Here is a 57,671-nt window from a genome sequence, read left to right on the forward strand (position 1 = left end):
AATTACCTCGCTCAAAGTTTAAAGACCAAAAGACTAAATATATCTCTTACAGCAAACTGCGAAAGAAAAGTTATAGAAAAACCAGAAGCAGGCAAAATGCTTTACTAAAATTGTTGGATAAAGGAATAGAAGCCTATCAATCCCTGCTCAATCAAACTCAAGCGAAAGGATTAAGTATGGTAGACGCTGAAACATTTAAGACCATTAAACTGGTTTATCAACAGCAAAAACAGCGATACTTACACCCACAAGCCAAGATACCAAACCGGATAGTAAGTTTGTACAAACCCTACCTCAGACCCATTATCAGGGGAAAAGAGAATAAACCCTTAGAGTTCGGAATGAAGGTTCATAAGTTGCAGGTAGGTGGAATCAGCATAATTGAATATGGAAGTTATGAAGCCTTCAATGAGTGTAAACGTCTGAAAATCAGTATAGTCAAACATAAAAGTACTTTTGGTCTATGTACCCATATAGCTGCTGACAGGATTTATGCTACCAATGAAAATCGTAAATATACTACTCAGAAGAACATCCAGACCAACTTTATTAGAAAGGGTACTGGAAAAGATGATAAAGCTACCAAACAAATCAAAGCAGTACTTAATAAAGAAAGAGCTACACGTTTAGAAGGCAGTTTTGGTAATGAAAAGGAACATTACCTCTTGCATAAGAACAAAGCCAGAAGTCCTGACAACGAACAAGTTTGGCTATTTTTCGGTATTCACACTGCCAATGCTGTTTTGATTGCCAAACGAAGACAGAAAGCTCAAAGGCAAGCCCAAATGGCCGCTTAAATTGAAAATTTCATATCAAAACTCACCCATAAAATGGGGTGGTTCAGTGTGTCTACTCGTAAACAGAAAAGTCTCAATTGACGAAAAACTCACGATAGATTGTACTTTTTAAAGATGTTGCTCTTTGAAAATCAACAAGACACTCAGATTTTTGAGTGTCTTGTCGTTAGAATATTTTATCTAAGAGAATTTCCAAGGAAAGCCTAAATAAGATAAAGAAATTTTAATCATTTTACTTCTATTATTCTCATCTTCCAATGATTACTCCTTACACCAATTCTGCTACTTCTTTATTGGCTTGTTCCGAAATCCATTGGTAGGTTTTTGTGATACCCTCTTTCAATGATTGTGATGGTGCCCAACCTAATTTCTCCTGAATCAGAGCATTGTCTGAATTACGACCACGAACTCCCTCTGGGCCTGAAATATTTTTAATGATAATTTTCTTGCCCGAAATTTCGGCAATCATTTTCGCAAAATCATTGATTGAAATCATTTCTTCCGAACCGATATTTACAGGACCAGAGAAATCAGATTCCATCAAACGACGGACACCTTCCACACATTCATCTACATACAAAAACGAACGGGTTTGTTTGCCATCGCCCCAGATTTCGATAGTGCCACCATCTTCTGCTTCAATTACTTTACGACAGATAGCCGCAGGTGCTTTTTCTTTACCACCTTTCCAGGTACCTTGCGGGCCAAAGATATTATGAAAACGAGCTACTTTTACAGTAATCCCTAAATTGCGTTGGTAAGTCAGGTATAGACGTTCGCTGAATAATTTTTCCCAGCCATATTCGCTGTCAGGTGCCGCAGGATACGCTGATTCTTCCGAACATTTAGGGTTTTCAGGGTCAAGCTGATTGTACTCAGGGTACATACAAGCTGAGGAAGAATAGAAGATTTTTTTTACACCTGCCTGTTGTGCGGCATGTAGCATGTGCAGGTTACAAAGTGCCGAATTGTGCATCACGGCCGCATCGTTTTCGCCTGTAAAAATATATCCTGCGCCACCCATATCTGCTGCCAACTGATATACTTCATCAAACCCACCTTCTGAAACATTTTTACAAACTACCGGGTCTGTCAAATCGCCGATTACGAAATCATCAGCATTCCCGTTTCCATATTCGTTATATTTTAAATCTACACCTCTCACCCAATAACCTTCACTCTTTAAGCGATTAACCAAATGGCCTCCGATAAAACCACCTGCTCCACATACTAATGCTTTTTTCATAGAAATAATTTTATGCTGATAAATAAAAAAATAAGTATTTGAATATCGTACAAATTTAGTAAACCTACCTTTATAAAAAAATTACTGAACGGTATTAAAAAGAAGATAAAGTGTTAAATTATCCTATTTTTATACATAAAATATATTTCTAAGGGAATTATCAGATTAGGTTCCTATTAAGGATTTATCTATAAAAGCATTCTTTATTATTTAAAGTAAAAGTAAAGAAGACAGTAGAAATATTTATTTATCGATAGAATATAACTATTTGAGGATTTACTTATAATTATTGAATTAAATTTGGTGTTCCTGTTGCATTATTCCAATTTTATGGTTAGCTTAAAAAAGATTTAGTCACTTTAGTTACAACGGAATTTTTAAATATAAGCTACCTTATTTACAGGTAGCTTATATTTTATTGCTGGATTAAAATAAGAAGATTTTATGACCATTACGTATAATCAATATCCTTTATTGAGCTATACTTCCTATAGCCCAAAAGATATTCCTAAGGAACTCTTCATAGGGGCTGTAAATAGTAGAACTATCCAGGAAATACTTGCTCATAAAGGGTATGCTCATTTTTTTCCCCTGATAGTAAACTTACAACGAAATACTTTCCAACCAAGTAATTACTTTTTAAGTCAAAATATTCAAAACCTCCTTTTGAATGAGGAAAAATCCAGGTTTTATTCTTTGAGAGAGTTTTCAAAAAAAAGTGATACCCGCTATGGATGTATTTTGATGGAAAATGGCTATACCTGCTTGTATGTTTATTTGAGTAAAAAAGATGCCTTACGCCTGAAAAGAATAAGTGATTCCTATATTGGGGTAGGTTACTATAAGAAGAATATTTTGATTGGATTTGAAGAAGGAGTCATTAATAATGATTCTTTAATTCTTCAGGAAAATGGTATTTATCCTGAAGAGGCTAATTGGTTAGATTACCTGACATTTTGTATCAGTGTTTTGGGCTATGCGGTTAACAATAGTTATCTGATGGATAGCCATGAAGTAGATGAAAAGATTTTCATGTTAAAGAAAAATGATTTGCTTCATTGATATACACTGTTTTAAAAATCAGGTAATCGTTTATCCCGCAATAGAATAATACAAATAATTGACCAAAAAAGTAACCAATGAAAAATTACGTATTGATTGGCTTTATTGCCTTATTTTTGCTTGACTTTAAAGCATTTGCTCAAAAAGAAACATTAGTTGAGCTATTAGAAAAGACTATTTTGCTTTCAGAAAATGAAAAAACAACTGAACTGAAAGATGCAATTGGCGATGCAAGTTTTGCCGTAGAAAGTGAAGCCTATACAAGAGGCAATGAGATGAAAAACCGAATTTTGAAGGAAGCCAAAGTCTTAAAAAGCTTCATTCCATTAGTAGAAGACGGTACTTTGAAAAAAGATTCTTTAAATAAAGTAGTTAATACCATCAGATTATTGATTGGCGTGAATCAGATTAATAATTTATTGGGGGAAGGTAAAGAAGGACTCATTGGTAATGCGGAGACAATCTCTACAAGTATCAGTCTCTTGCAAAAAGGTAAAGTCATCTTAGATAATGGAAAGCAACAAAAGCTAAGTGATTTATTAGCAGATGTGTCTAAAATAGTAAGCGAACTGGATAGTAAAGAAGCAAATGCTAAGGGAGCTGCCTCATCTGCTAAAAAAACTCTGGGAAAAATAGTTTATCTATTGAAAGAGACTATCTGATTTTACTTCTAATCTGATAATATATCCTTTATATTTATAAAGGATTGACTAGATACGTCCCATTTATCAGCTAATATACATACTCAGAAGGAAATGGTGGAAAGATTTTAGATGAACCAATTCATCCGTAGTATTTACTTTTTTCAATTTTATGGTAAGCCTTACAGCTAACTGATTATAGTAGATTCAGTGAAGGCTACCTTATTTGCCTAATAAGCTGATTACCCTATTAATATTTATTGTAGGGGAATAATGATTTTTGATAAGTAAATCCAGAAAAGGTAACCCAGATGCTATTTTCAATAGTGGCTGGGTCAGAATTACACATGGCCTTTACTTAACTAACTACTTTCTTGTCAATTTTCTATTCTCATTATATAATCTTCAATCATAGCAAAAAGTCACTATTTTTATAACTAACTCTAATAACAGTAATGAGATTAAAGGAATATATTACTTCTTTATCTGAGGGAGAATTTATCTAAAAATTAGCTGATCCTTGCTAAATAACTTTGCAAAGAATGCAAATCATATAGTTCAAAATAATTTGTTTAACAGTATTTAGAAAATAAAATAAAAGAGAGGTTATTTAAAAAGATGAACTTTATGTTAATTTGGCTTTTCAACCTATAATGATTATTACTTGATGAAATGTAAGTGCTATGAAAAGACGTAAGATTAACAAAAAGCGAAAGTGGTTTCCTTATTTAATTATTTTTATCTTAATCCTCTTTCTCTCTGCGGTTTTGTATATATTATACCAAGAACCATTAATAAAAAAGAAGGTAAATGCATATTTTGAAAAAAAAGTAAATACAGCGTCTGTATCAGACAGTACATTCATTGGGCGATGGGACTCCTATAATGATACTGCTTTGGATCTTACCATATTTAAGAAGAATGGCAGAATTTTTATTCATGAAAACCTATTTGATAAGGCAGTGTTTAATGAAGAGTTAGTCGCCGATACATTAAATACGGATATAAAGCTTACTTATAAAACCAAGGATAAAGATTTTTTAGGTGAATATTTTGTCATAGACAAAAAGAATAATTTACATTTTTTCAATAAAGAGGGAAAGGAATTAGCAAAAAAAGCGCCTAAATAAAAGCTATCTCTGCTGGCTATTGACTTTGTGATTTTGTTTCAGTTTCTCTTCCTTTAAGTAGACAAGCAATAAAGAATTATATAAAAGACTCCTCAGTTAATATTAGGTAGATTATAAACATCTCAATATTTATGTGATTTTATTAGAAATGGCAGGTAAATTATTTTTTAAGTAAAGATAATTTATCTGCTATTCTTTTGCTTGCTTTTATTCTTCTGTTAAGCATTTCAACTGATAATTCTTCTAAAGTTATCTCACAGAAACTTCGAAAGAAGTACCTCATTATCGTTCCTACTGCCTTTTTTAGGCTTTCAAGCTAAATAATAGCTATTCTTAAATTTATTTGACCCTTCAATTAAAAAAGCGTAGAAAGTTTGTCAAGCAATGAATAACAGCAAATAGAAAAGTAATGAACACTCTTGCATAATAACAAAGAAATTATACTTTATTAGCATTAACATGATTTAATGTAATTAGACAAGCAAGTTTAGCCATTTTCTTGATTGTTGATAAGCCGTAAAATAAAATTTTCAAGAAGTTCAGGTGGTTTTGTTTAGTTTTGCTTTGAGTGTTTCTTAGTAGGCACTCGTTGTAGTTAAATATGTAGAGTCTCAGGACTTTGTCTTGAGGCTCTCTATTCTCAAAAATATAGTTTATGCCGTGCTTAATCCGCTCTACTCATAAAACTTTCAGAATATTAAAACGTTTTTATTACTAAAAAGGGATTCTGGTAACTTCTAAATAGTTTTATAGTATTACATAGTCATAAATGTTTTATAAATATGAAAAGATTATTGTTATTGAATCTTTTTGTACTGATTCTGCAAGCCCATACTTCTATCAAATTTAAATGCTCAATTATTGCAGAGGGCGATTGCCTCTTAGGTAAAAATATGTTTATCAACAATCCTGATACACATTGGGCATATAAAGTAACAGTCAGAACTTTTAGACAGGAAGGGGGTAAAAAAAGCAAAAGCGATAAGGTTTATAACATCATTGCCGGGGGGCGGATTTTTCTTGGTTGTACGAAGGAATCTATCCTTTCCTACCCTCGTTTTGTTGATAAACGCTATGAAATTATTAGTGAGACTAAAATATAGCTATTAAAAAGCATAATGATAAACTATATATGTTGAATGGCTCCCAATTTTTCTATATTTCATATCCTTATTAAAAAGCTCATCAAGCCACAGGCATTATATGTAACTTAATAGGAATAATAGAGAGTAATTGAATAGTCATGGAGAGGTGATTCTGCTTGTCTGATAATGGACAAAAGATGGTTTTATAATAATAGGTTAGTACAATTCAATGATAGATATTGGTCATTTTCTATCTAAGATTTATTTATTTTCTTAAAGTAGAAATATCAGTCAAGTAATTCTTTGTTATATTGATTCGGCATAGATATAATTGCTTCCTACAGTCTTGCAGGTAGCTAACTACTCAATAATTTGATACAATTCTTTTGCTTTAGATTTAGACAAAGCGTTAAAATGCCACCACTTATTACTGCTCTTGAAGTATCCTGCTTTTTCCATTACATTTCTTAAAATCAACCTGTTGTCAATCTGTTTTTTAGTCAATTTCTCTGCTGCAAGCATCTGATTTTCCAAAACCGGTGAGGCAAGCTCCCCGAAATAATCATATTGGGTTCCCATATCTAATGGTTTCTTAGCCGAGGTATCATAAAGGGTAAGGTCGATTGCTGAACCATAGTTATTAATTGAGCCTTCAGCCGGATCATCCACAAATTCTACTCTTTTCGCAGGAGGAATAGTGTCCAGTGATGTCCAGAACTTTTGTTGCACAGAAAGTGGACGAGCACTGTCATAAATCAAAAGACGTAAATCAGGATGATCTTTCTGGAGAATTTTATGGGCATTGATAAGCATCTCAGCAGGTTTTTTTTGTAAATAACTTCTTGTCAATTCGCCATAAAGGTCTGTATTCATAAAGTTATCTGTGGTAGAGTATTTAAGGTCAACTAAAATAGTTGAATCCAACGTCTGAATATCAACTAAGCCTTGACTGAGCATTTGTTGTTCTAAATTAGATATATCGGTTCTTACCACGGCAGGCATTGTATCCTGAGGTGTATATAATGAATCTTCCTGGACTGTAAATGTGATATCATTACTGGAAATCCACGAACAACTGGTCATGAAACTCATTATCATTGCCATTCCTGAAATAAGGCGGAGTTTTAACATACAAAGGGTTTTTAAGGTATCAGATTACAATCTTAAGAATTAAATATAAATATAAGATTAATTTTATTTTACTAATAACTCTACCTTAAAATCGGCTATTTATGTGAGTAACTATGACTAATAGCTTGATTCAAAATCATAATTTTTATGAAAATAATAGAATTAATTTTTCTGTACTTCCTTGACAGACTTACGTTGCAAATAACCTTTTATATAATCATATTTCACAGTATATTGAAAAATAGTAACCTGAAAGAATTACCTTAAAATAAAAATTGCTATTAATTATCATACTTATAAGTTATTTTTGTAAAGGGATAAAATGAATTTCTTTCCCCTTTATAAGCAAAGCTATGGTAGTGATATTTGTTGTGACGATTATTTCAATAAGCTGTTTAACTATTGGGATTTATTCTTTAAAAGTTAAAGTATTTTCTAACGTTGAACCTCAAGAGGGGGCAGCATCCCAAAAAATATTTTTAGACTCAAAAGTTGCCTTAAGATTGGTAGAGTTAGGGGTCGGATTAATAGTAATTGGAGGATTATTTATATTATATAGTCTTCTGATGAATACAGGTATTGCTACTGGCGAAACCATAGAGTCCTTGGATGTACATCAAAAAATAGCTGATGCAAATTTAATCAATAAGAAAAGAGAATTTTTAACAGCTGCTATTATCCTGTTTATTAATGGAGTTATCATACTTATGATAGCTAACAGAATATTTCTTAATTCTGAAAATATTCCTCAAAGTCTACCTCATAAAAATAAGGAATTTACTAAAGCATCGCGAGAAGAACAGCTATTTTTAGCACCAGAAGTTTTGCTTGAAAGTAATACCTTTTCTTAATTCTTCTCCCGGGTAAACGATTCGTTTACTAAAAAATGATACCAGAATTTGCCTTGTAAAAATGCCCGATATAGTCGGTTGTTTTTATGGATAGTATATATATGCTACCGCCGGATAAAAAAATTGCTATTTTTTTCAAAATGACACAACCTTTTTGCTAAGGTTTCCGTAAATATTACAAAATATAATTCTTATAATTATATTTCATTGAATTTGTAATAGTAATTGTAGTTTACCTTTATAGACTATGATTATTGAATCAAGAAAGCCCGTTTTCATTGGGCTTTCTTGATTCAATAATATGAGTTAAGGTATGCTTGAGTATCAAATCTATTTTACCATGAACGCTAATTTTATGCTAAATCTAATTTACACTCAAACTGAAAAAATTGCCAGATTTATGATGGGATGTATTTTTTACATTTTACTGGCAATGACTATTCTTATCATTTCTCCCTTCATTTTTGCTGTGATGCTGATTGATACTAAAAATAGTATTAATCAGATTATTACCAACCTCAAATTATTACATAATACAGAAGGTTTTTCAGAGCTGAGCAAGACAAAACTATAAAGAAACTTTTCTTTGATTATTTGAAATAAGAACATCACAACTTTTATATTCATAGGGCTTTTGAAGAATATTTTATGAATATCATTAATGCCTAAGAATAACCTTAAATGCTCAGTTTTAGTTAATATAATGTTTAAGTCTTGGTTTTTATTAGAGTTCGCTCATCCCTTATTTAACTACCCACTGTAGAAGCTTTGATATGGGCTTAGCATAAAGGGTATACCATCTTGGAGATAGACCGTTAATTTTCCATGCATTGCGGTCTTCTTTATTGGCTGTTATCCGTTTTTTTAGAGAGTCATTGCTATTTCCTCCATTTCTCATTTTCATTAATACCTCTGGAACATGGTAAGAGGAAACCTTATGCTTGTAAAGCATTCTTAACATCAATTCGTAATCACTTGCATTGGGCATAGTAGGCACATATAAGCCATAAGTATCATAAATTTTCTTCTTCAAGAAGAATGCTGTATGAGGAGGCATCCAACCATGCAGAAATTTATTTCGGTTATAAGAACCTGATTTCCAGTTACGTTCAATTTTCGTCACATCTTTATTATTCACATAATGCAAATCTCCATAAACCGAATCTGCACCAGACTCTTTGAAAGCTTTCACGACTTTTGAAATTACCTGATTATTCGGGTAAAAATCATCAGACCCAATTATTCCTACAGCATCGCCAGTAGCCATTTCTACACCTTTATTCATTGCGTAGAAAATACCACCATCCTTTTCCGAAATCCACTTGATTCTATCTCCATAGGATTTAAGTATATCTACAGTTCCATCTTTAGAAGCACCATCGGCCACAATGTATTCAATATCAGGGTAATCTTGTGAAAGTACACTCTCTATAGTATCACGAATCGTTGCAGCAGAATTGTAAGCGGCAGTAACAATTGAAATTTTCATGAAAAGAAATCGGATTTTAAAATTTTCACTATGACCTTGTTTATATTATTTTTAGAAGTTATTCGAGAAAAATAAACAGTTATACTTTTCTTGATGGGATAATATTTTTGTAAAACCTTATTGAAATATTCATTCCTTAATACATAGAAGTATTTTTGAATTGAAGACTATTTTCGTCACGCTCTGGTAATATTTACAACTATCTCTTTTATTAGCTACCATTATTGAGATGAAAGAACTAATAGTCTCTTTCTTCAATTAACTTATGAATGGAGAAAATATATTTATACCCAATCAAGTAGGCAGTTTTTCTATTTCGACACTAACCTGACTGCCCAATAACTATCACTTATTACAGAAAATAACCTAATTGTAAATTTCTAATCTATTCAGAGATTTTGCTTTATGTAACAAAATTAGTTATTTCTTGTAAGAAAATTACCTTAAAAGCGCCCTAAAATAATGATTGACAAATAAAATTTTAGGGGTATATAGGTAATGTACAATAAATAAAGCAAATATTTAAATTTTGTTATTGATTGAACTTTTCTTGAAACCTTATGGAGGTTAGAAAGTCTAACTTTGTATTGCGCTAAATCTTTACTAACTTATAATTTCAAATTATATAAATCTCAGGCATTTTATTTTTGGATATAAAAATTCAGTTTATTGATTTAAAGTTGGAGTACGCTTACTATAGTAATAGGAAACAACGTTTATAAATTTATTCATAACCCATTCTTAGTAAAAGGAGAAATATCGCATATCATAAAATATGGAAACAGGTTCTCAACATTCGCAAATATATAATTTTGCAATAAATACTGGTAAGATATATGAGGATGTCAGAGAATTAAGAACAAAATTCTCTGATGAATTGCTAAGTGAATTTGTTAGAAGAGTTGAAAGTGCTCTACTTAGAAAAAGAATAGAGCCGGAAGTTCCCTTTCATCCAACAGAATGGAGATACCATAAACAAAAGTATATTTTATTCCGTGATAATAAAGATTTAGACCCATTTAGGATTCATTTCTTTTTACAACCAACAAACAATTATCCAAAGAAATTGTCAGATAAAGAATGGCTTTCGATAGTTTATGAAAAGCGTGTAGACATAAAGAAACCCATTAAGCAGTCAAATACATTGTTAGGAAAGGATAAGATTCCTAATGATGAAGAAGCACATAAGAACGAAAACTATACATTTCTTGAGAATTTTAAAGGGAATGATAAAATTGATAAATCAAAAGAACAGAAAATAGAATACATTGATGAGGTTTCAACAGAAAAGAAAAAAGAAGTTCTAAAAAAACTAAAAAGTGGTAAATATTACATGGCAGATGACGACAATGATCCGTTCCAATGGCGGAGATGGAGATATAATATTTATTCTTATTACCAAAAATGTATATTGGATTTTAAAGAAGACAGAAAAGATTTTGAATATTTTTTTGCTTTTAAATTAGAACTCATAGACCCTTATGATGTAAAATTGTTTTTGAACTGGCATTTAGAAAATACATTTTCTAATGATTTAGAACAATTTAAGGAATTTATAGATATACTTTTTATGAAATATAACGAGATTCTATTTGACCCAACAATTAAATCTTTATGTATGAAATTTTCTGAAAAAAATAAAGAAATAGAGTTAAAGCAACCAGAAGAAAAAAAAACAAAGTTAGGGCGAAAAACAACAGATAAGTTAGAGATTCCGATTACTATAAGCAGAGAGTCATCAGATAAAATAACAAGATTAACAAGTGAGCAGACAGCAATTCTATTTAAGTATCTTCAAGAAGAGGGTATATTGTTGCAAGATAATAATTTATTAAGTAAGGTTAGTATGGCAAGAGCTATTAGAGCATTAACAGGATTGAGCGACGATAAATTAAAAAAGCATATTCAAAAATATAAGCACAGTAATACGGATATAAGACAAGTTTTGAAATATTTAGAAAATATTAAACAATTGATAGACAGAGATTTAAAGCAAAAAAAAGGTCCCAACTAATATTAATTGGGATCCCCAATTATATAAATAACCACAAATAATGCTATTTCATTTGCGAAGAATTTTAAACTAAAATTTTTCAAAGATGAACCTCATTATCACCACACCAGAAGAATTAGAAAAGCTAATTCAGGAAGCAATTAAAAAAATTTCAGCAACTTTTACTCCCCAACCTATTCAAGTAGAAAACAAGCCCATGACAATTGAAGAGGCTTCTAAATTTCTGCAAATACCTAAAAATACGCTCTATAAATACACCCATGAGCGTTCTATCCCTTTCCGTAAAATAGGTCGTTCCTTACGCTTCAATCAAAAAGATTTAGTTGAATGGCTTGAAGAAAATCGCAAACTTACAAAGTTTGAGACTGAAAACAGGGCTCTGTCTGAATTTTCAAAACCGAAAAGAAAATGAAAGGAGAAGCACCAAAATGTTCTCAAAGTAACGAGGTGTTATTTTGGGAACATATTTTGGAAAAGAACCTCCAGAATATCGACAAAATTCTTGCTATAAAACAAGCATATCTGGCTAAACTAACCTATCTCTCATTAGATTCTCTAACACAAACTAATGCCCGACACATTCAGTTACTCGAAAATGAAATTGGTGCATTTATAGAATGCAAAGAGACTATCAATAATCTTAAAATAGCTTATGTCTCAGCTACTATCCGCAATGCTGACCTATTGATTTTCTTGGATTGTCAGAACTGGGCTTTGAAAAATGAAAACCGACAATTACGCTTAGAAAACACAGATTTAAAGCACCACAGCCAGTATCTTGACAATCTCTCAGATACCCTCTTGAAATTCATTCATAAGTCCAGAAAGGAGGTAAGACATGACTGATAGCAACAGACACTATTCTAAAAACTTACAAATCATTCTGGCTTCTCAAGCAAAATTAAAAGAATATAGCTGTAAGAAAATTTTAGGTAAAAATCCCATCATTTCTTTAGGTCAATTTGGTGTCATTTTTCCCAAAACAATTAATATTATTCAAGGAAAAAAAGGCGTACATAAATCTCGTATCACGGAGAATTTCTGTGCATTATTGCTTTCTAAAGAAATTGATAAACCATTTCTTGGATTCAAGAAAAATATATTGGAAAGATATGCTGTATTGTATGTAGATACCGAAAGAAATCAGGCTGAACAGTTCCCTTTAGCTATACAAAAAATCAAACGTTTAGCTGGCTATGAGATAGAAGAACATCCACCAAACTTTAGCTATGTTTCTTTAATAGAAATCAAGCGTGTAGAAAGATTTGACGCCATCAAAGAATATCTGGACTATTTCAGAGAAGAAAATTCAGACCAACAACTATTTATTGTTTTTGATGTACTAACCGACTGTATCGGAAATTTCAATAACGTCTCAGAAAGCATGGAATTAGTAGATATGCTTAATGATTTGATTAATTACCATAATGTAACACTTTTATGTGTGATACATGAAAACCCAGGAAATGGAAGTGAAAAGGGTAGAGGACATTTAGGAACAGAGTTGAATAACAAGGCGAGCCAAGTAATGCAGATAGGCTTTGAAAAAGACAACAAAGGCAATGATACTGATTTGATACGTCTGAAGTGTTTGCATGCCCGAAGTACAAAGAAACTTGAACCTGTCTATTTAGAATATTCAGAAGAAGCCAAGGGATTAGTATTAGCCTCAAGTGATTTTGTAGCCGAAAGAATGGCACAAAAAAAAGAGAAGGCAACTTTAGCAGAGATACAATCATGGATTCAGGAAAACATGGGTGCTGAGATGAATAAAGAACATCTGATGAATAATCTGATAGCATATTTTGATTGCAGCAAAAGAACGGTTGAAGAACGCTTGAAGGAGTTAGTAGAAAGTAATTTCCTCACAAAAGAAAAGCATGGCAGAGAAGTGGTTTATGCGCTTACAATTCCCTTCTAAACAATGTTTGCAATTGCAAACCCCTATATAGGGCTTTGCGGTTGCAAATGTCAATCAAAATTAAAATTTAAGAAACGATGAGAACAAAATATAAGACCTCAACTCGTTCGGCCTTGGCAGAACAATACAAAGTAAGTTTACCGACCTTCAGAAAATGGTTGATGAGGATTCCTGATTTAGAGTTATCAGAGACTCAACGGACATTGACACCCAAACAAGTGGAGAAGATATGCACACATTTAGGAGAACCACCAGATTAAGTTGTATTAACCTAAAATAATTTGAATTAATGTGAGTTAACGGTGATTAACCTCAATTAACTGAAAAGCGGTTTCTTGAGGTTTCTTATTTTTGAGGTGTACTAAAACGAAAAATAATATGCACCCAACAATGAGAACGGGAAGAGCTTTGCAACTGGAAGAAATTGCAAACTCACCGAACAAGGTAACGTTAGGATTCAAGTGTAATGCTCAATTGAAAATTAGTTTGGCAATGGAAGCCCAGAATTATAGCATGAGCCTTTCAGAGTATGTAGAAACTCTTGTAGAAAACCGTCATGCGCAGCAGCAAAACATGGCGATTGCAAAAGCACCAAATGAAAGTGGTGAAATCTGGCAATTGACTAACCAGATTAAGGAATTGAAAGCGAAACTTGCTTTTTTCTATGAAGAACCTATAATGAAAAAAGCTTTTCAAGAAAGCAAGGGGAAGATTGTGCCATACATTGATAAAAACGGAATTCCTCGAAGAGATTCCATTATAACTATTGAGGATGTCTATAAGATTTTATTTAAAACCAATAAACTTTAATAAACCATGTTTCAACAAATAGAACAACCGTTTACAAGTGTGTCCTACACTGAGCCTTCATCATTAGAGTTTACCACAAATTATATGGAATATGATAAAAAAGAATCTAATAATTTAGGTTGGATACTTGCTCTTTTCCTAATCATCTGCGGAATTTTAGGATTTCTTATTTGGAAAATTAGAGATGAAAAAACAAAACAGCTTGAAATAGAGGAAGCTGAGTTGATTGAGGATACATAAAAGCAAATAAATCCGATATTATTCCAAAGCATCATGACTCAATAGTTGTGATGCTTTTTTTATGATGAATTTTAATAAGCAATGTTTAAAATTCAGTATTAGTAATTGCAATACAAAACGTTAATTCGAAATTGAATAGAAAAGAAGATAATACTAAAACTGATTCTATGTTTTTAAAAAAACTTTAATAAGGTAATTTTGTATTGCAAATTGTATTGCAACTTTTGATTTAAAGTTGAAAAATGGGAATAAAAAAAGCCTCATAACTTGCTTGTTATAAGGCTTTTAATCCTGTCGGGGTGGCCAGATTCGAACTGACGACCTTCTGCTCCCAAAGCAGACGCGATACCGGGCTACGCTACACCCCGAGGGCGGTATCTTAAAATTTGAGAGTGCAAAGGTAGAAGTTTTTATTTGTAAATCAAAAATTAATTTCAAAACTTTTACACATTCTCGCGGAGAGGGCGGGATTCGAACCCGCGGTACGCTTTAGACGTACGACAGTTTAGCAAACTGCTCCTTTCGGCCACTCAGGCACCTCTCCTTTCCCGTTTGGGACTGCAAATATACAGGCTCATTTTATTTAAACAAAACTGATGCCCTATTTTTTCTTATTTTTTTAGTAAAATCTAATTATGGCTCAATAATCTCGTCAGTAGTAAACGAAATCGGAACAGTATGGATAACCTTTACCGGTTTATCATCTTTTAGGGCAGGTAATTAGTGTCTATCTCAGTTTTTACGGTTTTTTCGCCACTGACTGGCATTGTTTACAGTTGTAGTGCCATTATCGGCTTTTTTCAATTTGTTTTTATTTTTTAGCAATTCTGCGGCTAATACAGCCACAATTTCCAGTTCGTTTTTATCTGCTTCTTCTTCCAATACTTCGGGCGTAAAGTATAAACTCACAAAACGGGTATCAAAATTACCGCTCACAAAGGCTTCATGGCGCAGGGCAAATTTACAAAAGGGTAGGGTAGTAACTACACCTGTTATCTTAAATTCATCAATAGCCCGAATTATTTTTTCTATAGCTTCGGTGCGGTTATTACCATAGCTGATGAGCTTGGCTATCATAGGGTCATAGTAAATTGGTATTTCCATCCCTTCTTCAATACCGTCATCAATCCGTATTCCGTTTCCTTGCGGACGCACGTAGGTTTGCAAGATACCCACATTGGGTAGAAAATTATTGGCAGGGTCTTCGGCACATACCCGTACTTCTATTGCGTGTCCTTTTATCTGTAAATCTTCCTGTTTAAAACTTAATGGCTTGCCCTCAGCTATATGAATCATTTCTTTTACGAGGTCAATACCTGTAATTAATTCTGTAACGGGATGCTCTACCTGCAAACGGGTATTCATTTCCAGGAAATAGAAGTTCAGGTTTTCATCTACAATAAACTCTACTGTACCTGCGCCATAATAATGACAAGCCTTCGCTACATTTACTGCACAAATGCCCATCGCTTCCCTGATTTCGGGGGTTAATATGGCCGAAGGTGCTTCTTCAATCAGTTTCTGGTGGCGACGCTGGATAGAACATTCCCGTTCGAAAAGATGCACTACATGGCCGTGCTGGTCGCCCATTATCTGTATTTCTATGTGTCTGGGCTGGCTGAAGTATTTTTCAATGAAACACGAGCCATTGCCAAATGCCGATAGGGCTTCGTCTGCAGCTCTATCCATCTGTTCGTCAAATTCATCTTCTTTTTCTACTACACGCATGCCTTTTCCACCGCCTCCGGCACTGGCTTTTATCAGAATCGGATAACCGATTTCTGCAGCTTTGGCTTTCGCTGCCACACGGTCGGTAATGGCATCGGGTGTGCCGGGTACCATCGGAATGTCATAAGCAGCTACAGCATGTTTAGACGACAATTTATCGCCCATGATTTCGATAGATGCCGGTGAGGGTCCAATGAAGATAAGCCCTGCTTCTTTTACAGCTTTGGCAAAACCTGCATTTTCAGACAGAAATCCATAACCCGGATGAATGGCATCTACCCCCAGACTTTTGGCTGCTGCTATGATATTATCGCTTGCTAAATATGATTCTTTAGAGGGTGGAGGACCAATACACACCGCTTCATCGGCATATTTTACGTGGGGAGCGTTTCTGTCAGCTTCCGAAAAAACGGCTACTGTACTGATGCCCATTTCACGGGCCGTCCGCATGACACGAAGCGCAATTTCACCTCTGTTGGCTACAAGAATTTTTTTGATGGCTGGCATATTGAAATCCTATCCTGTGGTTGGTATAGAACTACTAAGTAACAGTAAAATCCGGTTTAATTTTGAATATTTAATTAAAAATCTTGGACATTTTTCATAAAATACCCTATCATGCTTATAGACTGCTTGTTATCCATCTAAAATATTGATACTTTTGTCGAAAAAATGAAGATTTCTTCATCATTTTATTGTTAATTAATCAGGCAACGAACAATTGCATTCCTCTTACCATAATGGCGAAAGATATTTTTGATAAAACAATCAGCGATTTAGGGCATATCGGCACACAGGCAAAACTGCTTAACTCTCACCACTATTATTCATTTCCAAGACTTACAGGCGAATTAGGGCCTTATATGGAATTTAATGGCAAGCGTGTATTAAACTGGTCGTTAAATAATTACTTAGGGTTAGCCAATCATCCGGAAGTGCGTCAGGCAGACACAGAGGCAACAGCACAGTATGGATTAGCTTATCCGATGGGCGCCAGAATGATGACAGGTAATACTGAAATCCATGAGGCATTTGAAAAGGAATTGGCTGCTTATGTAGGTAAAAAAGATTCTTTTCTATTGAATTACGGGTATCAGGGAGTAATGTCAGTAATTGAGTGTATCGTTGACCGTCGTGATGTGATTGTGTATGATGCTGAAAGCCATGCCTGTCTGATAGATGGTATCCGCTTACACAAAGCCAAAGGAGGCGAATATTACAAGTATGTGCATAACGATATGGACAGCCTTGAAAAAAACCTGATAAGAGCTACCAAACTGGCAGAAGAAAGAGGAGGCGGAATATTAGTAATTACCGAGGGAGTTTTTGGGATGTCAGGTAAAGTAGGTAGTCTGGACAAAATTGTTGAATTAAAGAAAAAATATAGTTTCCGTCTGTTGGTAGATGATGCACATGGTTTTGGCACAATGGGCGCTACCGGAGCAGGGGTACCTGAGCATTTTGGTGTGCAGGACGAAGTAGATTTACACTTCTGTACGTTTGCCAAATCAATGGCTGCTATCGGGGCATTTATTGCCGCTGACCCTGATGTGGTGATGTTTCTGAAATACAATATGCGTTCACAAACCTATGCCAAGGCATTGCCAATGCCTTATGTATTAGGCGGTATGAAACGTTTGGAACTTATCAAAAATCACCCGGAATACAGAGAGCAACTCTGGACAATCGTACACGCTTTACAAGACGGTTTCCGTAAACGTGGTTTCGATATTGGCGATACTACTTCGCCTGTTACTCCGGTTTTATTGCATGGCAATTATGACCTGCCAACGGTTACAAATCTGATTCGTGACCTGAGAGAAAACATGGGTATTTTCTGCTCGGTAATTATCTATCCGGTAGTGCCAAAAGGCGTAATTATGCTGCGTATTATTCCTACGGCATCTCATACCTTAGAAGACGTAGAATACACGATGGATTGCTTTGAGAAAGTACAGGCGAAATTACAGGCAGGCGAATATGCCCCCTTGACATTAGCTTAGTTTATATAGTAAAAAGGCCTTTTTTAGGGCCTATAGACAACATTCGGCATACCAAAGCGTTAAAAAGTCAGGCATATACCTGACTTTTTGCTTTTTTTTACAAAAAACAGCGTTTTTTGATGGTATTTTTTGTAGAAAAATTTGTAATTTTTGTCAATATGTCTAACTTGCAAGTAGATTATTTCGTATTTAAGTAGATAATTTCATTCATTAACCAAATCCGTTACAATTACTATGAACAAGTACAAAGAACTCAGTGACCTTGTTGCTTCTTTAGCAGGAGATTTTGACAAATTTTATGATAAAGGCAACAAAGCTGCTGGCACAAGAGTTAGAGCCGGAATGGCACAACTGGCAGCCTGGGCAAAAGCTACAAGAGCCGAAGTACAGTCCATAAAGAATGGTCAATAAAACCACTTTTGTTTACAATTTTGTATAGAGAGATAAGCTCTGCTACTGAGCTTATCTCTCTATATTTTTTCAGGGTGCATCAACGTTGCCAGACCTCTGATTGTACGTCTGGATGTTCCCTTAATAAACACCTCGCCTGTTATCTGGGCCATGTGTTTTTCACGGTCAACGGTCATTACCGTAAATACTACTTCATAATCGGTATCTACAAACATCGGGAATAAATATTCAGTCTCCTGTTTCATATACACTGAGCCTTCGCCCGGGAACTCCATTCCTAAAATACGTGTGAAAACACTACTGCTCAGATGCCCGTGAATAATCGGACGTTTGAAACGGGTTTTAGCCGCATATTCAGGGTCTAAATGTAAAGGGTTTTTATCTCCGGTTACTTCGGCAAATTTCTGTACATCTTCCTGAGAAAAGCGGAATTCGTATTTGTAAGTATCTCCAATTTCTAAAAGCATAAGAATGGGTTTATGAGAAATGAAGTGCAAATATAGGAATTCGGCTAATGAATTCTGACTTCACGGTTAAAATGTGGCGCAAACGTCCCGTTCGCAGTAAGTATTGAAGAGCAGATGATTCCCTTTAAGTAAATCAGCGATTAGTAATAATTAGGTTTTAATTATTTCTAATAGAACTGATTGCAAAATGGCTTATAATCATGGCGAGCTGGAAGCTCGCGCCACAATTTAAAAAGGCGAACCAGTCCATAATCTTCTGGTTCGCCTCTTAATACGCTCAAAAATCAATTAATTCTCGCCTCCCTGCACATCATCATTTCTGATGCCACGTTTGTTCTTTTTGATTGATTCTTTGAGTTTACCAAATTTATAATTCAGGCTGAAATTGAATGTTCTGAAATAATTTCTCTGCTCATTGTATTGCAGGAAATCGGGGCCAAAAGAATCTCTTATGTTTCTTCTGAATTTATTGAAAGGATTATTGAAAGAGGCAGAAAACGACAATTTATCTTTTACTACATCTTTATTGACACTGGCCGAGTAGCCAAAAAAGTGATTAGTTTTTTCCTGAATATTAATATTGGGACCATTATAATTGATATTGACATTCACACGCCAGTTTTTCTCTAATCTATAACCCGATGAAAGATTGGCACCATACATGAGCCCTTTATTTTTGATGAGTTTACCATTAATGATACCCTCTGTCATAGCATAAGCCATTCTGGGGTTGATGCTCATGTTCCATTTTTTTGTAATAGGGTGGTTGAAATTGACCATAACCATTGGCAATAATTTGGCTTTACCCACATTGCCAAATGATGAGCGGGTAATTCCGGTGGCTGGGTCATAAACAATCACAGGGAAAAACATATCTTTAATGAATGTATGACCTACACTGAGGCTGAAAGAACTTTTACCTGACCAGTTGTATCCTATATTAATATCATTGAGAACAGAGGGTCTCAGATTTGGATTACCTGTGCGTTCAAAATTTGGATTTGAGCGGTCAACGAAAGGATTGAGCTGATAAATATTAGGTCTTCTGATACGTTGGGTATAACCGAAATTCAGACCGGATTTTTTAAATTTCCGGTTGATTGAAATCGTCGGAATGACATTAAAATAATTCTGACTTACTTTTGAATTGGTCGTAGCAAAGTTGGCATCCAGCACCGTTTGTTCTACTCTAACACCCGCTTTGACACCCCATTTCTTGAAATTGTACTGATAGGTATTATAGATTCCGTAAATATTCTGCGTATTAGAGAATTTATTACTAAGCTCTTCTAAAATCTGATAATTATCGGTATCAGAATTATAGGTGCGATATTCAAAATTACTTTTATTATTTCTTAGAATACCTTTCATTCCGGCTTCTATCATCAGCTTTTTGATGGGATGAACGTAATCGACCTGTATGGTATGTTCTGAAAACAATTGGTCGTTTAGTTGACGATAATTGGGCAAATCATAGTTGATACGCTCCGAAATGTTAATCACATTATCTTGTCCACTGTCAAAACCATAATATCTGTAAGAAAGGGTAAGTAAACGGTTTTTGTCTGCCTTAAAACCTAACTGATAGTTCAGCGCTGCATCAAAGCCGGATCCTGTGCCATCGCCTACATTATTCAGGTAATAGCGTTGTAAGATTTCACTGCCTTTTGTCAGATCTGAGCTTTGGCTGCTTATGGCATCATTCCTGTTGCCGTTAATGTTAAATTGCCCTGAAATCAGGTTCAGACTATCTAACTCATAGCTTATCTCCAAGCCCAGGTATCCACTCTTGTTTTCCGATTTGTTAAACCCACGCTGGTCGAGTAGGGTCGAAGATTCGCCAAAAGTATTTCGGGTAAGAATAGTAGCAGTCTGAGGATTTTTATACAGATTGGCACCACCAAAAGCCGAGAGTCCCCATTTTCCGATTTTAGCCGAAAGCGACCCACCAATGCCAGGCCCACCCACAGGAAAACGTTCGCTCACATTTAAACTGCCATTATACCCATTGGTAACATTCTTATTGGTAATAATATTGATAATACCTGAAAGCCCCTCAGCATCGTATTTGGAAGGGGGAGTGGTGATAACCTCAATGCGTTGGATAGAGGAGGCAGGCATACTTCTCAATATATCTTTATAGCTCCTTTCGACCATACTTGAGGGTTTACCGTTAATCAATATCCTGAAGTCGCTGTTTCCCTTCAGTTGTATATTATCTTCAGCATCGAGAGAAAGATAAGGCACTTTTCTCATCATATCCAATACACTGAATACTTTGCTTTCGGGGTCAGCCTGTGTATCATAAGAAATACGGTCAACCTCTTGTTTCACTATTTGTTTAGTGGCACTCACTTTTACTTCTTTCAAACCAAGTGCTTCTTCAGTAATAAATATTTTACCCAAATTAAGTATAGTTTTAGTTGAATCTGACAAATCGGCCGACAATGTTTTTCCCTTATACCCAACCCCTGAGATGACGAGATAGTATTTAGCGGGTTTCAATCCGACAAACCTGAATGAACCATCTGCTTTAGAATAATCTACTTTTACAGATACATTTTTGTCTTTCATAAGCGCAACCGTAATAAAATCAGGATTTTTCTGTGATAATGAATCGACAAGTACCCCGGTAATTTGCTGGCCTTTTGCGCCATTTTGCGCGTGAACATAAGTGCAGAGTAGCAAGCCTGCCAAAGCAAGCATGCAAGAAAGTAAGAGCTTTTTCATGAGTTTTTTATTCGTTTTTTTATTTACAAGGCAATAGTTTTCCATCAGGGCAAAATGCCCTTAAAATTTTCACTCATAACCATTTAAAGTCATGCAGTGAAGAACCTTTTATTAGTGATACAGTTTTGTGATTTTAAACTACGACCCTACAAATATATAAAAAGGTACTTTGTAATGCAAGGTAATATGTAAATTAATTTATTGTGTTCATTTGGAAAGGGATACGAATTATTAGATGCCAATCAATGAAAAAAGTTACAGTGTAGCCCTTCATTTGCAATTATTGTTCTATTGAAAGTTGATAAAGCATTCTTTCTTGATGACGGCTATAACAATTGAGATTTTCAGGATATACCATATTAATCAAACATTTAAAAATAACGACTAAAAATTGTAACCTTATTACGTCATTCCTGTTTGAGCGCGATTAAAAATCATGCGAGTATTTTTGATTTAGGGATTGGGTTATCAGATTTTTAATTGCGTGAGTTTGAATGATGGGCTGCTTTTTGGACGCCCAGTCCGGGTTACTTTTTGCAGCTACAAAAAGTAACATCCCGGGATTATGGAAGAAAAAAAATATAAGACATAGCAGTGAATAGTGAACGATTCAAGCTAAAATTTAACTACACAGCAAGAAATCATTCACCATCATTTTTAAAAAAGTTAAACAAATCACTATCTTAGCCCTCTGATAAAAACTATTCACCTAAAATTGTATGAACCATATGACCCATTCGAAAAAATTACTTTACCTATTCTGTTATTTTTTGACTTTTAATCTCTCTGCACAGGAAAATATTCCCTTACCCGAACACCCAAGACCTGATTTTGAAAGAGCCGACTGGCAAAACCTGAACGGCAACTGGGCATTTGAGTTTGATAAAAATGATGTAGGCCTCACCCAGAAATGGCATTCTTCTGCCAAGCCCTTCACCAAAACTATCAGTGTGCCTTTTCCGTGGGGTTCTCCATTATCAGGCGTGAAAGATGAAGCTGATATTGCCTGGTACAAAAAATCAATTACCATTAATCCGTCGTGGAAAGGGAAGAAAGTGTTTGTAACTATTGGTGCCTCTGACTGGGAAACAACTGTTTGGTTGGATGGCAAACTCTTAGGTAGCCATAAAGGAGGATATACACCTTTTTCGTTTGAACTAACCAACGTAAAACATGGGGCGAAACAAAATCTGGTGATTAGGGTAGATGATAAACGCCGTGATTTTACGCTTTATGGCAAACAAGGCTATGGCAATGCCCGTGGTTTATGGCAGACTATCTATCTGGAAGGTCGTGGACAGAACTATATAGATGCTATCCATTTTACACCTGATATTGATAAATCAGAAGTGAAAGTAACTACTTATCTGGCAAAGCCTGCGCCGCAGGATATTGCCTTGTCGGTAAGCATAGATGGTCCACAAAGTACAGCAACCAGACAGACTTTCCCTAAAGGACAAACAGAGTACTCGTTTACAATTCCGATGCCATCGGCTCGTTTGTGGGATTTAGAAGACCCTTATCTGTATAATACTACCGTAAAACTGGGCGATGATGAAGTGAAATCTTATTTCGGTATGCGCAAGATTTCGACTGTGAATCTACCAGGTACCAATTATAAATACATAGCCTTGAATAATAAACCTGTGTATATGCAACTGGCACTTGACCAATCGTATCACCCCGAGGGATTCTATACTTTCCCGACTGATGAGTTTATGAAAAACGAGATATTGATAGCCCGGAATATCGGGTTGAATGGTATCCGTACGCATATTAAAGTAGATGTGCCTCGTAAATTATACTGGGCTGATAAACTGGGTGTATTGGTGATGTCTGACTTACCTAATAGCTGGGGAGAGCCTGATAAAAATGCACAACAGGAATCAGAATATACGCTGAAAGAAATGATTAAACGAGATTATAATCATCCGGCAATTTTCTCATGGATTACTTTCAACGAAACATGGGGTTTGCGTACCAAGAAAGTAGTAAATGGTAAAACCGAAAATATTTATACCCCTGAAACTCAGAAATGGGTAGCCTCAGTTTACAGATTGGCCAAATCTTTAGATGCTACCCGTCTGGTAGAAGATAACTCTATCTGTTGTGGGGCGGGGCATACCGAAACAGATATTAACTCATGGCACGAATACCTGCCCGGGTGGGAATGGGAAAACCATCTTAAAATGATTGATGAGAAAACCTTTGTAGGCAGCGATTTCCATTATGAGAAAGGCTATAAACAAACCGATGTGCCTAATATCAACTCAGAGTGTGGCAATGTATGGGGCTATGAGGGTAGCACAGGCGATTGCGACTGGAGTTGGGATTACCACCGTATGATTAATACTTTCAGAAAATATCCGAAAATTGCAGGCTGGTTATATACCGAACACCATGACGTGATTAATGAGTGGAATGGCTATGTGCGTTTCGACCGTAGCGAGAAAGATTTAGGCGTTCAGGAAATGGTAAAGGGTATGAGCCTGAAAGATTTCCATGCACCATTCTATATTTCAACAGGCAATGAAATCTCAAAAACTGCTCAGGCTAACGAAGTGGTTACCGTTCCTCTTTATGCGTCGTTCATGACCGATAGAACTGATGTAGGGAATAAGCTGACCCTGAAAATAAACTTGTATGGATACGATGCCTTAGGTCAGGAAAAAACCTGGAGCAGCATGGAACGCACGATTGATTATCAGCCGTGGTTGCAGAAAGAACTGCCATCAATTGATGTGAAAATGCCCAACGAAAAAGCAGTGGTAACCATGTCGCTGGTATTGGTAGACAATGCAGGCAATGAATTGCACCATAACGTAATGAATTTTATTGTAGATGCCCCAACACCTGCTGAAATCGTTTTGTTATCGGGCAAGAAGGCCAGACTGGTATCGGTAAATGCCAGAGATTTTAAAAGTGCCAAGTGGTCGGCGAAACAATGGAATGTATTAGACGGACTGAAAATAAACGGTGCCGGAAACGGTTATTTTGAATATGCTTTTAAAATACCATCGGGTCTTGACCTGAATAATGTAGAAAGTGTAGCTTTTGTGGTAGAAGCAGGAGCCAAGCAATTGTTTGCCAAAGACATGGACAAGAAACTGAAAGGCAACGAAAACTATATGCTTGGTGCCATTGCTGACCCTGTACAAAACCCGAATGCCTATGCCATGACCGACATGAAGAAGTTTCCAAGTTCGGTTTCGGTGAGTGTCAACGGTACATTTGCCGGGCGTTATGATTTGCCCGATGACCCATCAGACCACCGTGGAGTATTATCATGGCATAATCAGTTAAAAGACAAAAAACTGCGTGAGGCAGGTTCGTATGGCTATCGGTTAGGTGTAAATATTCCGCAGAAAGCCATTGAAGAAGCCAAAAAAACAGGCGAACTGGTAGTAAGACTGGAAGTGCCTGAAAGCATGAACGGAGGGCTGGCAATTTATGGCGATAAATTTGGTCGTTATCCGTTAAACCCAACTGCCGTGTTTGTCTTGAAATAATCACCAATATCAAACAAAAATGGGCATGCACCGGAAAAGTTTGCATGCCCATTTCTTTTACTTTATACTAAGCGGGTTAATTCTGTTTTGTAGTGGAGCTACCTTGCTCACTTGGCAGTATAATTACTGTTGGAGGAGTGGTAGATGCCTTTCTTGGGCTTGCCACCGGAGCTAAACTCTGCGCAGGTACTGTTTTGCCATTCTGTACAGGTTCTGCTGCCAGAATAGGGCCAGCATCTGTTACACCTGTATCTTTAATAGAGGCCTCACATTGTCTGATAGTCATGGCAATTGATTCATCCATCAAACCCTCTCTGATAGCCTGGTGGTAAAACATAATGGCTCTTTTAAGCATATCTGCTGTTGCCTGTGGAGTATTTTGTCTCCAGGCCAGACGCTGTAATTCAGCCCCTTGTGCTAAGGTAATCTTAGGCAACTCACCACGATTGGGGTCATTAGGGTTTAGGCTAATAAGTTCAATCAGGTTAGTTTTGGCAGGCTCATATTTGCGCATGGCATTATAATCCTGAAATTTTTTAGTAAGATACATTGCATGAGACGAATTAGTTACCTGATCAGCAATCTTGCTTTCTGATTGAAATTCAGGTAATTTCGCACATTCACGGTAACGGAAAAATGCGTCCCAATAACGACCGGCTTTAAAATAATCATCAGCCTCCTGCAATAGGTACGCACGAGAGGTTTGACCAAAAGCTGAAAGTGAGAGTGAAACAATTCCCAACATCCAAAAAAAACGCATAGTCTTCATAAGAAAACAGTTTTATAGTTCTTAGCGGTTTTTAGAAACTATTTGAGTTAAATTTTGAAAATAAAAAAGGATGATTTTTGTGCCAAGACAAGATGTAAAAACCGGAGTTTAGCAAAGCTAAATGAACGGTCCGCCGTAGCGGGATTTTTACAGCGCAGTATTGGACGAAAAGCATCGCAGCGGCGAACCGCCTTTTTTATTTCAATATGTTTAAATTAAATAGTTTCTCACATATTGATTTTGATAATTAAACGTCGATAATAATAAAAAAATTGAAAGAAACCGTTAAAAATTAATTAAAAATTTGAAACGATTCATTATTGAAATAGAAACTTTCCTTCATCAATATAGTCATACATCATTTCTATACAATTTTGATGCCTTTCTGCCATCGCCTTTTACCTATATTTATCTGCCTGAAAAACAGATAGTTATTCATTGTGTGGCTTTAGACCCACCTGTAGCAAATGGTGAATTTTTTCAGGAATTAAACCGGGCTTTTGCTGAAAGAAATTTACGGATTATTCACCTGTGGGAAGATGTGTGGCACACAAAACAAGCCATTGTGCAATCGAGGCTGCTATCTGTTTTAGGGAAATCGGCTACGGTTCCGGCACGGCTTACTCAAAGCAGACGCATTGATAAACCCACTTTAGACGCCTTTCTTGTAGAAAATCACTTACAGATGCCGACAGGGGCGAGGTTTAAATATGGCTTATATTTACCTGAGCGATATTTCAGGGTAATAGACCGCGAGAAGAACAACTTTACAATGTCTTTGGCTGAAACTTTACAACAGAATACCGAGGTACTCATGGCGGTAGCCTCTTTCAGTAATGCAAAGACATTTGTTCGTGAGGGTGTCTCTTACCGGAGTTTTGAACTCATACGATTTGCTAATCTGAAAGGCTTTACAGTAGTAGGAGGGTTCGATAAACTATTGAAGACGTTCATCAAAGAACAAAACCCTGATGATATTATGACCTATGCCGATGCTGATTGGTCAGACGGGGCAAGTTATGAAAAATTAGGGTTTGAACGCATAGAACTTACAGCACCCCAATCATTCAGTCTTGACGACCAATGGCAGCGAGTATGGCAAAAACAACCACACGAAGTGCATGAAAAACAGGTTTGGAATTCTGGAAGTTGGAAGTATCTGTTGAAATTAAAGCAGGAGTAAATGGAAAAGAAACAAAAACTGATAGTCATTCTTGGCCCGACTGCCTCTGGTAAAACAAAATTAGCGGTTGCCTTAGCCGCTGAAATTGGCGGAGAAATTATCAGTGCCGATAGCCGACAGGTTTACAGGGGAATGAATATAGGTACAGGGAAAGATTATGAAGAATATGAGCACGCTTCGGGTCAGAAAATCAGGTATCATTTAATTGATGTAGTAGAAGCAGGAGAAGCATATCAGGTAGCCCGTTTCCAGAAAGATTTTAGAAATGTGTATCAGGATATAATGAATAGGGGTAAAGTGCCCATTTTATGCGGAGGAAGCGGGATGTATATGGAAGCCGTATTAAAAAATTATCAGCATATACAAGTTCCGGTCGATGAGGTGTTAAGGGCTGAATCAGAAAAGGAAAGTTATGATGAACTACTAAAGCAGTTTCAGGAAAATTATCAGAAGATTTACCCGCAGGCTGATACTTCTACCAAAAAGCGGTTAATCCGGGCTATGGAGGTTGCCCGGTTTATGCAGGATAATCCTGAGCATAGCCAGACCACAGAACCTTATCCGGCTTTGATTTTTGGTATCTCAATTCCGACAGAAGTACGTCGGGAACGAATTACCAGACGTTTGTATAAACGCCTGGAAAGTGGCATGATTGAAGAGGTAAAAGATTTACTTAGCCAAGGAATTAATCCTGAAAAACTGATTTTTTATGGGTTAGAGTATAAGTTCATTACCGAATACCTGATTGGACAACTGACTTACGACGAAATGGTCAGCAAATTAGAAGTAGCTATTCATCAGTTTGCCAAGCGGCAGATGACCTTTTTCAGAAGCATGGAAAAAAAGGAACTGACGATTCATTGGCTGGATGGCATGGATACTACAGAAAATCTGGTTAACCACATAATTAGTCAGATTGATAACGAAAATATATAGAAAAAAGAGATTCTTGGTTATTTTTGTAGCATAAACCATTCGGAGACCCATGAAGCGATTGATAATTTTACCTTTACTTTGTTTACTTACCCACATTACTTTTGGGCAAAAAGTACTGGTATTTTATGATACCGCCAATACCTCAGAACTGACCGCATTTATTGAAACCGCTTCCTCAAAAAAGATTCAAACAGATACCACTTCAAATCCGGCACGATTTACTGAAAATACACTCAAAAACTATCAGGCGGTTGTATTTCTGAATACCTCTGCCAATAGGCTGAATTTCAGACAAGCCGCCGAATTACAAAGATTTATACAAGCCGGAGGTGGTTTTGTGGGTAATGGTAAAGCAGCCGAGCGTTCGTATAAATGGCTTTGGTATGAAAAAATATTGGGAGGAGAATTAGCTGAAAATCAACTGGAAAATCCTACACAACTAAGCCTGATTACCAATGCGAGTATTGGCAAAACCATGCTGCCGCCACTCTGGAAAGTTAATGACAAACCACTGATTTTTACTAACCTGCCTACCCGTTGCAAACCTGTCTTGTTAGATGTAATGGGTAAAACATGGGCTTGGTACTATGTTACCGACGAAGGAGGAAAGCTATTTTATACAGCTTTGGGTTGTGAACCTTCTGCTTATGCCAATCCTGACTTTATGAATCATCTTTGGACAGGCATTGAAGAAGTATCAGCCAAAACATTACCTGATTATGCGAAAATTGCCGGAAGTGCTTTGCCCGAAGAAAAAAACTTCCTGAAAATAGTGTTAGCAGATAGTTTACAGAACCCCCTGAGCATAGCTACCATGAGAAATGACAATGTGCTGATGGTAGAACAAAGTGGTTATGTAAAATTGTATGAAGCAAAAAAACGAAAAACGAATCTGATAGGTAAAATTGATGTAGCCAACCTGAAAGCCATCAGGCTTGACCCTGAATTTTATCAGAATGGCTATGTTTATACTTTCGCTGGAACAACGCCTAACGAATATAAAATCGGAAGGATGCAGTTGGTAGGAGATACTACGGTTACGATGACCGATTTTAGTAGTCAATCTACTAACCCTCTGGTAAAAAGTGCAGTTTATGATTTTGAACGCTATGGCAAAAGTCCTTATCGGTTGCCCAAATATTTCGACAGAAAATCTTTCAGATACGACAATGAGCAGGGCATGGTAGTAGAAACATTAGATGCTGATGGTGAGGTAAAAAACATTGAGCCTTTTCTGACAGATATGAAATTCAATTTCGTCACAGACCTGTCATTCGGGGCTGATGGAGGATTATATTTTCTGGAAGATAATCAGTTAAAAAAGATTGACTATTCGGAAGTAAACCGTAAACCCATTGCCATTGCCTCGGCTGATATGCTGACAGGCAATGTGCCTTTAAAGATAAAGTTTTCATCAGGCGGTTCCATTGATTTTGATAAAAACGACAAAATCAGCTTTGAGTGGAATTTTGATGGCGTCAATCAGTCAACAGAAGCGAACCCTGAATTTACTTATACCAAGCCCGGTCCTTATGAGGTAAAGCTGAAAGTAAGCGATGCCAAAGGAGATTCGGCAGAAACGGTATTGAAAGTTGTGGCAAATAAGGCACCTGTGAAAGGCCGCAAAAAATAACCACCCTTCCCAGCAGCAGAAAGGGTGATTGGTTCATGGCTACTTAGTTGGAATTTCAATAATAAAAGTTGTATTGGGTATTACGCCCTCTGTGCGGCAACTCAGTTTTTCGCCTACGTTTTTTACTAATAGATGAATCTTCATGGTGGCGTGTTCACTTTGTTTCTGAATCAGGTCTTCAATCTGTTTGAATACAAATAAGGGTTTTACCTGTATGGTTTCTGTATTAAGATTGGTTTCTATTTCCTGAAAAAACTCCATTCGCTCGCCTAAACGCTTTTTTTCCAATTCAAGAAATAAAATAACGGTTTCTATTTCCTGCGCTAAAGAGATATTCTTTTGTTTGGAATTAACAGAAATTGATTTGAGCAAATTGCTGAACTCGGTCAGGTATTGGGCAGCTTCCATCGGGCTATGCAGTAATACATACTGCTTAATCGAATTAAGGTTACTATATAAAAACTGCGGATTACCCATAACGTTTTCTAATTCCTGTATCTTGGCCACAATGTGCGACTCTCTTTTTTGTTTCAGATAATTGGTCAGACTCCATAAAAAACTAATCAGCAATAACAAACCCATTGCCACATACAAAAACACGTTCATTATCACTAACAAAAGAGTGGGATAAAAAAAAATCATAGCGATGGTTGTTTCTGGCTTCATACAAAGCTATTCAAATGCCTATATGGTGTAAAGGCACAATTAGTATTTGGGGGATTTTATCCTATATCTGGTAGTTTTGGGCAGGTATTTGGGGAGTGGGTGGGAATCGAAAAAAAATAGCTATCAACCAACCAAATTGGACTGATAGCTAAATGCCTTTAATAAGAATATTATTAATTATAAGCTATAATAAACTCCAAAATTGATTCTAGCTTCGGTGTCCAGATGGTATTCTTGATAGGCGGCTTCCAATCCTAATTTGAAGTGTTTGGAGATAGTGTACCTGTATTCAATACCTGCACCAAAACCCAACGACAGATATCTTTGGAAATAAGGTGGGTTAGGAATATACTCTAATCCGACAGGTGGGTTCTTGTCTGGATTAATCATATACCCGCCGTATCTGAACTGTGAAGATATCACAATACCAGCAGAAGCACTAATACCCCAAAAATGTGATTTACGCTTATAAATACCCACTAACAACCCTGTGTTAAGTTTTTTCGAACTGCTTTGCAAGTATGAGATAGTATATGGGTTAGTAACTAAGGCCAAATCGTTCACACTATTATATCTCTGTGCATTAGCAAAACTTAATTGCGATTGAAACGCTATCCGCTTGGTTAGTTGCCGCTCATATTTAGGTGTGAAATTATAACCCTTTATATCACCAGTGCCAAATAGCGTGAATCCTCCTGATAACCCTATGGTGTTTTTCAATTCACTTTGGGCTAAAGAAGAAAAGCTGATAAATGTTGATACTACAAGTGTGATGGTGGTTTTCATACAGAGATGGTTTAATATTGTCTTAAGTACTCAATCTTTTTCCCTGAAAGCCAATTTGCTTAGAGTCTTAAATAAATAAATAATTAATCAGGAGAGAGTTCCAATACAGTTTCATTATAAGCCGCAAATATGCCATAACCTCCTTTGATATTTGAATAACGAGGATATGGCGGAGAAAATGCTCGTTCTAATTCGAATGCTGTATAGCGGGTTCTGGAATACTCATAATAGCTTTTACTAAGGGTTCTGATTTGCCCCTCTACTTTATCAATATCTTCTCCACCTAAATTGCGCTTTAAAAATATAGGATCAAGTTCGTAACCTCTCTTGAAATGATAAATACTTCCCTGAAAACATATATCACTCATCATCAACTGTTGAGAATATTGAAAAAAGCAAGGAGAATCTGTACCACTAGCTTGTTCAATAGCAAAAGCAGTTAGTTCTGCTTTACGAATGTCCCTTACTGCAAAAAGGCTCACTGAAAAGAAATCCGAACCTGAATTATTATCCTTTAACGTAAGGAAGAACTTTTTAGCCGGCTTGCCTTTGTTTAGATTTGATTCCATTTTTTCATCGAATTGATAAGATTCAATGACTGGTAAAGCCGGAATTACCTCTTCACCTGTAGTTATGGATGGTAGCGTAGGAGAGTTAACTTTTAAAGAATAGCTAAAGCCTGCTTTAGGCTTAAAATTACTGGCAGAGGTATAAATACCATTTGCGGTATATGTCAAATTTTCTATAAGAATAGTATTTTCATATAAAAGTACTTCTGCATTATTAATCCCTTCTGTGTAAATTTCTTTGCCGGTGGGAGGGTATGTTTTAGATACCAAAACTTTAACGATTTCGCTCGGACTTAGAATGGCATATACAACCATTTTATCACCTTCATAAGGTAATGGTATGGTTATCTCTCTCTCTTTACAACCATTGAAGAGTAAAATTAAAAGAAACAGGATTATTTTTTTCATCTTAATTTTAATGAGTAACTGACAAATGGCAAAAATGGAATAATTCCTACCTGATACAATTTATTTTCGATACCCTTAATACTATCTGAAGTCGCAAAGGGGTAAGGCTGCCAATGTGTTTTCAGATAATAAGCATTATGTCTATTATAAGCATTATATATTCCAAGACTTAAAGTAGCATCTCTATGACGCCGGGTTGTCCATTGAAAGCTATAACTTATATCTAAACGGTGGTAAGCAGGCATTCTATAGTTGTTCCGATTGCCATATATCTCAATAACAGACCCACCAAGCGTAAAATCTCTTTCAAGAAAGTATCTGGCAAGGGCTATAGGAACAGTAGTCGGTTGCCCACTCTGGTAATTCCACGATACATTAAATGAACTTCTGCCATTCTCCGGTTTATAATTAAGCACTATTGCTATTATATGGCGTCTGTCAAAATTGGCTGCATACCAGTTGCCATCATTAATATTGGTAAACTTTCGCTCATTTTTTGCATAGGTGTAAGCAATCCAGCCATTTAAAACGCCCTCTGCCTTGTTCAGAAAAAACTCTAGACCCTTTACTCTGCCAATTCCATTTTTTTCTATCAGGTTTTCCCATGATGTATTAAAATTGGAGAAAAGATTTTTCCCATCAGCATAATCAATCAGGTTTCTGAAATCTTTTTTATAGGCCTCAATAGTTAGTTCAATATGTTGTTTCGGAAAAGATTTGGTTAAGCCTACTGAGAACATTTCAGAATTAGATGGACCGATATTGTCTGTAGAAGGCACCCAGACATCATTCGGAAAGCCAACTCCATTACTACTTAGTAGGTGAATGAACTGATTCATTTGCGAATATCCTCCTTTAATAGCAATATGCTGTGGTAATAAGATATTCGCACTTACTCTGGGTTCAAGCCGGTTGAAAGTATTATTCCGAACCCTATAAAAGACCTGTCTGAGTCCTATATTGGTTGATAGCCATTTCGTGAAATTCAGCTCATTTTCTATAAATACACTGTATTCATTGGCTGTTAAAGCAGCTGTAATTTTTTTAAGAGAATCTGTAAAGACTGGTTGAGAAGTTCTTAGAGAAGTGGGGGTATATAAATGATTAGTAGCTTCAAGACCAAACTTTATCTGATAAAATGAAAGTGGGAACCACTCAACTGAGGCCTTGCCCGACCAATCCCGAATGCTTGAAGTATTGAAAAGGTAGTCTTTTTCTTTCCATTGAGTATTTTCTTTTTGATAACTGGTACTTCCGAGTGTATAATGATAGTCGGAAAAGCTACCAATGGCTTTCAGGAAAACCTTGGGGTGTATGATATAATTTAATCTGACACTACTAATGAGGTTACCCCAATTAAGATTCACTTTCCCCCGATCATTAACCAGACCATCCTGAGATATTAAAAAATCATTTCCATGATAGATACTCGCAAAAACCTGTGTTTTTTTATTGATTTGATGATTAATTTTAGCGTTTATATCGTATAACCAATAATTGAAAGAATTTTCCGCTTTACCGAGTTTGAAAGCAATGATGGCAGGTAATAAAATCGGGGTTAATGTAGAAGTACGGGCAGAAACCATATAAGAAGATTTGCCCCAGTATTTCTGTGACAAAGGCCCCTCAAATAGAATTTTGGAACCTATCAGACCTATTGTCAGCTCCTGTTTTTTCTTTCGGTTATTCCCTTCTTTCATGGATATATCCAGCACAGAGGATAATCTCCCTCCGTATTGAGCCGGAAAACCTGCTTTGTATAAGGATACATTTTTGATAGCATCGGTATTAAATATAGATACCAGACCAAACAAATGGGAGGCATTATACACGGTGGCATCATCTATTAAAATAAGATTCTGGTCAGGGCTGCCCCCTCTGACTAATAACCCCGAGGTACCTTCATTACCAGTGCTTACTCCGGGAGTCATAGCTAATGCTTTTAGAATATCAGATTCGCCAAATAAAATTGGAATTTCCTTTAACCTTGCAACAGGGATACTGGTAACGCCAATAGGCGTTCTTTGTAGTTTTTGTTGTTCTGTAGTTTTTACAATTACTTCTTCTAAAGCTTGTTCTTTGGGCGATAATGCAATATATATGGTTGAGTCTTTATTCAGATTGATAGACAATATAGTCGATTCATAACCAATAAATGAGATTTTTAACTGAGCAGATTTTTGGTTGAGAGAGAGAACAAAATACCCGTATTTATTGGTGAATTGCCCTGCTTTTGAATGTTCTTCAAAAACAGATGCTCCTATTAGGGCTTCACCAGTATTGGCATCAGTAACAAAGCCACTTATATTGTATCGGGTAGTTTGTCCGAAACTTTTAGAAAAAAATATAAAAATGAATAGAATAGCAAGTTTATTCATAAATTTGAAATTTACCCATTCGTTACCCAGATAACGAATGGGATATTACTCAAGTAGTGGTAAGCCTTATAATTGGGCTCATCCTGAGTTTTCGTTTAGCTTTACCCAATGGTAAAACGCAAACTAAATTGTTGAATTTATGGATTCTGACAGATACATTAGTATGGGGTCGTACCTATTTTTCCCTTTACTCTTACCCAAACACTATAAACTGCAAGTCCAGTACCGCCTGGGCTGTCTAAATCTGTTTCATAATCTATTGTCGCTCTGTTAGAATAGGGGCCATCATCTAAACTAAAACTTACATTAATAGCTCCTTCTCGCTTCAACTCAGTAGCATTTTCACCAAACCAAATAAAGAATGACTTTTTTTCATGCATTGCTGTTGCATTCATCCTCATAAATATATGTTCATTTAGTGCACAAGTTGTGCCTCTGCATTTATAAAGGTTATAATCAGCCGAAAATCTTTTATCGCCATCATAATATGTCGTACAATGTTCACGTTGAGAAATTTCTTTAGTTTTTGCGTTAGATTTAATATGTTCTACTACAATTTTAGAAGAACGTACATTACTTAGAGACTCTCCATTCTTATAACGCAAAAAATCTGTCTCCTTATAATTCTCAAACTTGGTTATTTTATCTCTGGTATACTTTATGGCATCTTTACCAACTATTACAAATCCTTCTTTGTTGTATAAAGAACCATACGCATTTCCGTCAACTTGCTTAACAAGTCTTTTATTTACCCCGTCAAAATCAGGAATAAGAGTGGCAAAGTCTTCATATCCCTTCACTGAACTTGTTTTAGATATTTTTTCTATATCTGCTTCGGTAAGGTTATTAAATGCTGTTCTTTGCGATACAAAACCCGGAAGTTGGTTTTCCCAATTGTCCAATTCCTCTTCGGTTCTCATTTTTCTTAAAAGAGCCCATGTATCCATAAAATGTGCTTCATCAACAAATTTTAATTTGCCATTTACCACAGTAATTTTTTTTGCTTGTTTTGATGGTTGTGGTTCGGTTTGTGAAGACTGATCTTTACATGAGACTAAGAAGTAAAAAGAACAACTTACAGCAAATAATGCTATAAGCAATTTTGAAAATGAATGTTTTTTCATAAATTTAAATGTTTAATTGTAAAAAGATTAAATAGTAAGCCCCTGGTCTGCCAAGATTTTCGGGGCTTACTTATAAGCAAAAATAGAAGAGAAGATAGCAGTAATCAATAAGTGAAAACACCGAAATTTATTTAGGTATAAGTGATTTCACCTATCAAATGCAGATGGAGAATCTTTATACAATTGCGAAGCTATTTGTCTTAACTCTCTTGAGCCAGTCAAATCTAATTTCTTGATGATATTGTTTTTGTGTGCCTCAACCGTCTTTTCACAGATAAAAAGTATTTCAGCAATCCGCTTGATTGAATAATTATAACTTAACAAGCGTAAAGTTTCATTCTCTCGTTTACTTAATTGATTTAATAAAGTAATGCGGTTATTAAAAACAGGGCTCTGTATTTTTTTTATTAGTAGAGGCGAAATATATCTCTCTCCTTTAATAAAACATTGGATACAGTTTATTAAGGATTCATTAAAAGTGTCTTTTAAATAATAAGCATCTGCATTAGTAAATATTGCACTAATCATTGATGGTTTATCTAAATCTGATAGGCAAAGAATACATTTAGTGCATAAATGGAGAGTAGATTTAATTTTACGGATTAGCTCTATTCCGGATTTCCCCTCTAAAATTACAAAGTCAGGTTTTGTATTAAGTATTTTTTGAAAGATTGACTTCTCATTTTCAATTGTCAGAGAAATATGTAAGCCATACCTGGACGAATCATTTAATAAAGTAACTATATCTTTATAATTCTGGATAGCAGATAGTATAGAAATTTCTTGTGATGAATTCATAGCTTTAGTCATGTGCAAAAAGTGTCATGACAAAAATACAAAAAAATACATTTAAAGGAAAACTTCCTGATTTTAAATGTAATGTTCCTGAGTTTCTAAACTATGGAATATCATCAGTTTAGAGAGAAGTTTTCAATGCATTCTACCCTCAAAACCGATGAAAACTATAATAAGCCCCTAAATTAATTCTGGCTTCGGTATCTCTGTAATAGCTCTGATAGGCTGCTTCGAGTCCTAATCTGAAATGCCTGGAAATACTATATCTGTATTCAAGTCCGGCACCAAAACCCATTGATAGTTTTTTCTGATAAAAAGGCGGGTTCGGAATGTATTCTAATCCGGTAGGTGGGTTCTGGGTTGGATTCAGTCTGAATCCTCCATATCTGAATTGTGTAGACCTTGCAGCCAAAACAGAAGCATTGATACCCCAGAAATGCGATTGCCGTTTGAAGATACCCACCAAAAAGCCAACATTCAACTTTTGTGAGCTACTTTGCAGATAAGAAATGGTATAGGGATTATTGGGTACACCAAAATATTCTGAACTGTTATAGCTTTGCGCATTGGCGAAACTTAGTTGCGATTGAAACGCAATCAGTTTAGTGAGTTGTCGCTCATATTTAGGTGTAAGATGATAGCCTTTTACATCACCCGTTCCAAATGAGGTAAAGCCTCCTGATACACCTATGGTATTTTTAAATTCAGTCTGAGCTAAAGAAGAAAAGCTGATAAAGGTCAGCAGCAAAATAGTTGTTGTTTTCATAGATGTGGTTTTTGAATGATACTTTAGTCAGATGCAAAATATTATTTGGTAAATGCCTCACCCCAACCCCTCCGCGCGGCGTCCGCTCCTGAAAAAGGAGAGGGGCTAAAAGTCTCCCTCTCCTGCAGGAGAGGGAGATTTAGAGGGTGAGGAGAAATTGGAACGAAATATTATTTGGTATGAAAAATTTTAGAAAAACCTCCATAAAATTATTCCTTAGCTATCTCATTCGGTCAGAATCTCCAGATTCTTAATTCTGGTCGGAAACCATACCCGCATTTCTCCTTGTCCACGATTAGAACGGGCATAGTAGGGGATAAGTACCAAAGGCTGAGTGGTAGTATTAACCGAGAAATCATCAAGAATATTAATCGCACTGGCTTTACCTTTCAGCGTCATGACTCCATTCAGCAAATTCGGCTGAAAACTGGTCTGAAACTGTTGTTTTTCAGGCACTATCAGGTTTGAGGTATGCCCGTTATTATCAGCAAATTCGGCACAATATACTATCGGGCCGTATTCAATCGCTATCTTGCCGATATTATCTTTTACTTTGGCATGGGCAATGGTCTGTCGCACTTCCATCGGTAAATCAATCTCTATTACATCTCCTTTTTTCCAGAGCCTTTCAATGGCTATATACCCATTCTCAGATTTTAATGCCTGTGGCTGACCGTTTACTTTTACTGAAACTTCTTTCACCAATGTTCCTTTATAGGCATATAAATCTGTCGGGAAAGCCTGGTTTTTTGCCCAGCCGGGTATACGCACATACATGGCATAGAATAAGCCTTTTTTGTTTTGTGGCTCAACATTAATTTTGATATTGCCCTCCCAGGGGTAATTGGTTGTCTGGGTAATGGTTACGGTTTCTTTAGGGGCTACTTCCAGCGTGGTGGTATTGCTCACAAATAAATTGACATATACCCGATTGTCTTTCTGTGCATAGATATATCCCGGAATAGAGGGCATAAATCGGCAGATATTGGTGGGGCAGCACGAACAGGTAAACCAGGGCGAACGCTTGTTTTCTCCGGTCAGTTTGCCGTTTTTAACGGTATATTCCATCGGGTTTTCGTAGTTGAAGGTTTTACCGTCTAATCCGATACCGCTGATTAAGCCATTATATAAAGTACGTTCTAAAATATCAATATACTTGGCATCGCCGTACATCATAAACATCCGGTGATTCCAGTAAACGCTCGAAATAGCCGCACAGGTTTCGCAGTAGGCACTATGATTCGATAACTCGTAGTCAGGTCCGAAGCCCTCCCAGTTACCTGCTTGTCCTAATCCTCCGGTAATATAGGTTTTCTTCGTAAAAGCATTGTCCCATATTTTGGTAATGGCAGTCAGGTATTCTAAATTATTGGTGAGCGAAGCCACATCGGCCATGCCTGCATACAGGTATCCTGCCCTCACCGAGTGCCCTACGGCTTCGGTTTGTTGTACAACAGGGATATTATCCTGCCAGTAGGCACCTGTTTGCCATACGGTGGCTTCTTTATCGCCTGTTTTCTTTTCATAGGTTCTTTTCCCCCGGCAATCAATAAAGAATTTAGACAGGTTAAGGTATTCTTTCTTGCCCGTAATTCTGTACAACTTTACCAGACCTATTTCAATTACCTGATGCCCGGGTGCTACGTCCTTTTTACCCGGCCCGAAAACCGTAAGCAGGTGGTCGGCATTTTTGAGGGCAATCGTAAGCATATTCTTTTTGCCTGTGGCCAGATAATGGGCTGAGGCTGCTTCATAAAAATGCCCCATATTGTATAACTCATGGCTGAGTTCATGTTCTTTTTCGTAGCGTTCTTTGCCAATCCAGGGGTGGCTGGTGTCGCCCATTGTACGGGTTGTGTACAAATACCCATCAGGTTCCTGTGCCTTACCTATGAGGGTAATCAGTGAATCAAGATAGGTATCCAGTTTCGCATCGTATTTTACATGAAGCGAATAAGCAGCTCCTTCAATGATTTTGTAAATATCCGAGTCATCAAACGGATAGGTTGTACAGAGTTTACCTGTATGGGCTACTGCCTGTTCAAAGTTTTTGATACGCCCGGTTTCTTTTGATTTCTGAAACGACCACGGAATAGTAACTGTACGATTGATTTCCAGTTTGGGCAACCAGAAATTATCATTCAGTTTTACTTTCGTAAAAGGTACACCGCTATAAGGATAATCTTTCTGGAATTGCCCTAAAGACAAAAAAGAAACGAAACTGAAAGCAATAGAAATAATGACACGTTTCATAGAAATAGGGTATAGTTTAGGTAGGTTGTCAGCGTTAGTTAAGGTCTTTGCTATTTAGTTTTACTATCTCTTTGGTTTTGATGGCATTGTCTAAAGTTATCCAGCCACGAAAATCGTTTCCTACTTTAAACTCTGCATAACAAACTTTATTGAGTCCTTCTGTTATGAGATAGGTTTCGTTGATAAGCACCAATCTATTTGACCATTCAATACTCAATCTGAATTTTTCCAATTCACGTATTCCCTCGAAAACTCCAAAACGTCTGTGTAAAAAAGAGAATTTTTGATTCGTATTTGCCGGTTGTCCGATAGTAATGGTGTCTCCTTTAGCAAAATTTACCCCTGAGACTGTGCAGGTAGGAACTTTCATTTTCTCGTATTCTTTTTCTGCGTTTTTTTTAGAATCCTGACCCATTGAGGTTGAGGCGCTAAAGGCCAGTAATATAAATAGCATTTTTGTTTTCATAGTTGTAGTAGATAATTTAATTGTTTTGAAGATTCAGTTTTTTAGGAAAACAGCCCCTTTGTTATTCTGCCAATAAATATAACAGATTTTAAAAATACCAGCAATAAAAGCAGGAATATCTGCTAAAAGAACAATTAGACAGGTACCCGTTTGGGAAGATGCCTTTTTTTCTGAATATTTGCAGCTACAACATTCAACCTCTTCTCTAATGAAACTAAAACTTTTACTCTTTGCTTTTGTGCTGTTTTTGTGCGGTTGGAAAGGCAAAACTCCACCTCCGGCCAAACCTAAGAATATCATCTTTATTCTGGCCGACGACCATCGGTATGATTTTATGGGCTTTATGAATAAAGTGCCGGGTTTGCAGACGCCTAATATGGATAAAATAGCCCGGGAGGGGGCACACATTCAGAATGCTTTTGTAAGTACTGCCCTTTGTTCGCCAAGTAGAGCCAGTATTCTTACCGGACAATACGCCCACACCCATACCATTGTTGACAATCAGGCACCTCTCCCAAAAGGTCTCAAATTTTTTCCGCAATACTTACAGAAAGCCGGATATAACACTGCTTTTTTAGGAAAGTGGCATATGGGCAATACCGATGATGCGCCGCAGCCGGGTTTTAATTACTGGTTGAGTTTCAAAGGGCAGGGCGTGTATTATAATCCTACTTTCAATATCAATGGTAAGCAGGTAGCCCATAAAGATAGTAGCTATATCTCAGATTTATTGACCGATTATGCCGAACAATGGCTTAATTCTTTAGACAAGAACAAACCCTTTTGTATGTATTTGTCGCATAAAGGAGTGCATGCCGAGTTTCAGCCTGCTAAAAGACATAAAGGTTCTTTTAAAGAGGCATTGGTATATCCTGAGTCTATGTATCTGACAAAGACCGATACCAGTAAGATTTTTGGTGCTTTGCCTGTACATAATGCTGCACAACCGCCTATGAACCCCAATATGAAAGATATGCCGCAATGGGTAAAAAACCAACGGTATAGCTGGCATGGGGTTGATTACCTGTATCATGGGCAGATTCAGTTCAATGATTTTTACCGTCAGTATGCTGAGACACTCAGAGGGGTTGATGATAGCATTGGTAGGGTTCTGAAATGGCTGGAAGATAACGGTCAGGCTGAAAATACCTTGGTGATTTATATGGGTGATAATGGTTTCAGCTTTGGCGAGCATGGTTTGATAGACAAACGCCATGCCTACGAAGAGTCAATGCGTGTACCTTTGATTATGCGTTGCCCGAGTGTTATCAAGCCTAATTCAAAAATTTCGGAAGTAATTCAGAACATTGATATTGCGCCTACCATTCTGAACTATGCAGGTGTAGCAACACCTGTACAAATGCAGGGGAAATCGTTTCTGCCGATTCTGAAAGGACAAAAAACAGACTGGAAAGACAAGGCTTTTTATGAGTATTACTGGGAGTATGATTTTCCGCAGACCCCTACGATGTTTGCTGTCAGAACCGACCGTTATAAGTATATTTTTAATCATGGCGTGTGGGATGCCAATGAGTTGTATGACCTGAAAAATGACCCCTTAGAGGTAAATAACCTTATCAGAAGCCCGGAGCATCAGGCTATTGCCAAAGACTTACGAGACCAGGTATGGAGTTGGTTAGAAGATACCAAAGGCATGCAGATACCTTTGAAACGTATATCTAATAAAAGGGGAGACCATAGGTATAGAGGGACGTATTGAGATTGATATTTTTTTGGTAGAGACGTATTGCTATACGTCTCCATTGGGTTATCATTATGTAGGATAATCAGCTATTCTTTAAAACCTTGCACAGAATACTTTTATCGAATCGGATAGACTTTTGGAGACGTATAGCAATACGTCTCTACCTAATTATGCAAATTCCTTAAAGGCAGATTTACCCCTCCACCTCCTTCACAGGTAATACCATCACTACCTTGGTTCCGATGCCTTCGCCTTCTTTGTTTTCTAAATCTATGGTCTGGATATTCAGGGTATAGTTTTCTTCGAGTTTCATTAATTCCAGTCGGTTTTTAATGAGCGAAGTACCTTTGGAAACATGTCCTTTATGGCCTTGCTGAATAGTACCTGCCGCTTTCCGGCCTATACCATTGTCTTCAATTTCGCAGATGAGCGTTTCTGCCGTATCTTTTTTGAATCGTATCCATATTTTGCCATTATTGTCTTCCCGGCGGCCTGTCATCAGGCCATGCCATATCGCATTTTCAACATGCGGCTGAATCATCATGCTTGGAATCTGTATTTCTGTTGGGTTAATTTCCTCATCTACTTCAATGCTGTACTGAAAAGCATTGGAAAAACGCAGACTTTCCATCTGAACAAAATAGGTCAGTAATTCTACTTCTTTATTGAGCGATACAAACTGACTGCCAGAATTATCTAAAACCAACCGTACTAATTTGGCGAATTTAGACAGGTAACGAGAGGCTTCAATAGGGTTATTATCTAAAATAAATGCCTGAATGGAGTTCAATACATTGAAAATGAAATGCGGATTTAACTGTGAGCGCAGGGCAGTCAGTTTCAAGTCATTGATTTGTTTCTGCACCTCAGTTTTTTCGGCTTCTCTTGTTTCTATGTCCTGAATCTGACGCTTGTATAAATAATAGAGTATGGCACTCACAATTAACAGAAAACCTACTCTGAACCAGAGGGTCTTCCACCAGGGAGGCGTAATGACGATAGTCATCGATGCCACATTCCTGCTCCAGTTCAACCCATCGCTCATGGCTGTTACTTTAAAGGTATAGGTGCCCGGCGGCAGGTTGGTATAGCTGGCATATTTGTTATTCTGTGCGTCTTTCCAGGTATTATCGGCTCCTTCCAGAATATATTTGTAACGGTTCTGGCTACCATTATTAAAATTAAGCCCTACGTATTCAAAGGTTATATCGTTTTGCTGATAATTGATAGTAACAGGCTCGTTGATATTATAAGCAAACGGAATGTTATCAATTTTTATACCTGTAATAAAAGGCTTTGGCGGATTTCGTTTAATATTAAAATTATCTAAGGCTAACAATGAAAAAGAATTGTCAGACCCGATAAAAAGGGTATCACCTGCTGCATTGAAAGGCAGAATGGCTCCGATGTTGTTATTAGCCAGTCCATTTACATCAGTCAGGTGCTGCATTACATTGGTTTTTAAGTTGAGGTAGTTAAGCCCCTGAGGCGAGCCCATCCATAAAATATCATTTTTGTCAAGTAAAAGATGTTCCACACCGTTGCTTAACAGGCCATCAAATTTATCATAAAGCGTGAATGTATCTTTATGTAAATCATAAATGAATACGCCAATGTGAGTAGCTATATAAAGATTTCCTTTTTTGTCGGCCGTCATAAAATTGATGGCATCGCTTTCAAATCCCTTTTTCTCTCCCATTTTAATCACCGAAAAAGTATCTTTCTTTCTGTCCCATTTTACTAATCCACCACCAGACGTTGTACCCATCCACATATTTCCGGCATAATCTTCTGTAATACTGTAAGCCATACGCAAGGGGAAAGCAGGGGTTGTTTTCTGTGAATATTGTTTAAACCTATTGGTTTTTGGGTCATATACAACCACACCATTGCCATTGGCTACACCCATCCACATCATTCCCCGGCTATCTATGAATTGGTTATTAACCAAAAAAGAATCCAAAGCCATGGGTTTAGTGGGGTTTTTGATGCGACCAAAGTCATAATTGCCCATTTTAATCCACCATAAACCATACTGGGTGGCCAGCCAGAGGGTGTCTTTTTTATGTAATCTGGTTGATACCCCTACAGCAATCTCGGGGTGTTGCTTGCTTCCAAAGAAAAACTTATCCATGTTGTCTTTGGCGAGGTCTGACATAAACCAGCCGTTGCCATAAGTACCTATAAAGACTTTATCGGGACCCATACGTTGAAAAGTAAGCGCAGGAGCCACTGACCACGATAAACTATTGATGGCTTTATTGATATTAGGATACGTAATAATGGCCTGTTTTGATTTTGAAATAAGATATAGACCGTCAAAATGGCTTACCCAGATATTGCCTTCCCTGTCTTTCATATAGGTCGGCAATCGGTTGCCACTCATGGAACTTGTCCAGACAGGCTTGTTGCTTAAATCACTCAGTTGTTTGGTAGTTAAATTCAGGAGCAGGGGTTTTCCTTCCTGTTTTTCTATGATAGCTGTGTGATTGTCAAGCGGATAAATGGTACCTAATCTATCATTAGCCAGTAATGAGGGCTTTACGTTAATCTGAAATGACTCGATTTTTCGGGTATCAGGAAAATATTTATAGACCACATTGGTATTTCTTAGCAATACCCAAAGCGTATGGTCAGGGGCTTGTTTACAGGTATTAAGCTCATTCAGAAAGCCTAAATGCGGGAATTTCTGAACGGCATTGATAATTCGCTTTTTGCGGAAATCAATCCAACTGGTCTGGTTGGTTTGAATATTTTTAATAACAAACTGATTACCTTCTACTTCGTACAATTTGAAGCCTAACGCAAGCCGCCTTTTTTCAAATTCTTCTTCGGGGGTATAGTATGAATCAACAATTCTGAAATTTTTGTCTAAAACGTGCAGACCCGAAAAAGTAAGTACCCAAAGGTTGCCCTTTCGGTCTGATTTTAAATCGTATACATTATTGTCTAATAATTTCAGGTCAGCGGAGCGGGCAAAGAAAATATTACGGAAAGTCTGCTTATGCGTATCCATAATCGTCAGGCCGTCGGCTGTACCAATTGCCAGCTTATTATCGGGTAAAACGATAATAGAAGAAATCTGGTCAGAGATAATGGAGTTGGTATCTTTTGTATGTGTAAAAGAAAAAAAACGCTCGCCATCGTAACGATTCAATCCTTCAAGTGTAGCAATCCACAAAAAACCATCATTGTCTTGCACAGCCGCTTTTATTTCATTGCTTGATAAGCCGTTTTTTGAATCAAAATGCTCTATATTATTGAAAAGCAACTGTGCTGAAGTCCGGCTACAGGGTAGCAGTAAAATCAGGCATATATGTAGTAACAAAAGTCTCACTCAGCGAACAGTTTATAGTTAGTATATTTTATCAGGCAAAAACAAGAATAAGTGGGCATGAAATCTGTTTCCGAAATTTACTAAAAAGTACTACTGATAAGTCCTAAAGCCTGAAATATCAGCTCTAAATCTTATTGAAAGAATAAGAGGGAGTAATTCTATCCATAAAACGATGTATTTTGAAAATGAAAGAATGGCAATACTGCTAAAGGAAGTATTCAGCGTAATTCATTTTTTATACGGTTCAGATTAGGGTTACTCCATACAACAATCAGGATTTGTAAATGTTTATAAAGGCTATTTAATCACTTAGCCTGAGTTATTTACTGCCTTGACCATACCCGGATTGCCAATCCGGGATACGCCAGATTCTTATTTTTTCCTGCCGGAAGCTAATCTATTTATGCCATCTACAAATTCTGGCTTTCGTAGTTTTTATATTTCGCACAACTTTGTGCCATCAAATGAATCAAACAATTAAACAGACCAGTCATGAAAACTTATCATTCTTTTAACAGATTTTTTGCTTATGCCATCGTTTTTTCAATGTTGTTCTTATACAGTTGTAAAGACAAAGAATCGGTTGAACCATCAATGGCAGACGAAGTTACAGGCAACTATAACGTAAGTTCGATTTCGCAAGGAGGTTTAGTCGTTACACTACCTATGGAAGGCTTATCGGGTGAATATTCAGTAAGCAAGATTAATGATTCTAAAGTGAAAGTTTCGTATGTATTGAAATCGAAAGGCTACCCTGATGAAGTAGGTTCAGAAGATGCTACTTTGACAAAAGCATCTAACGGAGGTATTGATTTTCATACGACAGAAAAAGTAGGAAACTTTGCCAATAACACCATTACTTTTGAGTTTACTGACGAAAACGGTGACATAACTATCGTAGCCAAGAAAAAGTAAGAAACCCGGACACGGTTTATCATATCTATAGAATGGTAAGCCCTTTGCTGAGACATAAAAAAGCCACCTTGTCGCACAGATAAGGTGGCTTCCTGCCTTTGATTACCAGATATAAGTAGCCACCGAACCTCCGTTAAGCGATTGGCTTAATAGCTTGCCTTTTACCGATATAGCAAAGGCTTGTGGTTTGTCAGACTCGTTCAGTACCAACAATACAGTTTTACCTGCAGGCGTTTTAAAAGCTACATTTGCCAGACTCATGGTACTATTAGAGGCAATACGCACCGAACCCGGACGAACAAATTTAGAAGCATGCGCTACTATATAATAGGCCGGATTTCTGATAATTGAATTTCCCACAGTAATAGCTCCCAGACATTCGGTACAACCGCCATCGGTATGCGGGTTTTGTTTCGGGTCGGCGGCTAAGTTCCATTCCAGTACATTTTTGCTCCAGTTTCTTGGGGCGCCGATAATCAGGTTTTTTACATGCCATTTCAAATCGCCTGCAAAATTACCGGGGGCACCAATCCATTGTTCTGTAAAATACAGGTTTTTATCAGGGTGTGCTTCATGTACCTCATTCAGGGCTTCAATACTGCCACCATATAAGTGAAAAGCCGAACCATCTATGTATTTACGGGCTTCGGGGTCGTTCAGAACACTGATAGGATAATCAGGCCGGTCGGCGTTGTGGTCATACAAAATAATTTTGGTTTTGATAGCCGCCGCCTTAAATGCCGGACCAAGGTTTTTCTTGATAAAGGTAGTTTGTTCACTCGGCAACATCAGCAGGCTTGGGTTATTGCCCGGGTGCAAAGGCTCATTCTGAATCGTGATGGCATCAATGCGGATTCCCTCTTTTTGCATGTGCTGAATATACTTCACTAAATACCTGGCATAAGCCTGATAAAATTCCGGTTTCAGACTACCGCCTTTTGAGTTACCGTTGGTTTTCATCCATGTAGGGGGTGTCCAGGGTGAGCCTAAGATTTTGATAGCCGGATTGATTTTAAGGATTTGTTTCAGTACAGGTAGTAAATCTTTTTGCTCTTCGGCCAGACTGAATTTCTGTATGTTCGGGTCGGTTTCACCACTGGCCAAATCATTGTAAGTAAATACATGGTCGCTTAAATCAGAAGCACCGATACTGACCCTTAAATAGCTGATACCGATATTGTTCTGGTCAATAGCAAAAAGTTCTTTCAGCAGGTCAGCCCTTTCGGCATCCTTTAGCTGATTAATCAGCGTGGCACTACCGCCTGTAAGCGTAAAACCAAAGCCATCCATAGTCTGAAAGCGTTTGGTGTCGTCCACAAAAATGGTCGGGCCATCAGTTTTTTCATTGCCAAAACTTAATGTCTGGGATTGTTTCTGAAATAAAACCGACTTATCGGCATTGGTAAGCCATACTTCTACCTGTTGCGCTTTTGCCAGAAAAGTAGCAAAACAGAGCAGAATCGTTAGCGTTTGTTTCATAGATTGGTTTTTTAAATGAGGTTGGTAAAATAAAGTATTTTTGAATTTTGAGGAGAGTCTCTACCTTCGAAAATAATGAAAATTGGCAAAGCGAATAAAATTGCCCCAGTCGTAGGCGGTCATGTTATGAATCCCTTCCCGGTTATGATAGCCTAAAACCGAATGAATAATAGGGGTATTAGGTGGTGGTGGAGTAGGGGTGAGTGCTGATTTTTTTCCATACAAAGCATAGACCTTTTGCGACTCAATAATAGATTGGTAAGACCCCACAGGGTCAGCCCATAAATCCTTTGTGGCAGAAGTAGTATAAACAGGTCTCGGGGCTATTAACGAAATCAGCATGTGCTGGTCAACAGGTAAAGCGTTTGCCTTATCATTATATTGTTTATAATTGTTGTTGAACCAGTGAGGAAAAGTAGTGTTAATGGCTCTGATGGTTTCGGCAGGTTTGTATTGCCGCCTGGCTAAGGCAGCCCCTGTATTGCCCGAACAACTGGAAAATACCATAGCAAAACGCTGGTCTTGTGCGGCTGCCCATAAAGCGGCCTTACCACCACGCGAATGACCTACCAGATTGACTTTATCAAAATCTATGGCTGCATCAGTTTTAAAATAATCCATTACCCGACTGGCAGCCCAGCCCCAGGCACCAATGGCTTTCATGCCATTATCGGCCGTTAACTGTTCAGGATATAGCTGTAAAACACCTTTCTGATAGGTGTCCTTGTTGTCGGGAGCGGCATCACTTACATGAAAAGCAGCTATGGCATAACCACTGTCAATAGCCATTTCAGCAGGCCAGAACTCGCTTATGGTTTTTCTTGTGGGGTCTGTATTCTCCTTACCCCGGTTATTAATCAGCAAAAATACGGGTGAGTTTTTTTTACCATTATTTGGGGTAAACAATATCAGATTAATCGCTACCATCTTATTGTCTTTCTCTACAGTAATCAATACCTCTTTCAGGTGTGCCTTGCCATTCATGGCGTTAGCTATTTCATTGGTAATCTTATAGCTAATATGGTCGTAACTTTTCGGCATCTGACCATAAATGTTATCTTCAAACAAGGTTAATAATTCCGGCCTTCTCTTTTTCTCCCATTCAGTTATTTTTTTTACTGGCTTTCCGTCAGCGGTTTTTAAAATCTCCGGTAGCGTATAGGGTGGTACATCTGCTTCATCATTTTGTCCATAGCTTTTTGTTAGTACAAAAAGCATCACCAAACAAAATTTAAGTTGTCTCATCATCGGGCTGTTTCTTGAAATGTGTTTACACAAAACTATATAAAGGAATGGCAAGAACAAAATGACAACCTGTGAGTAAGGTATTTCTTATTACCATACAACCGGAAACTAATCCATTTTTGATTGAATTGATGGCGTTAGGATAGATGAGCGCATCTATTTCTTTTTTAAGTTTTATTTTATATTTTTGACAGACTTAATTCAGCCTATAACCATCTATTCAAATGCCAAAGTTTTTCGCAATTATACTTTGTGTAATTAGTCTGTCTGTTTCTGCACAGAAAAAACAACCTGTCTCAGTTATTTTTGATACCGACATTGCCCCCGATTATGATGATGTGGGTGCTATGGCATTGCTCCATGCTTTTGCCGATGCCGGAGAAGCAAAGATATTAGCTACCATTTCGTGCAATGCTTTTGAAACCACCGTGCCTACCATCAGTTTATTGAACGATTATTTTGGCCGTCCGAATATTCCGATTGGTATTACCAAAAGAGAAAAACCCAATATGAACTGCTCGCAGAAATGGGCAGAATATATTGTAGAAAAATACCCGCATAAGGTAAAATCAAATGCTGAGGCAATGGAGGCTACCAAACTATACAGAAAGATTTTAGCCAAACAGCCCGACCAGTCTGTTACCATTATTACTGTAGGATTCTTCACTAATTTAGCTGATTTATTAGCCTCTCAGCCTGACGAGTTTTCAAAACTTTCGGGCAAAGACCTGATAAAGAAAAAGGTAAAACTATTGGTATCGATGGCGGCCGGATTAAACAAGGAAAATCGTGGACATGAATTTAATGTACATATTGATGCCAAAGCCTCTCAGAAAGTTTTTACAGAATGGAATACGCCTATGCTACTAAGTGGCTTTGAGATAGGAGAGAAGATAAGAACAGGTATCCGTTTAATTAATAACGAAAGTATTCAGCAAAGCCCTGTGAAAGATGCGTATCAGGTAGCACTGACCAAAGATAAAAATACAATCGGGCGTAATAGCTGGGACCAGACGGCTGTGTTGGTAGCTATAAAAGGAATAGCACCGTATTTTTCTACAAGAAAACTGGATTTTGAAATCAAAGACGATGGTACCAATCTATTGATTCCGGGAGAGAAGATAACTTATCTGACCGAAAAAATGCCAGCCACAGAAGTAGCGGCTATCATTGAAGATTTAATGATGCACCAGCCTAAGAAGAAATAATTATTCTTTAGATTTTTTATAAATTGTTTTCGTAGAGACGCCATGCTGGCACCTCCAAGGGTATACCCCTACCAATACATTTTAATTGAGAAGATATTTTTCATATAATAGTTGGCGCTTTTCATTTCATAGCCCCTAAGAGACGCCAACATGGCGTCTCTACGAGAACGATTTATATTTATCAATCAACCTTCTTATACCTCTAACCTTTACAAAATTATGTTTATCATTGAAACCTACCCGCTTGCAGTTATTTTCTGCATTATTACCATGTTATGCTGGGGTTCTTGGGCAAATACCCAGAAACTGGCGGCATCTTCCTGGCGGTTTGAGCTTTTCTATTGGGATTATGTGATTGGTATTGTATTGTTAGCTACGCTATTTGCTTTTACATTGGGTAGTACAGGCGATGAGGGACGAAGTTTTATAGCAGACATTGAGCAGGCTGATTCATCGAACATTGGCTCAGCCATTTTGGGTGGCGTAGTTTTCAATGCCGCCAATATTTTGTTGGGGGCAGCTATTGCTATTGCAGGTATGGCGGTGGCTTTTCCGGTAGGTATTGGTCTGGCGCTGGTAATTGGTGTCATTGTCAATTATTTAGATAACCCGGTGGGTAATTCTTCTATGATTTTTTTAGGGGTAGCTTTAGTGGCTTTAGCCATTCTGTTAAATGCTTATGCCTATCGGCGTATGGCTTCGCAGAATCAGGGCGTTTCTTCCAAAGGACTCATTCTGTCGGTAGTAGCAGGGGTATTAATGGGATACTTTTATAAATATGTAGCACAGGCTATGTTTCCGAATTTTTCAGTACCCGAAGCAGGCAAGTTAAGTCCTTATACCGCCGTGTTCTTTTTCTCTATCGGCATCTTTTTGAGCAATTTTGTGTTTAATACATTCCTGATGTTCCGTCCGTTTGTAGGTACACCTGTCAGCTATGGCGATTATTTCAGAGGAAGTCTGAAAAACCACCTGACCGGAATTTTAGGCGGAGCCATCTGGTGCGTGGGTATGGCTTTCAGTATTATTGCTTCTGATAAAGCAGGCACAGCCATTTCGTACGGGTTAGGTCAGGGAGCAACAGTAGTGGCGGCTATCTGGGGAATTTTTATCTGGAAAGAGTTCAGAAACGCTCCCAAGGGTACATCAATGATTTTAAATGCCATGCTATTGCTCTATATCATAGGCTTAGGTTTAATTATTGCGGCAAGGTAACAACATCCACAAAACTATAAAATATTATGTCGAAAATCGTAGTTATAGGTAGTTCTAACACCGATATGGTGGTGAAAACCAACCGTTTTCCGAATCCCGGGGAAACTATTCTGGGCGGAACATTCTTTATGTTTGCCGGAGGCAAAGGGGCGAATCAGGCAGTGGCCGCCGCACGCATGGGTGGAGACGTGGTATTAGTGGCTAAAGTGGGCAACGATATTTTTGGCAAACAGGCCATTGAAGGTTTTCAGAAAGAGAAAATCAACACCTCTTATATCAGCACAGATTTTGAGAAAGCCTCTGGTACTGCCCTGATTATTGTAAACGAGCGCGGAGAAAACAAGATTGTAGTGGCATCGGGGTCTAATGATACACTCTCGCAGGAAGATATTATGAAGGCAGCCACCGAAATAGAAATGGCCGAGGTAGTATTGCTACAACTGGAAATTCCGGTTAGTAGTGTGGTATTTGCGGCTACCCAGGGCCTGAAAACAGAAAGTAAGGTAATTCTGAATCCCGCACCTGCGCAAGAATTACCCGATGAGATATACCCGAATCTCTATCTGATTACTCCAAACGAAACAGAAGCCCAGCTATTAACAGGCATAGAGGTAAAAGATGATGAGTCTGCCAGAGAAGCGGCAGATATGCTGTTAGACAAAGGCGTAAGAAATGTAATAATTACCCTCGGCGCAAGAGGCGCTTATTTTCATAATGACTATCAGTCGTTTTTTGTTGATGCCCCACAGGTAGAGGCGGTAGATACTACAGCCGCCGGAGATATTTTCAATGGTACATTGGCAGTGGCATTAGCCCAGAAAAAAGACTGGAGGTCTGCCATTGAACTGGCCTGCAAAGTAGCATCACTTTCAGTAACCCGAATGGGTGCTCAGGCTTCAGCCCCATTTTTAAGCGAAATTTCATCGGCTTCTGACTTCTACTTTTAAAATTGGTTTTATTTTTGTTGCTTTAAGGTTTTGATAAGTAAAGAGAAAATAATTATTGCTATTTAAACTTTAAACCACGGAGTATCACTGAGTAAAATACGGTGAGTTACACAGAGATACTCACAGATATTTTAGCTATAAATTCTCTGTGAAACTCCGTGCAAAACCGGGCGTCGGTCGCTCAGTGATACACCGTGGTTAATAATATCACTTAAATTTGTCAACTTACTTAGTAGAAATTATTAGATACGAATGATGAGAAAATATCTTTTTTTATTCCTCTTACCCATTGCTACACTGGTTAAGGCACAAACTATTTTAGAAGACCAGTTTCAGTTTAATTTTCTGGCACTTAATCCGGCCATGACAGGGGCACGTGAGACATTCAGCCTGAACGGGATGTTTGGTAACCAGTTTAATGGTACGCTGCGTCCACAGCAAATCTATCAGCTTTTTTCGATGGATGGCTCGATTCAGGAAGGCAGAGGCGGGCTTGGCCTGCAAGCCTATAACAGTAATATTACAGGGTTTAATAATGCCGGAGCCAAAATCTCGTATGCTTACCGCCAGAAGTTCGGCGATTTATTTACGGTTGCTTTAGGTGCCGATGCCGGATTTATCTATCAGCCCACCATCGTAACCGGACAAGGCATTAAACAGATGTTTCCGTATGCCGGGTTAGGCGGGTTATTCTCTACCGAGCAATTTTTTGTAAGTATATCAAAACCTGTATTGTTTATTAGCGATGGGTTATTTAATAGCAAAAAGCCGCTTTACACCATGCTTGGTGTTTCTTTAGGCGAAATGGAGAATGTGATGCTGAATGTGAGCGGTTTGCTAGAGTCAAATAAAGATACAAAGGCTAACTTTTTTATTACTGCCAAAGCATGGTTTAAACAAAAAGCAGGTTTTGGTATCGTATATCGTTCTGAAACAGCTTTTGGCTCGAAAGTAAATAAAGTGATTCCGATGGTTGAGTTTCAGTTAGGTAATAATTTTCGTGTAGGTGGGTCTTACGATTTCAAGCCATTGGCTTATCCTACTTCGTCGTCGGCACCTTCTTTTCAGCAGCGAGGTATTTTTCAGTTATACCTGCGATACGAATTTTTGCATGAAGATAGCAGCAATAGCCGAATGAAATATTATTAAAACCTAGTCCCTCTTTTCAGAGGGATTTTTATTTTGTAAAGATATAATGATTGAGCGTATGCCGTAGGAATAATTTTTGGCTAAAGCCCATAGGATAAATTTATTAAACCTTCAGCTAAAGCAAAAGGCAATTAATTCAATAACCTTCTATCTCAGCCCCCATTTTCAAATGGGATAACAAGCAATAAATGTCAAAATTGGCTTTAGCCAAAACTGTTTGTAGCATGATAGCAATACCACCTTACTTAAGAAATAAAATTTTAATTAATCATACTAAAACTCATCAATAGAAAATTAGAATTTTATCTAAACAAGACTATTCTCTTTTCTTTCGCAGGAAGTGATAACGATTTTAGTGAAAAAATTGTTATTTTATTGAATACCTTACTGTAACTTTGCAACGTTTTGGCAAATGGGGGTTTGCATAGAAAAAATGCCTGTCAGGTTTCCCCGAATAGTGCAGGTTATCAAGGTTTTACGACTAAATATCATCGTTTCCCGAAACGAGCATTAATAATTTTTAAAATTTTCAATGGATCAATTCTCGTACATCGCCAATGCAGACGTAGCCGCATTGGACGCTATTTACCAACAATACAAACAAAATCCGGCGTCAGTTGATGAAAGCTGGCAAAATTTCTTTAGAGGTTTTGAGTTTAGCCAGACCTATAACGGACATTCAAACGGAACTAACGGAACAGCAGCTACGGCTCCTAAAGCTCCGGTTAGTGCGTCTGCAAGCTCAGAACACACACGCAAGGAAATGGAAGTGGTTCACCTGATAAGAGGATATCGCTCTCGTGGACACTTACTTTCAAAAATAAATCCTATCGGGCCAAGAAAAGACCGTAAGCCCATGCTCGACCTGAGCGACTTCAACCTTTCAGACGCAGATTTAGATACCGTTTTTGAAGCGGGGGTTGAACTTTTTGGCGAAGCCGCTACTTTACGCAAGATATGTGAAGCCTTAACCAAAGTTTATTTAGGCAAAATAGGGTTTGAGTATTTATTCATCAGAGACCGTCAGGCAAAAAGCTGGTTGCGTAAAAAAATTGAACAGGAATACCTGTATTTTGACCCGAGCCGTGAGCAGAAATTACGCATTTTTGAGAAACTCAATGAAGCCGTTAATTTCGAAAACTTTTTGCACACCAAATTTTTAGGTAAAAAACGTTTCTCGCTTGAAGGGGGTGAGTCAACCATTCCGGCATTAGATATAGCCATTAACCGTGGGGCTGAATTAGGTGTGGAAGAAGTGGTAATTGGGATGGCGCACCGGGGCCGTTTGAATATCCTGACCAATATTCTGCAAAAGCCTTATGAGCAGGTTTTCAATGAGTTTGAAGAAAACGTGCAGTTAGACGCTTATACCGATGGCGACGTAAAATACCACATGGGTTATTCGAGCCAGGTAGAAACACCGGAAGGCAAAAGAGTAAGTCTGAAACTGATGGCTAACCCTTCGCACTTAGAAGCGGTTAATCCGGTGGTAGTAGGTTATGCCCGTGCAAGAGCCGATGCCCACTACGAAAAAGCAGCTGTTAAGCCAAACGACCGTGACGATATTTATGACAAAATTCTGCCTATCGTTATTCACGGCGATGCCGCCATAGCCGGACAAGGGATTGTGTATGAAGTTACGCAGATGTCGAACCTGCCCGGATATTATACAGGCGGTACACTTCATTTTGTGATTAACAATCAGGTAGGTTTTACGACCGATTTTGAAGATGCCCGTTCGTCTATCTACTGTACAGATATTGCTAAAATTATAGATGCTCCTATCTTCCACGTGAATGGCGACGACCCTGAGGCAGTAGTATATGCCATGAAACTGGCAACGGAATTCCGTCAGGAGTTTAACCGTGATGTATTCGTGAATATGATTTGTTACCGCAAATACGGTCATAACGAATCAGACGAGCCACGCATGACCCAGCCAACCATGTATAAGGTGATTGATACGCACCCTAATACACGTGAGATATATTTACAGGAGTTGATGGAGCGTGGAGAAGCAGATGCGAAATTCTCGGAAGAACTCAAGAAAGAATTTGAAGGCGAATTGCAGGATTTACTCGCAAAAGTAAAACAAAAACAATTGCCTTATCAGAAGCCGAAACTGGAAGAAGACTGGGAAAAACTACGTCGTTCGGTACCTGAAGATTTTGAACAATCTCCGGTAACAGGTATTCCGGCTGTTGAAATTGAAAAAATAGGTAAAGCACTATCAACGGTTCCGCAAGGGTTTAAGCCTTTGAAGCAGATTGAGAAAGTATTAGAAGAAAGACGTGCCATTTTTGCGCAAGAAAAACCATTTAACTGGTCAGCAGGAGAGCTGTTAGCCTATGGCGGAATCCTGAATGAGGGTAAAGTGGTGCGCATTACCGGGCAGGACGTGCAACGGGGTACTTTTACTCATCGTCATGCTGTATTGCACGATGCTGATACCAACCAGCTATATACCAACTTAGCCCATATCGACGAAAAACAAGGCAAATTTGAGATTTATAACTCATTGCTGGCCGAGTATGGGGTAATGGGCTTTGAGTATGGTTACTCTATGGCCAACCCTAATGCGCTCGTAATCTGGGAAGCACAATTCGGAGATTTTGCTAATGGTGCGCAAATCATGATTGACCAGTTTATTGCGGCATCAGAGTCTAAATGGAATAACATGAACGGGCTGGTATTGTTATTGCCACACGGTTACGAAGGTCAGGGACCTGAGCACTCAAACGCCCGTCCTGAACGCTTCCTGCAATTGGCGGCCGAGTACAATATGTATGTATGTGTGTGTACAACACCTGCCAATATTTTCCACATGTTGCGTCGTCAGTTGGCATTGCCATTCCGTAAGCCATGTATCCACATGTCTCCGAAATCAATGTTAAGACACCCATTGGCGATATCAAAACTGGAAGACTTTACCGAAGGAACTCGCTTTCAGGAAACCATTGGTGATAACTTTGCAGACCCGAAAAAGGTTAAAAGAGTATTGCTATGTAGCGGAAAAGTCTATTACGATTTGTTGGATAAACAACAAAAAGAAGGCCGTACTGATGTGGCAATTATCCGGGTAGAACAATTGCACCCTTTCCCTGCCAAACAGATAGAGGCGCATCTGGCTAAATATAAAAAGCCGGAGGTAATCTGGGTACAGGAAGAGCCTGAAAACATGGGTTACTGGTCGTTTGTGTTGAGAGAGTTCCCACAAATAGGTGTAGGAAATGTAATTGCCCGTAAATCAAGTGCCTCTCCTGCCACAGGTTATACCAAGATTCATGCAAAAGAGCAGGCTGATATTGTAGAGAAGGCTTTTGAGAAAAAATAAGATAGCAGTAAACCAACAGAGAATTAATCAATATATCGATATCAATAACTTAGCAATATAAACGAGTTATGGCAATAGAAATGAAAGTCCCTTCGGTGGGCGAATCAGTAAGCGAGGTAACTATCGCTTCTTGGATAAAAAAAGATGGCGACCAGGTAAAAATGGACGAAGTTATCTGTGAATTAGAGTCAGATAAAGCCACCTTTGAACTCCCCGCAGAAGCCGACGGTATTTTAAGAATTGTAGCAGCCGAAGGTACAACGTTACCCATCGGTGCTTTGATTTGCAAAATCGAAACAACTAACGCTCAACCACAGGCATCCACACCGGCTCCGGAACCTACTCCGGCTCCGAAAGAAGAACCAAAAGCCCCTGTGGCTGAACCAACCCCTGCTCCGGCAGCCACTACTCCGGCTCCTGCACCAGCGGCACCTGCTGAGGGCAAAACCATAGATGTGGTAGTTCCGGCAGTAGGAGAGTCTATTTCAGAAGTTACTATTGCTTCATGGAGCAAAAAAGATGGCGATACTGTGAAAATGGACGAAGTGATTTGTGAATTAGAATCAGACAAGGCCACTTTTGAACTGCCATCACCTGAAAATGGAGTAATTACAATTGTGGCGCAGGCAGGCCAGGTAGTGCCGATTGGTGGGGTAGTAGCAAAAATAGCTGTTGGCGGTGCAGGCACTGCTCCGGCGGCAAGCACAGAGAAACTGGCAGCACAAGAGCAAAAAACAGAAACTCCGTCATCGGGTAATACTTATGCCGCAGGACATCCTTCTCCGGTAGCTGCAAAAGTATTAGCAGAAAAAGGCATTGACCCTGCTACTGTACAGGGTACAGGTGTAGGTGGCCGTATCATGAAAGAAGATGCTTTAAAAGCTACGCCTACTCCGGCACAACCAACAGCCCCAAGTACACCGCAACCACAGGCGACACCTGCAGCAGAGCCTAAAGCCGCTGCAAGCACTCCGGTTGCCTCGGGCGTAGAGGGTAGAATCTCTCGCAGGGAAAAAATGACGTCCCTACGTAAGACCATTGCAAGACGTCTGGTAGCAGTAAAACAGGAAACGGCTATGTTGACCACTTTCAACGAGGTGGATATGAAGCCGATTATGGATTTGAGAGCCAAGTATAAAG

The 57,671-nt window shown here is 37.7% G+C and carries 46 protein-coding genes and 2 tRNA genes (1 of these 48 running past the window's edge); 27 read left to right on the plus strand and 21 right to left on the minus strand.

From position 1 onward, the window contains the following. On the plus strand, window positions 1–797 hold a 797-nt coding region (locus tag EWM59_RS27745), incomplete at its 5' end, for a transposase family protein (RefSeq protein ID WP_510186008.1). Window positions 798–1,065: 268 nt separating this feature from the next. Here EWM59_RS27745 and EWM59_RS20250 read toward each other — a convergent pair. Beyond that, window positions 1,066–2,043: an NAD-dependent epimerase/dehydratase family protein gene (locus EWM59_RS20250; RefSeq protein WP_130023073.1), complete on the minus strand. Its 978-nt coding sequence runs from the start codon at window positions 2,041–2,043 to the stop codon at window positions 1,066–1,068. A 444-nt stretch (window positions 2,044–2,487) separates the two neighbouring features. Here EWM59_RS20250 and EWM59_RS20255 point away from each other — a divergent pair, with 444 nt between their 5' ends. From EWM59_RS20255 to EWM59_RS20270, 4 genes are all read left to right on the plus strand, one after another. Beyond that, on the plus strand, window positions 2,488–3,105 hold the full coding sequence (locus tag EWM59_RS20255; protein ID WP_130023074.1) for a hypothetical protein: 618 nt from the start codon (window positions 2,488–2,490) through the stop codon (window positions 3,103–3,105). 77 nt (window positions 3,106–3,182) lie between these two features. Further along, a complete protein-coding gene (locus tag EWM59_RS20260; RefSeq protein ID WP_130023075.1) occupies window positions 3,183–3,767 on the plus strand; it encodes a hypothetical protein in 585 nt (194 codons plus the stop codon). 662 nt (window positions 3,768–4,429) lie between these two features. Further along, window positions 4,430–4,876, plus strand: coding sequence for a hypothetical protein (locus EWM59_RS20265; RefSeq protein ID WP_130023076.1), 447 nt, complete (start codon window positions 4,430–4,432; stop codon window positions 4,874–4,876). A gap of 782 nt (window positions 4,877–5,658) precedes the next feature. Next, window positions 5,659–5,979 carry a hypothetical protein gene (locus tag EWM59_RS20270; protein WP_130023077.1) on the plus strand — a complete coding sequence of 107 codons (321 nt, stop codon included), beginning with the start codon at window positions 5,659–5,661 and terminating at the stop codon, window positions 5,977–5,979. Between the two features lie 342 nt (window positions 5,980–6,321). Here the strand turns inward: EWM59_RS20270 and EWM59_RS20275 are convergent, their stop codons facing one another. Then, on the minus strand, window positions 6,322–7,092 hold the full coding sequence (locus EWM59_RS20275; RefSeq protein ID WP_229239398.1) for a M15 family metallopeptidase: 771 nt from the start codon (window positions 7,090–7,092) through the stop codon (window positions 6,322–6,324). 353 nt (window positions 7,093–7,445) lie between these two features. Between EWM59_RS20275 and EWM59_RS20280 the strand changes: the two genes are divergently transcribed. Then, window positions 7,446–7,943 carry a hypothetical protein gene (locus EWM59_RS20280; protein ID WP_130023078.1) on the plus strand — a complete coding sequence of 166 codons (498 nt, stop codon included), beginning with the start codon at window positions 7,446–7,448 and terminating at the stop codon, window positions 7,941–7,943. 742 nt (window positions 7,944–8,685) lie between these two features. Here the strand turns inward: EWM59_RS20280 and EWM59_RS20285 are convergent. Next, a complete protein-coding gene (locus EWM59_RS20285) occupies window positions 8,686–9,432 on the minus strand; it encodes a glycosyltransferase family 2 protein (RefSeq protein WP_130023079.1) in 747 nt (248 codons plus the stop codon). A gap of 775 nt (window positions 9,433–10,207) precedes the next feature. On the opposite strand from EWM59_RS20285, the gene EWM59_RS20290 reads away from it, so the two are divergent. From EWM59_RS20290 to EWM59_RS20320, 7 genes are all read left to right on the plus strand, one after another. Continuing rightward, window positions 10,208–11,446: a hypothetical protein gene (locus tag EWM59_RS20290; RefSeq protein WP_130023080.1), complete on the plus strand. Its 1,239-nt coding sequence runs from the start codon at window positions 10,208–10,210 to the stop codon at window positions 11,444–11,446. Window positions 11,447–11,531: 85 nt separating this feature from the next. Next, complete coding sequence (locus EWM59_RS20295) at window positions 11,532–11,858, plus strand: helix-turn-helix domain-containing protein (protein ID WP_130023081.1); 327 nt, start codon at window positions 11,532–11,534, stop codon at window positions 11,856–11,858. 56 nt (window positions 11,859–11,914) lie between these two features. Continuing rightward, the gene (locus EWM59_RS20300; protein WP_130023082.1) at window positions 11,915–12,292 is read left to right on the plus strand and encodes a hypothetical protein; all 378 of its coding nucleotides are present in this window, start codon (window positions 11,915–11,917) and stop codon (window positions 12,290–12,292) included. Then, the gene (locus tag EWM59_RS20305; protein WP_130023083.1) at window positions 12,285–13,367 is read left to right on the plus strand and encodes a hypothetical protein; all 1,083 of its coding nucleotides are present in this window, start codon (window positions 12,285–12,287) and stop codon (window positions 13,365–13,367) included. Before EWM59_RS20300 ends, EWM59_RS20305 begins: the two co-directional genes overlap by 8 nt. 77 nt (window positions 13,368–13,444) lie before the next feature. Beyond that, window positions 13,445–13,627, plus strand: coding sequence for a hypothetical protein (locus tag EWM59_RS20310; protein WP_130023084.1), 183 nt, complete (start codon window positions 13,445–13,447; stop codon window positions 13,625–13,627). A 130-nt stretch (window positions 13,628–13,757) separates the two neighbouring features. Continuing rightward, entirely contained in the window at window positions 13,758–14,177 is a 420-nt protein-coding gene (locus EWM59_RS20315) for a hypothetical protein (protein WP_130023085.1), read from the plus strand. A gap of 6 nt (window positions 14,178–14,183) precedes the next feature. Continuing rightward, on the plus strand, window positions 14,184–14,417 hold the full coding sequence (locus EWM59_RS20320) for a hypothetical protein (protein ID WP_130023086.1): 234 nt from the start codon (window positions 14,184–14,186) through the stop codon (window positions 14,415–14,417). 294 nt (window positions 14,418–14,711) lie between these two features. Here the strand turns inward: EWM59_RS20320 and EWM59_RS20325 are convergent. From EWM59_RS20325 to EWM59_RS20335, 3 genes are all read right to left on the minus strand, one after another. Next, window positions 14,712–14,785 (minus strand) — tRNA-Pro (locus tag EWM59_RS20325). An 88-nt stretch (window positions 14,786–14,873) separates the two neighbouring features. Next, window positions 14,874–14,961 (minus strand) — tRNA-Ser (locus EWM59_RS20330). A 188-nt stretch (window positions 14,962–15,149) separates the two neighbouring features. Beyond that, the gene (locus EWM59_RS20335; RefSeq protein WP_130023087.1) at window positions 15,150–16,652 is read right to left on the minus strand and encodes an acetyl-CoA carboxylase biotin carboxylase subunit; all 1,503 of its coding nucleotides are present in this window, start codon (window positions 16,650–16,652) and stop codon (window positions 15,150–15,152) included. A gap of 233 nt (window positions 16,653–16,885) precedes the next feature. Here EWM59_RS20335 and EWM59_RS20340 point away from each other — a divergent pair, with 233 nt between their 5' ends. Beyond that, a complete protein-coding gene (locus EWM59_RS20340) occupies window positions 16,886–18,148 on the plus strand; it encodes an aminotransferase class I/II-fold pyridoxal phosphate-dependent enzyme (RefSeq protein WP_130023088.1) in 1,263 nt (420 codons plus the stop codon). 234 nt (window positions 18,149–18,382) lie between these two features. Further along, window positions 18,383–18,559: a BF3379 family histone-like protein gene (locus tag EWM59_RS20345; protein WP_130023089.1), complete on the plus strand. Its 177-nt coding sequence runs from the start codon at window positions 18,383–18,385 to the stop codon at window positions 18,557–18,559. Between the two features lie 59 nt (window positions 18,560–18,618). Here EWM59_RS20345 and EWM59_RS20350 read toward each other — a convergent pair whose 3' ends face one another. Together EWM59_RS20350 and EWM59_RS20355 are read right to left on the minus strand one after the other, a co-directional pair. Continuing rightward, a complete protein-coding gene (locus EWM59_RS20350; protein ID WP_130023090.1) occupies window positions 18,619–19,026 on the minus strand; it encodes a MaoC family dehydratase in 408 nt (135 codons plus the stop codon). A gap of 288 nt (window positions 19,027–19,314) precedes the next feature. Beyond that, window positions 19,315–21,756 carry an outer membrane beta-barrel family protein gene (locus tag EWM59_RS20355; RefSeq protein WP_130023091.1) on the minus strand — a complete coding sequence of 814 codons (2,442 nt, stop codon included), beginning with the start codon at window positions 21,754–21,756 and terminating at the stop codon, window positions 19,315–19,317. A gap of 770 nt (window positions 21,757–22,526) precedes the next feature. Here EWM59_RS20355 and EWM59_RS20360 point away from each other — a divergent pair. After that, window positions 22,527–25,265 (plus strand): glycoside hydrolase family 2 protein, encoded by a 2,739-nt coding sequence (locus EWM59_RS20360; RefSeq protein ID WP_229239399.1) that lies wholly within the window; start codon window positions 22,527–22,529, stop codon window positions 25,263–25,265. 76 nt (window positions 25,266–25,341) lie between these two features. On the opposite strand, the gene EWM59_RS20365 is transcribed toward EWM59_RS20360, so the two are convergent. Then, window positions 25,342–26,025, minus strand: a complete 684-nt coding sequence (locus tag EWM59_RS20365) for a hypothetical protein (protein ID WP_130023092.1) — start codon at window positions 26,023–26,025, stop codon at window positions 25,342–25,344. A 313-nt stretch (window positions 26,026–26,338) separates the two neighbouring features. Here EWM59_RS20365 and EWM59_RS20370 point away from each other — a divergent pair, with 313 nt between their 5' ends. Genes EWM59_RS20370 through EWM59_RS20380 form a run of 3 tightly spaced genes read left to right on the plus strand, consistent with a single transcriptional unit; the run spans window position 26,339 to window position 29,786 of the window. After that, entirely contained in the window at window positions 26,339–27,217 is an 879-nt protein-coding gene (locus tag EWM59_RS20370) for a PDDEXK family nuclease (protein WP_130023093.1), read from the plus strand. Continuing rightward, window positions 27,218–28,153 (plus strand): tRNA (adenosine(37)-N6)-dimethylallyltransferase MiaA, encoded by a 936-nt coding sequence (gene miaA, locus EWM59_RS20375; RefSeq protein ID WP_130023094.1) that lies wholly within the window; start codon window positions 27,218–27,220, stop codon window positions 28,151–28,153. It abuts the gene before it with no gap. A gap of 49 nt (window positions 28,154–28,202) precedes the next feature. Continuing rightward, on the plus strand, window positions 28,203–29,786 hold the full coding sequence (locus tag EWM59_RS20380) for a ThuA domain-containing protein (RefSeq protein ID WP_130023095.1): 1,584 nt from the start codon (window positions 28,203–28,205) through the stop codon (window positions 29,784–29,786). A 39-nt stretch (window positions 29,787–29,825) separates the two neighbouring features. Here EWM59_RS20380 and EWM59_RS20385 read toward each other — a convergent pair whose 3' ends face one another. The 9 genes from EWM59_RS20385 to EWM59_RS20425 all read right to left on the minus strand — a co-directional run bounded on the left by EWM59_RS20385 (window position 29,826) and on the right by EWM59_RS20425 (window position 39,997). Further along, entirely contained in the window at window positions 29,826–30,452 is a 627-nt protein-coding gene (locus EWM59_RS20385; RefSeq protein WP_130023096.1) for a histidine kinase, read from the minus strand. 177 nt (window positions 30,453–30,629) lie between these two features. Next, window positions 30,630–31,238 (minus strand): outer membrane beta-barrel protein, encoded by a 609-nt coding sequence (locus EWM59_RS20390; RefSeq protein WP_130023097.1) that lies wholly within the window; start codon window positions 31,236–31,238, stop codon window positions 30,630–30,632. Between the two features lie 83 nt (window positions 31,239–31,321). Beyond that, a complete protein-coding gene (locus EWM59_RS20395; protein WP_130023098.1) occupies window positions 31,322–32,215 on the minus strand; it encodes a DUF4249 domain-containing protein in 894 nt (297 codons plus the stop codon). Then, window positions 32,212–34,593, minus strand: coding sequence for a TonB-dependent receptor (locus EWM59_RS20400; RefSeq protein WP_130023099.1), 2,382 nt, complete (start codon window positions 34,591–34,593; stop codon window positions 32,212–32,214). The genes EWM59_RS20395 and EWM59_RS20400 overlap by 4 nt, the downstream gene beginning before the upstream one ends. 158 nt (window positions 34,594–34,751) lie before the next feature. After that, a complete protein-coding gene (locus tag EWM59_RS20405; RefSeq protein ID WP_130023100.1) occupies window positions 34,752–35,717 on the minus strand; it encodes a hypothetical protein in 966 nt (321 codons plus the stop codon). A gap of 147 nt (window positions 35,718–35,864) precedes the next feature. Further along, the gene (locus tag EWM59_RS20410) at window positions 35,865–36,527 is read right to left on the minus strand and encodes a LuxR C-terminal-related transcriptional regulator (protein WP_130023101.1); all 663 of its coding nucleotides are present in this window, start codon (window positions 36,525–36,527) and stop codon (window positions 35,865–35,867) included. Between the two features lie 136 nt (window positions 36,528–36,663). Further along, window positions 36,664–37,278, minus strand: coding sequence for an outer membrane beta-barrel protein (locus EWM59_RS20415; protein WP_130023102.1), 615 nt, complete (start codon window positions 37,276–37,278; stop codon window positions 36,664–36,666). Window positions 37,279–37,503: 225 nt separating this feature from the next. Then, entirely contained in the window at window positions 37,504–39,531 is a 2,028-nt protein-coding gene (locus EWM59_RS20420) for a glycoside hydrolase family 127 protein (protein WP_130023103.1), read from the minus strand. A 34-nt stretch (window positions 39,532–39,565) separates the two neighbouring features. Continuing rightward, window positions 39,566–39,997 (minus strand): hypothetical protein, encoded by a 432-nt coding sequence (locus EWM59_RS20425; protein ID WP_130023104.1) that lies wholly within the window; start codon window positions 39,995–39,997, stop codon window positions 39,566–39,568. A 208-nt stretch (window positions 39,998–40,205) separates the two neighbouring features. On the opposite strand from EWM59_RS20425, the gene EWM59_RS20430 reads away from it, so the two are divergent. Further along, entirely contained in the window at window positions 40,206–41,717 is a 1,512-nt protein-coding gene (locus EWM59_RS20430) for a sulfatase family protein (protein WP_130023105.1), read from the plus strand. 178 nt (window positions 41,718–41,895) lie between these two features. On the opposite strand, the gene EWM59_RS20435 is transcribed toward EWM59_RS20430, so the two are convergent. Continuing rightward, window positions 41,896–45,039: a ligand-binding sensor domain-containing protein gene (locus EWM59_RS20435; protein WP_130023106.1), complete on the minus strand. Its 3,144-nt coding sequence runs from the start codon at window positions 45,037–45,039 to the stop codon at window positions 41,896–41,898. 492 nt (window positions 45,040–45,531) lie between these two features. Here EWM59_RS20435 and EWM59_RS20440 point away from each other — a divergent pair, with 492 nt between their 5' ends. After that, entirely contained in the window at window positions 45,532–45,954 is a 423-nt protein-coding gene (locus EWM59_RS20440; RefSeq protein ID WP_130023107.1) for a chromo domain-containing protein, read from the plus strand. 102 nt (window positions 45,955–46,056) lie between these two features. On the opposite strand, the gene EWM59_RS20445 is transcribed toward EWM59_RS20440, so the two are convergent. Further along, window positions 46,057–47,433: a glycoside hydrolase family 30 protein gene (locus tag EWM59_RS20445; protein WP_130023108.1), complete on the minus strand. Its 1,377-nt coding sequence runs from the start codon at window positions 47,431–47,433 to the stop codon at window positions 46,057–46,059. A 60-nt stretch (window positions 47,434–47,493) separates the two neighbouring features. Continuing rightward, a complete protein-coding gene (locus tag EWM59_RS20450) occupies window positions 47,494–48,651 on the minus strand; it encodes an alpha/beta fold hydrolase (protein WP_229239400.1) in 1,158 nt (385 codons plus the stop codon). A 251-nt stretch (window positions 48,652–48,902) separates the two neighbouring features. Between EWM59_RS20450 and EWM59_RS20455 the strand changes: the two genes are divergently transcribed. The 6 genes from EWM59_RS20455 to odhB all read left to right on the plus strand — a co-directional run. After that, the gene (locus EWM59_RS20455; protein WP_130023110.1) at window positions 48,903–49,886 is read left to right on the plus strand and encodes a nucleoside hydrolase; all 984 of its coding nucleotides are present in this window, start codon (window positions 48,903–48,905) and stop codon (window positions 49,884–49,886) included. A 219-nt stretch (window positions 49,887–50,105) separates the two neighbouring features. Further along, window positions 50,106–51,101, plus strand: coding sequence for a GRP family sugar transporter (locus tag EWM59_RS20460; RefSeq protein WP_130023126.1), 996 nt, complete (start codon window positions 50,106–50,108; stop codon window positions 51,099–51,101). 26 nt (window positions 51,102–51,127) lie between these two features. Next, window positions 51,128–52,048: a ribokinase gene (gene rbsK, locus EWM59_RS20465; RefSeq protein WP_130023111.1), complete on the plus strand. Its 921-nt coding sequence runs from the start codon at window positions 51,128–51,130 to the stop codon at window positions 52,046–52,048. A gap of 255 nt (window positions 52,049–52,303) precedes the next feature. Beyond that, the gene (locus EWM59_RS20470) at window positions 52,304–53,197 is read left to right on the plus strand and encodes a PorP/SprF family type IX secretion system membrane protein (protein ID WP_207220038.1); all 894 of its coding nucleotides are present in this window, start codon (window positions 52,304–52,306) and stop codon (window positions 53,195–53,197) included. Window positions 53,198–53,729: 532 nt separating this feature from the next. After that, window positions 53,730–56,531: a 2-oxoglutarate dehydrogenase E1 component gene (locus EWM59_RS20475; RefSeq protein ID WP_130023113.1), complete on the plus strand. Its 2,802-nt coding sequence runs from the start codon at window positions 53,730–53,732 to the stop codon at window positions 56,529–56,531. A 68-nt stretch (window positions 56,532–56,599) separates the two neighbouring features. Then, window positions 56,600–57,671: the 5' portion of a 2-oxoglutarate dehydrogenase complex dihydrolipoyllysine-residue succinyltransferase gene (gene odhB / locus EWM59_RS20480; RefSeq protein WP_130023114.1), read on the plus strand. 554 nt of this gene lie beyond the right edge of the window; the window shows 1,072 of its 1,626 coding nt (coding positions 1–1,072); it begins with the start codon at window positions 56,600–56,602; its stop codon lies beyond the right edge, outside the window.

The organism is Emticicia agri, assembly GCF_004168285.1.
GTDB lineage: Bacteria > Bacteroidota > Bacteroidia > Cytophagales > Spirosomataceae > Emticicia > Emticicia agri.

Excerpts from the sequence above, each read along its gene's own strand:
- EWM59_RS20365 (WP_130023092.1), bottom strand. The coding sequence starts at position 26,025 with ATGCGTTTTTTTTGGATGTTGGGAATTGTTTCACTCTCACTTTCAGCT.
- miaA (WP_130023094.1), top strand. The coding sequence starts at position 27,218 with ATGGAAAAGAAACAAAAACTGATAGTCATTCTTGGCCCGACTGCCTCT.
- EWM59_RS20395 (WP_130023098.1), bottom strand. The coding sequence starts at position 32,215 with ATGAAAAAAATAATCCTGTTTCTTTTAATTTTACTCTTCAATGGTTGT.
- EWM59_RS20260 (WP_130023075.1), top strand. The coding sequence starts at position 3,183 with ATGAAAAATTACGTATTGATTGGCTTTATTGCCTTATTTTTGCTTGAC.
- EWM59_RS20450 (WP_229239400.1), bottom strand. The coding sequence starts at position 48,651 with ATGCTTTTTGTACTAACAAAAAGCTATGGACAAAATGATGAAGCAGAT.
- EWM59_RS20400 (WP_130023099.1), bottom strand. The coding sequence starts at position 34,593 with ATGAATAAACTTGCTATTCTATTCATTTTTATATTTTTTTCTAAAAGT.
- EWM59_RS20425 (WP_130023104.1), bottom strand. The coding sequence starts at position 39,997 with ATGAAAACAAAAATGCTATTTATATTACTGGCCTTTAGCGCCTCAACC.
- EWM59_RS20310 (WP_130023084.1), top strand. The coding sequence starts at position 13,445 with ATGAGAACAAAATATAAGACCTCAACTCGTTCGGCCTTGGCAGAACAA.
- EWM59_RS20280 (WP_130023078.1), top strand. The coding sequence starts at position 7,446 with ATGGTAGTGATATTTGTTGTGACGATTATTTCAATAAGCTGTTTAACT.
- EWM59_RS20430 (WP_130023105.1), top strand. The coding sequence starts at position 40,206 with ATGAAACTAAAACTTTTACTCTTTGCTTTTGTGCTGTTTTTGTGCGGT.
- EWM59_RS20350 (WP_130023090.1), bottom strand. The coding sequence starts at position 19,026 with ATGCTTTTAGAAATTGGAGATACTTACAAATACGAATTCCGCTTTTCT.
- EWM59_RS20290 (WP_130023080.1), top strand. The coding sequence starts at position 10,208 with ATGGAAACAGGTTCTCAACATTCGCAAATATATAATTTTGCAATAAAT.
- EWM59_RS20320 (WP_130023086.1), top strand. The coding sequence starts at position 14,184 with ATGTTTCAACAAATAGAACAACCGTTTACAAGTGTGTCCTACACTGAG.
- EWM59_RS20275 (WP_229239398.1), bottom strand. The coding sequence starts at position 7,092 with ATGTTAAAACTCCGCCTTATTTCAGGAATGGCAATGATAATGAGTTTC.
- EWM59_RS20405 (WP_130023100.1), bottom strand. The coding sequence starts at position 35,717 with ATGAAAAAACATTCATTTTCAAAATTGCTTATAGCATTATTTGCTGTA.
- EWM59_RS20390 (WP_130023097.1), bottom strand. The coding sequence starts at position 31,238 with ATGAAAACCACCATCACACTTGTAGTATCAACATTTATCAGCTTTTCT.
- EWM59_RS20475 (WP_130023113.1), top strand. The coding sequence starts at position 53,730 with ATGGATCAATTCTCGTACATCGCCAATGCAGACGTAGCCGCATTGGAC.
- EWM59_RS20440 (WP_130023107.1), top strand. The coding sequence starts at position 45,532 with ATGAAAACTTATCATTCTTTTAACAGATTTTTTGCTTATGCCATCGTT.
- EWM59_RS20380 (WP_130023095.1), top strand. The coding sequence starts at position 28,203 with ATGAAGCGATTGATAATTTTACCTTTACTTTGTTTACTTACCCACATT.
- EWM59_RS20335 (WP_130023087.1), bottom strand. The coding sequence starts at position 16,652 with ATGCCAGCCATCAAAAAAATTCTTGTAGCCAACAGAGGTGAAATTGCG.
- EWM59_RS20305 (WP_130023083.1), top strand. The coding sequence starts at position 12,285 with ATGACTGATAGCAACAGACACTATTCTAAAAACTTACAAATCATTCTG.
- EWM59_RS20295 (WP_130023081.1), top strand. The coding sequence starts at position 11,532 with ATGAACCTCATTATCACCACACCAGAAGAATTAGAAAAGCTAATTCAG.
- EWM59_RS20445 (WP_130023108.1), bottom strand. The coding sequence starts at position 47,433 with ATGAAACAAACGCTAACGATTCTGCTCTGTTTTGCTACTTTTCTGGCA.
- EWM59_RS20255 (WP_130023074.1), top strand. The coding sequence starts at position 2,488 with ATGACCATTACGTATAATCAATATCCTTTATTGAGCTATACTTCCTAT.
- EWM59_RS20340 (WP_130023088.1), top strand. The coding sequence starts at position 16,886 with ATGGCGAAAGATATTTTTGATAAAACAATCAGCGATTTAGGGCATATC.
- EWM59_RS20420 (WP_130023103.1), bottom strand. The coding sequence starts at position 39,531 with ATGAAACGTGTCATTATTTCTATTGCTTTCAGTTTCGTTTCTTTTTTG.
- EWM59_RS20345 (WP_130023089.1), top strand. The coding sequence starts at position 18,383 with ATGAACAAGTACAAAGAACTCAGTGACCTTGTTGCTTCTTTAGCAGGA.
- EWM59_RS20385 (WP_130023096.1), bottom strand. The coding sequence starts at position 30,452 with ATGAAGCCAGAAACAACCATCGCTATGATTTTTTTTTATCCCACTCTT.
- EWM59_RS20315 (WP_130023085.1), top strand. The coding sequence starts at position 13,758 with ATGAGAACGGGAAGAGCTTTGCAACTGGAAGAAATTGCAAACTCACCG.
- EWM59_RS20460 (WP_130023126.1), top strand. The coding sequence starts at position 50,106 with ATGTTTATCATTGAAACCTACCCGCTTGCAGTTATTTTCTGCATTATT.
- EWM59_RS20265 (WP_130023076.1), top strand. The coding sequence starts at position 4,430 with ATGAAAAGACGTAAGATTAACAAAAAGCGAAAGTGGTTTCCTTATTTA.
- EWM59_RS20355 (WP_130023091.1), bottom strand. The coding sequence starts at position 21,756 with ATGAAAAAGCTCTTACTTTCTTGCATGCTTGCTTTGGCAGGCTTGCTA.
- EWM59_RS20285 (WP_130023079.1), bottom strand. The coding sequence starts at position 9,432 with ATGAAAATTTCAATTGTTACTGCCGCTTACAATTCTGCTGCAACGATT.
- EWM59_RS20455 (WP_130023110.1), top strand. The coding sequence starts at position 48,903 with ATGCCAAAGTTTTTCGCAATTATACTTTGTGTAATTAGTCTGTCTGTT.
- EWM59_RS20270 (WP_130023077.1), top strand. The coding sequence starts at position 5,659 with ATGAAAAGATTATTGTTATTGAATCTTTTTGTACTGATTCTGCAAGCC.
- EWM59_RS20410 (WP_130023101.1), bottom strand. The coding sequence starts at position 36,527 with ATGACTAAAGCTATGAATTCATCACAAGAAATTTCTATACTATCTGCT.
- EWM59_RS20415 (WP_130023102.1), bottom strand. The coding sequence starts at position 37,278 with ATGAAAACAACAACTATTTTGCTGCTGACCTTTATCAGCTTTTCTTCT.
- EWM59_RS20250 (WP_130023073.1), bottom strand. The coding sequence starts at position 2,043 with ATGAAAAAAGCATTAGTATGTGGAGCAGGTGGTTTTATCGGAGGCCAT.
- rbsK (WP_130023111.1), top strand. The coding sequence starts at position 51,128 with ATGTCGAAAATCGTAGTTATAGGTAGTTCTAACACCGATATGGTGGTG.
- EWM59_RS20470 (WP_207220038.1), top strand. The coding sequence starts at position 52,304 with ATGAGAAAATATCTTTTTTTATTCCTCTTACCCATTGCTACACTGGTT.